At 69.4% G+C, this 56,966-nt stretch carries 47 protein-coding genes and 2 pseudogenes (1 of these 49 cut by a window edge); 14 read left to right on the forward strand and 35 right to left on the reverse strand.

Features of this window, described 5'->3' with window-relative positions:
• Positions 1-978, reverse strand: the 5' portion of a protein-coding gene (locus FRANCCI3_RS16325) for a SulP family inorganic anion transporter (protein ID WP_011437630.1). The gene continues 1,656 nt to the left of window position 1, outside the view; only the first 978 of its 2,634 coding nucleotides appear in the window; its start codon is at positions 976-978; its stop codon lies beyond the left edge, outside the window.
• Between the two features lie 415 nt (positions 979-1,393).
• On the opposite strand from FRANCCI3_RS16325, the gene FRANCCI3_RS16330 reads away from it, so the two are divergent.
• The 3 genes and pseudogenes from FRANCCI3_RS16330 to FRANCCI3_RS28780 all read left to right on the forward strand — a co-directional run.
• Positions 1,394-2,941: a phytoene desaturase family protein gene (locus tag FRANCCI3_RS16330; protein WP_011437631.1), complete on the forward strand. Its 1,548-nt coding sequence runs from the start codon at positions 1,394-1,396 to the stop codon at positions 2,939-2,941.
• Between the two features lie 320 nt (positions 2,942-3,261).
• The gene (locus FRANCCI3_RS16335; protein WP_011437632.1) at positions 3,262-4,284 is read left to right on the forward strand and encodes a DUF2278 family protein; all 1,023 of its coding nucleotides are present in this window, start codon (positions 3,262-3,264) and stop codon (positions 4,282-4,284) included.
• Positions 4,285-4,378: 94 nt separating this feature from the next.
• A pseudogene (locus FRANCCI3_RS28780) lies at positions 4,379-4,603 on the forward strand (general stress protein); the annotation flags it as partial.
• 63 nt (positions 4,604-4,666) lie between these two features.
• On the opposite strand, the gene FRANCCI3_RS16340 reads toward FRANCCI3_RS28780, so the two are convergent.
• The 6 genes from FRANCCI3_RS16340 to FRANCCI3_RS16360 form a co-directional block, all read right to left on the reverse strand.
• Positions 4,667-5,269 (reverse strand): 2-oxoacid:acceptor oxidoreductase family protein, encoded by a 603-nt coding sequence (locus FRANCCI3_RS16340; protein WP_011437633.1) that lies wholly within the window; start codon positions 5,267-5,269, stop codon positions 4,667-4,669.
• A complete protein-coding gene (locus FRANCCI3_RS16345) occupies positions 5,224-6,012 on the reverse strand; it encodes a PP2C family protein-serine/threonine phosphatase (RefSeq protein ID WP_232235242.1) in 789 nt (262 codons plus the stop codon). The genes FRANCCI3_RS16340 and FRANCCI3_RS16345 overlap by 46 nt, the downstream gene beginning before the upstream one ends.
• 232 nt (positions 6,013-6,244) lie before the next feature.
• Positions 6,245-6,421: a hypothetical protein gene (locus FRANCCI3_RS27105; RefSeq protein ID WP_023842049.1), complete on the reverse strand. Its 177-nt coding sequence runs from the start codon at positions 6,419-6,421 to the stop codon at positions 6,245-6,247.
• A gap of 134 nt (positions 6,422-6,555) precedes the next feature.
• Positions 6,556-6,888 (reverse strand): hypothetical protein, encoded by a 333-nt coding sequence (locus tag FRANCCI3_RS16350; RefSeq protein WP_011437635.1) that lies wholly within the window; start codon positions 6,886-6,888, stop codon positions 6,556-6,558.
• 116 nt (positions 6,889-7,004) lie between these two features.
• A complete protein-coding gene (locus FRANCCI3_RS16355; protein ID WP_011437636.1) occupies positions 7,005-8,783 on the reverse strand; it encodes a sensor histidine kinase in 1,779 nt (592 codons plus the stop codon).
• A gap of 190 nt (positions 8,784-8,973) precedes the next feature.
• Positions 8,974-10,524 (reverse strand): bifunctional aminoglycoside phosphotransferase/ATP-binding protein, encoded by a 1,551-nt coding sequence (locus FRANCCI3_RS16360; RefSeq protein ID WP_023842051.1) that lies wholly within the window; start codon positions 10,522-10,524, stop codon positions 8,974-8,976.
• A 255-nt stretch (positions 10,525-10,779) separates the two neighbouring features.
• On the opposite strand from FRANCCI3_RS16360, the gene FRANCCI3_RS16365 reads away from it, so the two are divergent.
• Entirely contained in the window at positions 10,780-11,421 is a 642-nt protein-coding gene (locus FRANCCI3_RS16365) for a response regulator (protein ID WP_011437638.1), read from the forward strand.
• A gap of 254 nt (positions 11,422-11,675) precedes the next feature.
• Positions 11,676-12,260 carry a TetR/AcrR family transcriptional regulator gene (locus FRANCCI3_RS16370; protein WP_011437639.1) on the forward strand — a complete coding sequence of 195 codons (585 nt, stop codon included), beginning with the start codon at positions 11,676-11,678 and terminating at the stop codon, positions 12,258-12,260.
• 36 nt (positions 12,261-12,296) lie between these two features.
• Here FRANCCI3_RS16370 and FRANCCI3_RS16375 read toward each other — a convergent pair whose 3' ends face one another.
• The 3 genes from FRANCCI3_RS16375 to FRANCCI3_RS16380 form a co-directional block, all read right to left on the reverse strand.
• A complete protein-coding gene (locus tag FRANCCI3_RS16375; RefSeq protein ID WP_011437640.1) occupies positions 12,297-13,319 on the reverse strand; it encodes a CaiB/BaiF CoA transferase family protein in 1,023 nt (340 codons plus the stop codon).
• Positions 13,319-13,441, reverse strand: coding sequence for a hypothetical protein (locus tag FRANCCI3_RS28590; protein ID WP_255353884.1), 123 nt, complete (start codon positions 13,439-13,441; stop codon positions 13,319-13,321). The genes FRANCCI3_RS16375 and FRANCCI3_RS28590 overlap by 1 nt, the downstream gene beginning before the upstream one ends.
• 159 nt (positions 13,442-13,600) lie before the next feature.
• Entirely contained in the window at positions 13,601-15,937 is a 2,337-nt protein-coding gene (locus tag FRANCCI3_RS16380) for a WD40 repeat domain-containing serine/threonine protein kinase (RefSeq protein WP_236701518.1), read from the reverse strand.
• 726 nt (positions 15,938-16,663) lie between these two features.
• Between FRANCCI3_RS16380 and FRANCCI3_RS16385 the strand changes: the two genes are divergently transcribed.
• From FRANCCI3_RS16385 to FRANCCI3_RS16405, 6 genes are all read left to right on the forward strand, one after another.
• Positions 16,664-18,325, forward strand: a complete 1,662-nt coding sequence (locus FRANCCI3_RS16385; protein WP_200923118.1) for a glycosyltransferase family 2 protein — start codon at positions 16,664-16,666, stop codon at positions 18,323-18,325.
• A gap of 6 nt (positions 18,326-18,331) precedes the next feature.
• Positions 18,332-18,472, forward strand: coding sequence for a hypothetical protein (locus FRANCCI3_RS27110; protein ID WP_023842071.1), 141 nt, complete (start codon positions 18,332-18,334; stop codon positions 18,470-18,472).
• A 49-nt stretch (positions 18,473-18,521) separates the two neighbouring features.
• On the forward strand, positions 18,522-20,699 hold the full coding sequence (locus FRANCCI3_RS16390) for an acyltransferase family protein (RefSeq protein WP_011437643.1): 2,178 nt from the start codon (positions 18,522-18,524) through the stop codon (positions 20,697-20,699).
• Positions 20,700-20,844: 145 nt separating this feature from the next.
• Positions 20,845-21,837 carry a glycoside hydrolase family 26 protein gene (locus FRANCCI3_RS16395; RefSeq protein WP_011437644.1) on the forward strand — a complete coding sequence of 331 codons (993 nt, stop codon included), beginning with the start codon at positions 20,845-20,847 and terminating at the stop codon, positions 21,835-21,837.
• 101 nt (positions 21,838-21,938) lie between these two features.
• On the forward strand, positions 21,939-23,435 hold the full coding sequence (locus tag FRANCCI3_RS16400; RefSeq protein WP_011437645.1) for an ArnT family glycosyltransferase: 1,497 nt from the start codon (positions 21,939-21,941) through the stop codon (positions 23,433-23,435).
• Between the two features lie 206 nt (positions 23,436-23,641).
• Entirely contained in the window at positions 23,642-24,139 is a 498-nt protein-coding gene (locus tag FRANCCI3_RS16405) for an SRPBCC family protein (protein WP_011437646.1), read from the forward strand.
• 3 nt (positions 24,140-24,142) lie between these two features.
• On the opposite strand, the gene FRANCCI3_RS16410 is transcribed toward FRANCCI3_RS16405, so the two are convergent.
• The 3 genes from FRANCCI3_RS16410 to FRANCCI3_RS29140 form a co-directional block, all read right to left on the reverse strand.
• The gene (locus FRANCCI3_RS16410; RefSeq protein ID WP_023842073.1) at positions 24,143-24,472 is read right to left on the reverse strand and encodes a YrdB family protein; all 330 of its coding nucleotides are present in this window, start codon (positions 24,470-24,472) and stop codon (positions 24,143-24,145) included.
• Positions 24,473-24,593: 121 nt separating this feature from the next.
• Positions 24,594-25,163: an IS30 family transposase gene (locus tag FRANCCI3_RS16415; protein ID WP_011437648.1), complete on the reverse strand. Its 570-nt coding sequence runs from the start codon at positions 25,161-25,163 to the stop codon at positions 24,594-24,596.
• Positions 25,164-25,183: 20 nt separating this feature from the next.
• A complete protein-coding gene (locus FRANCCI3_RS29140; protein ID WP_369808201.1) occupies positions 25,184-25,312 on the reverse strand; it encodes a hypothetical protein in 129 nt (42 codons plus the stop codon).
• A 538-nt stretch (positions 25,313-25,850) separates the two neighbouring features.
• On the opposite strand from FRANCCI3_RS29140, the gene tnpA reads away from it, so the two are divergent.
• The gene (tnpA, locus tag FRANCCI3_RS16420; protein WP_011437650.1) at positions 25,851-26,273 is read left to right on the forward strand and encodes an IS200/IS605 family transposase; all 423 of its coding nucleotides are present in this window, start codon (positions 25,851-25,853) and stop codon (positions 26,271-26,273) included.
• Positions 26,270-27,469, forward strand: coding sequence for an RNA-guided endonuclease InsQ/TnpB family protein (locus FRANCCI3_RS16425; protein ID WP_011437349.1), 1,200 nt, complete (start codon positions 26,270-26,272; stop codon positions 27,467-27,469). Before tnpA ends, FRANCCI3_RS16425 begins: the two co-directional genes overlap by 4 nt.
• Positions 27,470-27,641: 172 nt before the next feature.
• On the opposite strand, the pseudogene tnpB reads toward FRANCCI3_RS16425, so the two are convergent.
• The 15 genes and pseudogenes from tnpB to FRANCCI3_RS16500 form a co-directional block, all read right to left on the reverse strand.
• Positions 27,642-28,975, reverse strand: a pseudogene (tnpB, locus tag FRANCCI3_RS16430) (IS607 family element RNA-guided endonuclease TnpB).
• A gap of 88 nt (positions 28,976-29,063) precedes the next feature.
• The gene (locus tag FRANCCI3_RS16435) at positions 29,064-30,086 is read right to left on the reverse strand and encodes a C45 family autoproteolytic acyltransferase/hydolase (protein WP_011437653.1); all 1,023 of its coding nucleotides are present in this window, start codon (positions 30,084-30,086) and stop codon (positions 29,064-29,066) included.
• The gene (locus tag FRANCCI3_RS16440) at positions 30,077-30,676 is read right to left on the reverse strand and encodes a GNAT family N-acetyltransferase (RefSeq protein ID WP_011437654.1); all 600 of its coding nucleotides are present in this window, start codon (positions 30,674-30,676) and stop codon (positions 30,077-30,079) included. Before FRANCCI3_RS16440 ends, FRANCCI3_RS16435 begins: the two co-directional genes overlap by 10 nt.
• Before the next feature lie 3 nt (positions 30,677-30,679).
• A complete protein-coding gene (locus FRANCCI3_RS16445; protein ID WP_011437655.1) occupies positions 30,680-30,973 on the reverse strand; it encodes a hypothetical protein in 294 nt (97 codons plus the stop codon).
• On the reverse strand, positions 30,963-32,477 hold the full coding sequence (locus tag FRANCCI3_RS16450) for an AMP-binding protein (protein WP_011437656.1): 1,515 nt from the start codon (positions 32,475-32,477) through the stop codon (positions 30,963-30,965). Before FRANCCI3_RS16450 ends, FRANCCI3_RS16445 begins: the two co-directional genes overlap by 11 nt.
• Positions 32,474-34,462: a class I tRNA ligase family protein gene (locus tag FRANCCI3_RS16455; RefSeq protein WP_011437657.1), complete on the reverse strand. Its 1,989-nt coding sequence runs from the start codon at positions 34,460-34,462 to the stop codon at positions 32,474-32,476. The genes FRANCCI3_RS16450 and FRANCCI3_RS16455 overlap by 4 nt, the downstream gene beginning before the upstream one ends.
• Positions 34,459-35,454: an NAD(P)/FAD-dependent oxidoreductase gene (locus FRANCCI3_RS16460; RefSeq protein WP_035909436.1), complete on the reverse strand. Its 996-nt coding sequence runs from the start codon at positions 35,452-35,454 to the stop codon at positions 34,459-34,461. The genes FRANCCI3_RS16455 and FRANCCI3_RS16460 overlap by 4 nt, the downstream gene beginning before the upstream one ends.
• 221 nt (positions 35,455-35,675) lie before the next feature.
• Positions 35,676-36,968 carry a lysine N(6)-hydroxylase/L-ornithine N(5)-oxygenase family protein gene (locus tag FRANCCI3_RS16465; RefSeq protein WP_011437659.1) on the reverse strand — a complete coding sequence of 431 codons (1,293 nt, stop codon included), beginning with the start codon at positions 36,966-36,968 and terminating at the stop codon, positions 35,676-35,678.
• A gap of 36 nt (positions 36,969-37,004) precedes the next feature.
• The gene (locus tag FRANCCI3_RS16470; protein ID WP_011437660.1) at positions 37,005-38,153 is read right to left on the reverse strand and encodes an acyl-CoA dehydrogenase family protein; all 1,149 of its coding nucleotides are present in this window, start codon (positions 38,151-38,153) and stop codon (positions 37,005-37,007) included.
• Positions 38,150-40,342: an iron-containing redox enzyme family protein gene (locus FRANCCI3_RS16475; protein WP_011437661.1), complete on the reverse strand. Its 2,193-nt coding sequence runs from the start codon at positions 40,340-40,342 to the stop codon at positions 38,150-38,152. Before FRANCCI3_RS16475 ends, FRANCCI3_RS16470 begins: the two co-directional genes overlap by 4 nt.
• Positions 40,339-41,028 (reverse strand): SGNH/GDSL hydrolase family protein, encoded by a 690-nt coding sequence (locus tag FRANCCI3_RS16480; protein ID WP_011437662.1) that lies wholly within the window; start codon positions 41,026-41,028, stop codon positions 40,339-40,341. The genes FRANCCI3_RS16475 and FRANCCI3_RS16480 overlap by 4 nt, the downstream gene beginning before the upstream one ends.
• Entirely contained in the window at positions 41,025-42,143 is a 1,119-nt protein-coding gene (locus FRANCCI3_RS16485; protein WP_011437663.1) for a ferritin-like domain-containing protein, read from the reverse strand. The genes FRANCCI3_RS16480 and FRANCCI3_RS16485 overlap by 4 nt, the downstream gene beginning before the upstream one ends.
• Before the next feature lie 31 nt (positions 42,144-42,174).
• Positions 42,175-43,116 (reverse strand): transglutaminase domain-containing protein, encoded by a 942-nt coding sequence (locus FRANCCI3_RS16490; protein ID WP_011437664.1) that lies wholly within the window; start codon positions 43,114-43,116, stop codon positions 42,175-42,177.
• Positions 43,113-43,352, reverse strand: a complete 240-nt coding sequence (locus tag FRANCCI3_RS16495) for an acyl carrier protein (protein WP_011437665.1) — start codon at positions 43,350-43,352, stop codon at positions 43,113-43,115. Before FRANCCI3_RS16495 ends, FRANCCI3_RS16490 begins: the two co-directional genes overlap by 4 nt.
• Positions 43,349-44,953: an AMP-binding protein gene (locus FRANCCI3_RS16500; RefSeq protein ID WP_011437666.1), complete on the reverse strand. Its 1,605-nt coding sequence runs from the start codon at positions 44,951-44,953 to the stop codon at positions 43,349-43,351. Before FRANCCI3_RS16500 ends, FRANCCI3_RS16495 begins: the two co-directional genes overlap by 4 nt.
• A 563-nt stretch (positions 44,954-45,516) precedes the next feature.
• Here FRANCCI3_RS16500 and FRANCCI3_RS16505 point away from each other — a divergent pair.
• Positions 45,517-48,081 (forward strand): sensor histidine kinase, encoded by a 2,565-nt coding sequence (locus FRANCCI3_RS16505; protein WP_011437667.1) that lies wholly within the window; start codon positions 45,517-45,519, stop codon positions 48,079-48,081.
• An 86-nt stretch (positions 48,082-48,167) separates the two neighbouring features.
• On the opposite strand, the gene FRANCCI3_RS16510 is transcribed toward FRANCCI3_RS16505, so the two are convergent.
• The 7 genes from FRANCCI3_RS16510 to FRANCCI3_RS16535 form a co-directional block, all read right to left on the reverse strand.
• The gene (locus FRANCCI3_RS16510) at positions 48,168-48,866 is read right to left on the reverse strand and encodes a response regulator (RefSeq protein ID WP_011437668.1); all 699 of its coding nucleotides are present in this window, start codon (positions 48,864-48,866) and stop codon (positions 48,168-48,170) included.
• A 208-nt stretch (positions 48,867-49,074) separates the two neighbouring features.
• Positions 49,075-49,971 (reverse strand): potassium-transporting ATPase subunit C, encoded by an 897-nt coding sequence (locus FRANCCI3_RS16515; RefSeq protein ID WP_011437669.1) that lies wholly within the window; start codon positions 49,969-49,971, stop codon positions 49,075-49,077.
• Positions 49,972-49,973: 2 nt separating this feature from the next.
• Positions 49,974-52,136 (reverse strand): potassium-transporting ATPase subunit KdpB, encoded by a 2,163-nt coding sequence (gene kdpB, locus FRANCCI3_RS16520; protein WP_011437670.1) that lies wholly within the window; start codon positions 52,134-52,136, stop codon positions 49,974-49,976.
• On the reverse strand, positions 52,137-53,798 hold the full coding sequence (gene kdpA / locus FRANCCI3_RS16525; RefSeq protein WP_011437671.1) for a potassium-transporting ATPase subunit KdpA: 1,662 nt from the start codon (positions 53,796-53,798) through the stop codon (positions 52,137-52,139).
• Positions 53,799-53,888, reverse strand: a complete 90-nt coding sequence (gene kdpF, locus FRANCCI3_RS23595; RefSeq protein ID WP_023840421.1) for a K(+)-transporting ATPase subunit F — start codon at positions 53,886-53,888, stop codon at positions 53,799-53,801.
• A gap of 486 nt (positions 53,889-54,374) precedes the next feature.
• Positions 54,375-55,127, reverse strand: a complete 753-nt coding sequence (locus tag FRANCCI3_RS16530) for a response regulator (RefSeq protein WP_035958678.1) — start codon at positions 55,125-55,127, stop codon at positions 54,375-54,377.
• Positions 55,128-55,223: 96 nt separating this feature from the next.
• Complete coding sequence (locus tag FRANCCI3_RS16535; RefSeq protein WP_011437673.1) at positions 55,224-56,075, reverse strand: DUF72 domain-containing protein; 852 nt, start codon at positions 56,073-56,075, stop codon at positions 55,224-55,226.
• Positions 56,076-56,966 lie beyond the last annotated feature (891 nt).

Raw genomic sequence — 56,966 nt, forward strand, 5'->3', positions numbered from 1 at the left:
GGTGATCGGCAACCCGCCGGCCAGGCCCGAGACGAGGTTCGCCGAGCCCTGCCCGAGCAGCTCGCGGTCGAGGTCGACGCGCGGCCCCCGCCAGCCTCGGGTGGTGGCAAGCTGGTCCACCGCGACGGCCGAGAGCAGGGACTCGACGCTGGCGACGATGGCCACGGTGACGACGCCCAGCGCGATGCCGGACCAGTCGCCGTGTGGGAGGCCCGGCAGGGCGACCGCGTCGAACAGGGACGAGGGCAGGTCGACCCTGGGCAGGTCGAAGCCCGCGACGGCAGCGAGCAGGGTGCCCGTCACGACCGCCGCGAGATAGGCGGGGATGGCTCGGACGGCGTTCGGCAGCCTCTTCGGCAACCGGGGCCAGAGCAGGATCGTGGCGATGGTGACGAAGCCGACGAGGGTCGCGAAACCGTGCGGATCGATGATCGCCTCGGGCACTGCCGCGACGTTCTCCCAGGCGTGACTCTCGGCCTGTCCGCCCAGCACCACGTGGAACTGGCCGAGGACGATCGTCAGCCCGATGCCGCCGAGCATCCCGTGGACGATGGCCGGCGAGACGGCCAGGGAGGCGCGGGCGACCCGGCAGAGCCCGAGCAGGATCTGCAGAATCCCGGCCCCTGCGGTGATCAGACAGGTAACGCGCCACCCGTAGGTGTGGACGAGGTCGGCGACGATGACGGTCAGCCCGGCGGCCGGCCCGCTCACCTGCAACGGCGCACCGCCGAGGGCGCCGGCGACGACGCCGCCGATCACCGCGGCGAGGAGACCCGCTGCGACCGGCGCCCCCGAGGCGACGGCGATGCCCAGCGACAGGGGCAACGCCACGACGAACACGACCAGGGAGGCCTGGAGATCGGGGCGCAGGGGGTTGTGGTCACCCCGGGTCCGGCGCACGTTCTTGGCGGTGGACCCGGACATGGGCGGCGAATGGCTGTGCCGGGACGGTGACGGCGGGGAAACCGAAGCGGTCATGGCATCCTCCTCGAGTTCGATGCGGCGGGACGGGTGTCTCGTCGGAGATCGGCCCCGAAGTGTGACCATTGGCGACGGTTTGCCGGCGCCCGTCGGACACCGCGGTCCGACCACATCCGACGCCCACCCTGGACCCGCAGAAACGGAAAGTGACTAATGATGCACAGATCTCAACGTGCGAGTCCACAGCCGAGTTTCCCTCTGTGACAGACGCCCCATTTATGCGTGACGCTGGACACCTTCTGTGGCATCTGCTCCTGGGCTCGGACCAGCGGCGCGACGGCGGCCCCGGGTCGCGGCCGGACGGGCGGGCATCACGTTCGGGCGGGCATCACGTTCGGGCGGGCATCACGTTCGGGCTCGATGCCCGGCGGCGGCACGATCGTGCCTGGAATCCGCATGGAAGAGGTGCACCGTGAGCACGGACAGCTTCGACGCGGTGATCGTCGGGGCCGGTCCAAACGGGCTGACCGCCGCCCTGACGCTGGCCGAGGCCGGCTGGCGGGTACTCGTCCGGGAGGCCGCGGGCACTCCCGGTGGTGGGCTGCGAACAGAAGAGCTGACGCTGTCCGGCTTCCGGCACGACGTGTGCGCAACCGTCCTGCCGCTCGCGCTCGCCTCCCCCGCACTGCGCGCCTTCGGCACAGGCCCGACGTCCTCCGCGAACCCGACGTCCTCCGCGAACCCGGCGTCCTACGCGGACCCGACCCCCACCGCAGGCCCGACCCCGACCGAGGGGCTTCGGTGGGCGCATCCGCCGGTGCCGCTCGCCCACCCGCTCGACGACGGCCCGGCGGCGCTGCTGCGCCGCGACCTCGACGCCACCGCGGCGGGCCTCGCCGACCGGGACGGCGTCGATTCCGGCTGGCGCCGGCTGGTCGGCCCGCTGGCGTCCGACGGCTCGCGGCTGGCCGAGGGCGTGCTGGCACCGTTCGACCTGCCGCCCGCCGCGCCCCTGACCCTCGCCCGGTTCGGCGTGCGCGGGCTGTGGTCCGCGACCGCGCTCGCCCGCGCCGCGCTGCGCGGTGAGGCGGCGCGAGCGCTGTTCGCCGGGCTCGCCGCCCATTCCATGATCGATTTACATCGCCCGGTCACCGCAGGCTACGGGCTGTTCCTCGGGGTGCTCGCGCACCAGGTCGGCTGGCCGGTAGCCGTCGGTGGATCATCATCACTGGCGGAGGCCCTGGTCGCCCGGCTGCGCGAACTCGGCGGCGAACTGGTCACCGGCGCCCCGGTGACCAGCCTGTCGGAACTGCCGCCCGCGCGGGCCGTGCTGCTCGATCTCACCCCTCGCCAGGTGCTCGCGGTCGCCGACGCCGCGCTGCCCGGCCGCTACCGCGCCGCGCTCGGCCGATACCGGTACGGACCGGGAGTTTTCAAGATTGACTGGGCGCTCGACGGACCGGTGCCCTGGCGCGATCCGGCGGTCGCCGGGGCGGCGACCGTGCACCTGGGCGGCACGCTCGCCGAGATCGCCGCGGCCGAGCGGGCCGTCGCCCGCGGCCACCATCCAGACCGGCCGTTCGTACTGTTCGTTCAGGCGTGCGCCGCCGACCCGAGCCGCGCCCCGGCCGGCCGGCACACCGGGTGGGCCTACTGCCATGTCCCACTGGGCTCCAGCGTCGACATGACCGACGCGCTCGAGTCCCAGGTCGAACGCTTCGCCCCCGGATTCCGCGACCGGGTGCTCGCCCGCCACGTGATGGGACCGACGGCGCTGGAGGCGCACAACGCCAACGAGATCGGCGGCGACATCGGCGGTGGCACCGCCGACCTGCGCCAGTTGGTCGCCCGGCCGGTGCTCTCGCCACGCCCCTGGGCGACGCCGCTGCCCGGCGTCTACCTGTGTTCCGCCGCCACCCCTCCCGGCGCCGGGGTACACGGCATGGCCGGGCTGCACGCGGCGACCCTCGCCCTCAGCCGGGAGCGGCGAGCGGCCTGGCCCGTAGGTCGGCCGGGATGAGATCGTCGCCGACCCTGATCTCGCCGTAGGCGAGACACGCCGGGAAATGCGCGACATGCCGCCGCCTACGGACCTTGTATCCCGCCTGGAGACACTCCGGCGGTAACCGCCCGGGCGCCACGCCGACCATGAATCACCGCCTTTTCATGACCGTCCCTCCATGATGGGGGTCGGCCGCCGGCCCGCAGGCGGCCCGCATCACCGTTGGGTGACCGCAGACCAACCGATAGGTGAGCTCCCCCCGCCGCACCCGCCTGGCCAGACGGGAATGATATCGTTCGGCCGGATCTTTTCATCGCCGCGGAAATCGGGGAAATGTTATGCCGCTGGCAGGCTACGGCGTCTTGAAAGGCCGGCTACTCGACCGGCGCAGGGAGGGCGGGCACGACAGCCCGCACTACCAGATACACGTCGAGGGTGGTGGCTCTTTCCGAGTCGCCGTAAACGTTCTGTCCGCCCAGCCCCCGTCCGAACTGCTGTACATCGCGGTCGAGGAGTTCCACCATCCGATCCTCGACCGCCTCGTTGACCTGCCCGACGGGTTCACCCCCCTGAAGTCCAGGCCCGGCGGTCTCGCCCTGGACTTCGTCCGGGGCAACCTGTTCGATCGCACCGGGCTGCACGCGCTCCCCCCCGACCGCCCCGGCCCGGACAACGACCTCGCCGACCGCCTCGACCACCACGTCCAGCGTGCGACCGCCGATCCGACCAGCCACATTTACGCCTTCGGCCAGCGATGGGGGCCCGAGCCCACGAAACCAGACAAGATCTTTGGCTTCGTACCCGGCAACGGCGTGCATGACGTCCACATGAACCAGGGCAACAGCGGTCGCTTCATCGCCGACGACGGCAGCTGGCAGGACGGTGCCCTGCTCTTCCACTTCCCCACCGCGGGCCGCTGGACAGCACTGTTCCTGGCCTTCCAGAGCCAGGCCTGGCACACCGACGACACGACCGGCCACACCCTGCGCGCCGTTCCATCGGCCGGACCGGGCGGCCAACCAGCCCCCGGGGAACCCGACCGGCGCCTGCGCATCGTCGCCGCCCTGGTCAACCCCATCGGACCGGCACCGGAAGCCGAGTCCGTCACCCTGCTCAACACCACCCCAGGGCCCGTCGACCTCACCGGTTGGACGATCATCGACAGCGGTCGGCACCGTTTCCCCCTTCCGCCCACCAACCTGCCAGCCGGGGACACCGTGCGGATCCCGCTCGCACCCCCGGTCGGGCTGGGCAACCGGGGCGGCATCATCACCCTGCTTGATCAGGACGGTCTGAAAGTCGACGGCGTCGCCTACACCGCCACCGACGCATCCCGCGAAGGACACACCATCATCTTCTGACCTCGGATCACCTTTCGGCCCCGGATCACCTTTCGGCCCCGGATCACCTTTCGGCCCCGGATCACCTTTCGGCCCCGGGTCGCCTCCGCCTCGGATGGGTCTTCTCCACCGCGGGAACCCGCGCTTCGATGATGCTCCGGGCGGGACCCCGGTGGACCGGGTAGGCGAGCCGCAGCAGGTGGTGGCCACCTTCGACACCTACAGCGAGGCCGAGAGGGCCGTCGACCAACTTTCCGACCTTGGTTTCCCGGTGGAGAAGACCGCCATCGTCGGCCGCGGCCTGCGCACGGTCGAGCAGGTCACAGGTCGGCTGACCTGGACCTCCGCCGCCGGCCTGCCGGCTCCCAGGCTCACTGCCGGCACGGCCTGCCGGCGCCCAGGCTCATTCCTGGGCCTGGGCTACCGGCAGAAGCCCGGCCCTGCGCCGCTCGGTGTAGCGGACGAACGCAAAGGCGTCCCGAGCCGCCTCGATGCCGTCGTCCGCGAGCCGACCGGCGAACCGCTCCCGGATGGCCGTCTCGACCGCGATGATCGAAACGATTCCGGTCAACGCGGCAAAGCCACCGAGCAGAGCCGTGTTCGGTAGCGGATGCCCCAGCTCACGCTGGGCGATCTCGCTGGCGGGCATGCTGATCGTCCGCTCGGGCCGGTACCGGGTGAGCCTGGGCAGCCCGAAATCGTCAAGGTCGCGTGCCGAGTCGAGCAGGATGAACCCATCCGCCCCGAGTCCATGGAACACGTCGGAGACGTGCAGCAGCGCCGCGTCCCGGACGATGACCGCATCCGGGAACACGACCGGTTCCCACCCGGGCAATGGATCGTCGTCGATCCGGCAGCAGGCGACCGTAGGGTGGCCGATGTGTTCCGGCCCGCCGGCCATGGATGCCTGTCCGTAGCGACCCTCCGTAACTGCCGCGATGGTCAACAGCTCGGCGATGGTCAGCACGCCCTGACCGCCGAACCCGTGAATTCGTACCGCGAACATGACGGACCTCGTCTCTCCCGACCAGGCTGCTTCTCAATGCTGCTTCGCGACGCCCCGTCAGCTGCCAGGGTCCTCTCCGCGGCCCGACAGCGCGGTGAGTAGCCGGCGGCGGGGGCGACCAGTGGATCGCGGGCCAGGATCGCCATCGTGCGGTCGTCCCCGTCGACCCCGTGCGCATGGATGGCGAGCTGCGCGAAAAGGCGGTCAAGCAACGTGTCAGGCGAGTCGGTTCCGATCCGGCCGGCGGACAGGGATTCCGTCCCGAACTGTGTGCCGTGCGCGTCGCGCGCCTCGCTGATGCCGTCGGTGTACAGCAGTAGGCGGTCTCCGACGTCCATGGTCAGCGATCGGGACGACCAGATCTCGCTTCCGGCGAAAAGGTCAGACAGGATGGGCCCGGTCGGACCGAGCGACCGTGGCTCGCGGGCGCAGCTGCCGCCGCCAGCCGCGGACCCGGGCAGGTGCAGGGCGGGCGGATGCCCGGCGTTGACGTAGACCACCTGGCCTGACCGGGCATCGACGACGGCGAGAAAAGCGGTAGCAAACATTTCCCCGATATCGCCGGGTCCAGCGATATCGTTCATCGTGCGATGCATGGTCGCCTCGGGCTCCTCACCCGCGAGCAGGTGCCGGCGCATCGCCTCCCGAAACCGTCGCGCGAACCTCGCGGCCTGCTCGCCGTGTCCGGCCGCGTCGCCGACGCAGATGGCGAGCCGGCCGGCGCCGATATCGACCACCTCCACCCAGTCTCCGCTCGAACCGGGAGTCGCGGGATGCGACCGCCAGAATACCCCCAGACGATGGGCGTTCTCTCTCACGCCCCCGATCACACAGGCCGCGAGATCGGTCTCGTCCCAGGATTCTGCAGCCGGAAAGTTGCACACGGACGACCTCCAGAACGGCGCCTCGCGGGGAGAACTCAGTGGCCCTCGACATCTCAGACCCGTGCTCAGTCCTGCACCAATAACAGGTCATTCATTCGACTTCGGTCATCCGCCGAACATCAATATTGACGATCAGATCGGCCCAGCACGCATACTGGCCGACCGCACGCTCCTGCCGGGTCACCCGCAGGACTCGTGCCGGACGCTCGGGACCGGCCTTGACGACCGTCTCCTCGATGAGATGACCATCCGCTGTCATCCATTTCATGTGTCACCGCCTTCCTTGGCGTCGACGCGAGGCCATGGGACCTGATGACACAACCTGACAACCTGGCGGAATCAGCGACGACGGATCATTGTTCAGTCGTTCACGCGAACCCGACGGGTCAGCCGAACCGAGGGTCAGCGGTCCCGGCCGAACAGCGTGGCCGTGTCCTCGATCGGGTTCCCCTGCCGGTCGTAGACGGCGACGCCCAACGACCTCAGTGTCGACGCGCTGCACCGCAGGTGATGGGCGCACAACAGCACCTCGACCTCATGGGAACGCGTGTCACCGGGGACAAATATCGCCTGCGCCACCGGTTCGGAGGGGCAGCAGCAGGACCGACTGCCCGGTTCGATCGCCCGGTACGGTCGGTGCGTGCCCGCAGCCGCTGTGCCGTTCTCCGCGGCTGACGCCGGAGCTGGCATCGAGCGGGACAGGCGAAGGGCGGGGAGATTCACGGGAAGGTTCATGAGTCAACCATCCCGCGGCTGCCGCCTGGTCACATGGGCCGATCGTCCCCCCTCAGCGGACCAACGGTCTCCCCGCGCAGGGGCGCGGCCCAGTGTCACAGGGGCGCAGCCCAGTGTCACAGGGGCGCGGCCCAGTGCAGGTGGGTGCCCCCGCCTGCCGGTGTGGTGAGGGTGAAAGATCCGCCGAGCTGCTCGGCCCGGGTCCGGAGGTTGTCCAACCCGCTGCGCCGGCCGCCGGGACCTATGCCGACACCGTCGTCGATCACGTCGACGACCACCGACTCGCCGGCCACGCCGATACGGAGCTCGACGGTCCCGGCCTGCGAATGCCGCGCCGCATTGGTCAACGACTCCCGGGCGACAGCGATCACCTGGTCGGCGAGATCGTCACCGATCACGGTTTCGAGCGGTCCGGAGTAGCGGACGGTCGGCGTGAAGCCGAGGGCCGGACGCACGTCCTCGGCGATCCGGTCGATCGCGGCGTGCAGTCGGCTTCGCTTGGACGCGCCGCTGGCACGCAGCTCGAAGATCGACCGCCGAATGTCCTTGATCGTAACGTCAAGGTCCTCGACGTACTGGTTGATGCGCTCGGCGTTCGATGGACGTTCGTACTGGGCGATGTCCTGCAAGCCGAGCGCAACGGCGAACATCCGCTGGATGACGTGGTCATGCAGGTCACGGGCGATGCGACCACGGTCGGCCAGGACCACCAACCGCTCCCGGTCGGCCTTGACCCGCGCCAGTTCCAGAGTGATCGCGACGTTGCCCGCGAAGCTCGCGGCACTGGCGAGATCGGTGTCGCTGAAGGGACGCTTCCCCCGGTTTCGACCGACAAGCAGCACTCCGGACACGTGGTCGGTGCCGGCGACCATCGGGAGGACGATCAGGGGGCCGGTGGCGGCGTCCCGTTCCTCGGGGAGGGCGTCAAGCTGCGCGTCCTCCACGCGCAACGGCTGCTGCTCGGCCATCACCCGACCGGTGAGGGTGCCGTCGAGAGGTATCCGCTGACCGGCGCCGGAAACGGTGTCCGCTCCGACGGTGACGGCGACGGCGACCCGCGCGCTGCCGGCCTCCTCGTCGCGCAGGACGATGGAGACGAACTCCGCGTCGGCGACCGTGCGGACGCGTTCCGCAACAGACTCGAGGGCGCCGTCGGCATCGGCCATGATCTGGCGGGTCACGTCGGCGGACGCGCTCATCCACCGGTGCCGCTGCTGGGTGTCGTGGAACAGCCGGGCGTTCTCGATCGCGACACCGGCGCTGGCGGCCAAGGCGAGCGCGAGTTCCTCGTCCTCGGCGGTAAAGGCCGTGCCGCCGCGTTTCTCGGTCAGATAGAGGTTGCCGAACACCTCGCCGCGCACGGTGATAGGTACGCCGAGGAAGGTCCTCATCGGCGGATGGCCGGGGGGGAAGCCATACGCACTCGGGTCACGGGAGATGTCGTCGAGGCGACGCGGCCGAGGATCATCGATCAGTAGACCGAGCACCCCGTGGCCGGTGGGCAGATGACCGATTCGGTCGACGTCCCGCGGGTCCATGCCGGCGTGGACGAACTCCTCCAGGGTGCGGTCCGGCGCGACGACGCCCAGCGCCCCGTACCGGACGTCCAGCAGCTCGCACGCCGCCTCCACGATGTGCCTGAGCAGCACCGGCAGCCGCAGGTCCGTGGCGATGGCCCGACTCGCCGCCAGCAGCCCGCGCAACCGGCTCTGCGTGGCCAGCACATCCTGGGCCCGGTCAACCAGCTGCGTCAGCAGTTCATCGAGTTCGAGCCGCGCGACGAGCGGGAAAGTCAGGTTCTCGCTCGTCGGTGAGCCCGTCGAAGAGACCGACGAAGAGACCGACGAAGGGTCCGTTCCCGCCCGCTTCTGGCTGGCTGCGGACCCAGTTTCCATGCCCACGCCCGAACAGTACTAGAACCGGTTCGGTTGCCGCGGACGCATTGGCGATCCCCATCAGCTGTCGATGCGTTACCCGCGCTCGGCGGTGGCCGCTCCCGGGCCATCCGGTCTTCCCCGAAACACCCAGAGCACCCGAAACACCCAGAGCACCCAGAGCACTGCGGAACATCGCTTCGCGTGCCGATCAGGCCGCGGCGCGGCGGGCGTTGTGCAGCGACTCGGCGATGGCCACCGCCGTATCGATGATCTTGGCTTCCGGCCAGGGTTCGATCCGGGAGACGGTGTCGGCGAGACGGCCAAGGCCGACGGACCCTGTGGCGCTGGTTGCCGCGGTGGTTGCCGGGGAACGCCGGTCGGTACGGGTTGCCGCGAGATCGGGCGGGGCCGTGCAGCGCAGTTGCACCAGGTCCGCGAAGGCACGGCGAGCGACATCGGCCGCTTGCGCGCGCTGGCTGTGCCGGTTCCACGGTGCGTCGACCACGACGGACTCGCCGCGGCGCAGCGCTGTGCCGGCCTGGCGCAGCAGTTCCTGGTGGACCGCGTCGACGTCGTCGGCCGGTACCCATCCCCCTGCATCTGCCCATCCCCCCGCCGCGAGATCGTGACGGTTGGCCGAGGCCGCCAGGTCCGCCGCGGCGTCGTCGAAGCGGAGCACGGTCCACCGCTCCGTGCCGGCGAGCCCGCCGGCGAGCGTGGACTTCCCGGTGCCGCGCTGGCCGCCGACCAGCACGAGTCGGACCCGGCCCCAGCGCAACCGGGCCAGTGCCAGGTCAGCGAAGGCCCGCGCCTCCGCCGCCGCGTTCTCGCCGGCCGCGACACGCTGGCACGCCGCCTGGCAGCGCCCCAGCGCGGCCAGCGCCCAGTAGAAATCCTCGAGCGACCGAGGATGGGTCTCACCAGCCATCTCACGGTAGTGATCGAGGAAGAGCCGGGCGAGATCGCGGCGTCCGAGCCACTCGAGGTCGGCTGCCAGGGCGCAGGCGTCCGCGAGGACGTCGGCCGCCCGCAGCCCGGGTTCGAACTCCAGGCAGTCGAGCACCCTGGGCCCGTCGTCGAGGCAGAAGATGTCCGCGGCGGACAGATCGCCGTGCCCGTCGCGGATCCGCCCGGCCTCGCGCCGCTCCCGCAGGAGCTCGTCGCGGCCGTCGAGGTACCGCACGGCGAGACGGTTCACATGGTCGAGGATGCTGGCGCTCACCGCCGCGCCATGGTCACGCTGTACCCGGGCGAAGCAGGCGTCCCACCGCCCACGCAGACGGTCCAGGCCACCTGCCTCGGCGATCCGGGACGAGGTCTCACACCGGGCGTGGAAGTCGACCAGCACCCGGGTGAGGGCGTGGATCTCCGCCCTGACCTCGGTGCCACCTTCGGCAAGCGTCGACAGCCGGCGCGCCTCGGGTAGTCGCCGCATCACGACCATGTGGTCGCAGGGCTCCCCGTCCGGTCCGATGACATCGGCGACGCCGAGGTAGACGTCGGGCGCGAGGCGACGATTGAGTCTCACCTCGGCCTCGCAGGCGGCCAACCGCGCCTGCCTGCCGCGGAAATCCACGGCACCGAGGTCGACCGGCTTCTTGACCTTGAAGACACGATCTCCAAGGAAGACGAGCACGGACCGCGCCGTCTCGACGACCCTGGCAGGAGGCCCCGACGCCACCGTCGGCGCCACCGCTGGCGCCGAGGCCGAGGCGCCTCGCTCCGCCGGGAGCGGGTTCACCGTGGTCTCCAGACTCATGGCACGAGCCTGCCCGCGTCCCGGCGGCCGCGGCAGCATGCTCGGGTCGTGCATGGAGGGAACGAAGGTCCATCCTACCTGGGACCAACGTCCCCACCGTCCCCCGCCTCCGACGCGCCGCCGACGCGCCGCCGCGGTGGCTGGCAGACACCCGTCGACGCCGGGCCAAGGACCGGTCCAAGGGCCGAAGGTCCCGAACCCGGCATCCATTTCACAGCGTGGCGGCTCCGAGGACGGCACCGTATCCTCCTCCGCATGAAGACGATCCGGGTATTCATTCTCGACGACCACGAAATCGTGCGTAACGGTCTACGGCAGACCCTCGATCGCCACGACGACATCGAGGTGGTCGGCGAGGCCGGACTCGCCGCCGAGGCGATCCGCAGAATCCCGGCGCTCCTGCCCAACGTGGCCGTCCTCGATGGCCGGCTCCCCGACGGAAGCGGCATCGACGTGTGCCGCGACATCCGCTCCGCCCATCCAGACGTCGCCTGCCTCATTCTCACGTCCTATGACGACGACGAGGCCCTGTTCTCCGCCATCATGGCCGGTGCCGCCGGCTACGTCCTGAAGGAGATCCGCGGCAACGACCTGGTGAGCGCCATCCGCACCGTGGCCGCCGGCGGGTCGCTGCTCTCGCCATCGGTCACCCGCCGCGTCCTCGACAGAATGCGCCAAGGGCCCAGGGAAGACCCGACGCTGGCCTCCCTCAGCGCCCGGGAACGCGAAATCCTCCAGCACATCGCCGAAGGTCTCACCAACCGGCAGATAGGTACCCGGATACACCTCTCCGAGAAGACCGTGAAGAACTACGTCTCCAGCATCCTCGAAAAACTCGGCATGACCAGCCGGACCCAGGCCGCCGTCTACGCCCTGAAGAAGACGAGTGAGGACTGAACACCCACACCCGACCATCGACACACCCGACCATCGACACACCGGAGCATCGCTGTGCCTGAACCGGGTCGAAGGACCCACCCTGGTGGGAGCCAGGTCCCGGATCCAAGCACCGCGGGTCGGATGTCGCATACGCGGGCGAAGGGCACGCTCATCGCTGTCGGCAGGACGCCGACGAGGAGGTAGCGATGAGGAAAGCGGAGGAAAGCGACCTCACCGCCGAGGCCCGAGGCGCCACCGAATAGGATCATGCCGTGCCGACAGCACGAACACGCCCCGAGGTTCTGCTCGACGATCTGGTCGACCTCTTTCTGGCCGAGGGATTCCGCACTTTCACGCTCGCGCAGCTCGCCGCGCGGCTGCGCTGTTCCAAGACGACGTTGTATGCCCTCGGGCAGTCCAAGGAGCAGCTTACGGTCAACGCGGTGAGGCACTACTTCCGCCGGGCCACCGCGCAGGTCGAGACCGAGACCGCCGAAGCCGCGTCCTCGGCCGACCGGCTCGTGGCCTACCTGGCGGCGATCGGTCGCGCGCTGCGTCCGGCATCGCCCGCGTTCAGGCTCGACCTCGCCGCGCACCACGTCGCCCGGGAGGTGTATGAGCACAACATCGCCGCGGCCGCCGCGCGTGTCCGTCAGCTCATCGGCGACGGCGTCGCTGCGGGAGAATTCCGCGATGTTCACGCGGCGTTCATCGCCGACACGATCGCCGCGACGATGGAGCGCATCCAGACCGGTCGCGTCCTTGCCGCCACCGGCTTACACGACGCCGATGCCTACGAGGAGCTTGCCTCGCTTGTGCTCGACGGCATTCGCAGCGTCACCGCAGCCGGAACCTAGCCGTCGCCGACACGCCCTAGCCGTCGCCGACACGCCCTAGCCGTCGCCGAAACGCGGAGCCGGTTGCGGATGGCGGACACCGTCCAGCTCACGGAACACGCCACGGGCGACGTTGTGCTCGTCGGCGGCCGCCTCGGCCAGTGACAGGACCGGCGCCACGCAGCACTCGGTGTCCCTGAAGAGGACGTGCCACTCGTCGCGCGGACGCTTGGCGAAGGTCTCGGTGAGCCTCGCCCGTATCGCGGGCCACCGAGCCCGATCCAGGTGGTCGCCGTGGAATGCCGGATCGTCTTCGAGGCCAAGCCGCTGGACCAGCGCACGAAAGAACTTCCGCTCCAACGCGCCGACCGCGACATACCCGCCGTCCTGACAGACGTAGGTGTCATAGAACGGGGCGCCGCCGTCCAGCAGGTTGACACCCCTGTCGTCCCGCCATGACCCCTCCGCCAGGAACCCGTGCACCATGCCCGTCAACAGCGCCGCGCCGTCGACTATCGAGGCGTCCACGACCTGACCGCGGCCGGTGCGTCGCGCGTGGAACACGCCCGCCAGTACCCCGAAGGCGAGCAGCATGCCGCCCCCGCCGAAGTCACCGAGCATGTTGACCGGCGGCACGGGCCGCTCCCCCGCACGGCCGATGGCGTGCAGCGCGCCGCTGACGGCCAGGTACGTGATGTCGTGGCCGGCGGTGTGGGCGTATGGCCCGTTCTGCCCCCACCCCGTCATCCGACCGTAGACCAGCCGCGGGTTGCGGGCCAGGCACTCGCGCGGCCCCAGGCCCAGCCGTTCGGCCACGCCGGGCCGAAAGCCCTCGAGGAACACGTCCGCGTCGGCTACCAGGTCGAGCGCCTGGGCGACCTGGCCGGCGTCCTTGAGGTCGAGCGTCACGGTGCGCCGGCCGCGGTCGAGGACCGGCGACCGCCCCCACGCGTCGGCCGGCCCGCCCGGCCGCTCGACTCTCAGCACGTCCGCGCCAAGGTCGGCGAGCATCATGCCGCAGAACGGCGCAGGCCCGATCGCGGCGAGCTCCACCACGCGGAGTCCGTCCAGCGGCATCATCAAGCCTCCAGGGTGACAGCGTCGCCCTGGCCGCCGCCCGAGCAGAGTGCCGCGCAGCCGAGGCCGCCACCGAGCTTGCCGGTGGGCGTGCGGGCGGCGCCGAGGGTAACGGTTCTGGGCATGCGGCGATAGTACCGTGGCGGTAGTACCGCGTAGAGTACCTCGGTACTCTACGCGGTACTTAACTAAGTATCCTGTCGGAGGGTGGCGAAGCGTCACCGATCAGCAACGGCCTCGCCACGCAGGGTGGCGACCACGCCGGCCCGGCCGGGATCACTCCGCTATGGGCACCGCGACGGGTAGGGGATCTGCGGGGCGTGCCGCTCCCACTCGGCCTCGCTCATCACGGCTGTCGGATCGGTGCAGGCACGTTTGGCGATATGGGCCGGGTCGATGTCCCACAACCGGGCGGTGTTGTCGTCGCCGGAGGTGGCGGCCAGTGTGCCGTCCGGGCTGAACTGGACGCGCCGCACCGTCGCCGTGTGTCCGAGCAGGCCGCCGACCGGGCGGGGATTGCGCGGGTCGGAGATGTCCCACAGCCGGGCGGCCTTCCGCGCGGTCGTGCCCATCAGGTGCAGGTCGACGCGGAAGGCAACGCTACTCACCCAGTCCGATCGGTCGGTGAAGGTGTATAGCATTTTCGGTTCCGTCGGCGTGGCGATGTCCCATAGCCGGGCGGACCGGTCCGCCGACGTCGATCCGAGGATCCTGCCGTCGGGCCGGAAGGCGAGCCCGAGCACCGCGTTCTCGTGCCCGTTGAGGATCGCGAGCGGCGTGGGCCGGGTCGGGGTCGACACGTCCCAGAGCCGGATGGTCCGGTCGTGGCTGCCGGTCGCGAGCATTCTCCCGTCCGGGCTGAACGCCACGGTGTTGACCCAGTCGGTGTGTCCCACGAGGGTGGCCGCCAGCCGCGGCTGGTGGGGATCGGTGATGTCCCACAACTTGGCGGTGTTGTCGGTGCCGGCGGTAGCCATGGTCTTTCCGCCGACCGCGAAGGCGACGCTGTTGTTGACGTCCCGCAGCACCGCCAGCGACCTGGGCCGCTCGGGCACGGAGATGTCCCAGAGCCGGACAATGTGGTCGTCGGTGGACGTCGACAGCAGCCGCCCGTCCGCGCTGAAGCCGCCCTGCAGGAAGGTGCCGCTGTCCCCCGGGATGACCGCGAGCGGTCTGGTGGCCATGGGGTTGCTGATGTCCCAGAGCCGGACGGTGCTGTCGTCGCTTCCCGTCACCAGCATTCTGCCGTTGGGGCTGAACCGTACTCCGATCACCCGCTCGGTGTGGCCAACCAGCGTATTGATCTCTACCCCGCCGAAGTTCTCAATCAGGCTGCGCTGGGCCTCCTCGGTGGGCTCGACGCGGTAGGCCGCCAGCGCAAGTTGGCGGGCCAGCTGCGGTTGTGTCGTGCTAGCCGCCGCCGCCTCGCTCGCCAGCCGGCGCGACACCTCGATGCTCTCGGGGACCGAAGCGGGGTCCTTGTGGGTGACGAACATGAGGGTGGCCGTCACCGCTACCGCGACGGCGCAGAGACTGGCCACCAGCGACACCACCGTGCGCCGCTGCCACCGGCCGCGCCGCTGCCGCTGCTGCTGCTTCGGCTCGCCACCCTCGGGGTAGCCGCGGCCGGGTGCCGGACGGTCCAGTGGCGACAGGTCCAGTGGTGACAGGATGTCGTCGCTCGGCGGTGGCATCGCCGGGTTGGCGGAACCCACGGAACCCACGGAGTCGGACGGTGTCCGCGAGGCTCCGGCGTCCATGCGCGCCGGCGGCTTGACCGGCGGATCCGTGACCACGGTGACGGCGGTTGGGCCAGCTTCGCCTCGCACCGCCTCGTCAACGTTGGACAGGCCGAGGAGGGACTGGTAGAGATCGCTGGCGGTCGGCCGGTCCGCCGGCTCCTTGGACATCGTTTTCGCCACGATCGAACGGAGTCCGTCGGGCAGGCCGTCGATCTTGGGCGCCTCGTGCACCGCTCGATACAGCAGGACCGGGGTCGTCGCCTTGCCGAACGGGCCGATCCCGGTGCCCGCGAACGTCACCACCCCGCCCCAGGCGAAGATGTCCGCGGCCGCCGTGACCAGCGCGCCGCGCGCCTGTTCGGGAGCCATGAAAGCGGGGGTGCCGATCAGGCCGGTGGAGGTCGTCAGCGAGGTCGTGGAATCCATCGCGCGCGCGATGCCGAAGTCGATGACCCGCGGACCGAGCCGCGACAGCAGGACGTTCGACGGCTTCAGGTCACGGTGGATCATTCCCGCGGCGTGGATGGCGGTGAGCGCCGCCGCGACCGAGATGGCGAGGCGTTCGAGGTCGGCCTCCGCCATGGGACCGTTGGCGGCGATCGCGTCCGCGAGCGTGGGACCGTCGATGAACTCCGTCACCAGGTACGGGCGATCGGCCTCGACGTCGACCTCAAGCACCTCCGCGGTGCAGAATCTGGCGACCCGCTGGGCGACTTCGGCCTCACGACGGAACCTGGCCAGGAACTCGGGCTGCCGCGCGAGGTCGGTACGGACCACCTTGACGGCCACGGGCCGCCCGTCCCGGCTCCTGCCGAGGTAGACGATTCCCATCCCGCCTTGGCCCAGCCTCGCCACGAGCTGGTACGTCCCGACAGTCACGGGGTCACTGTCGAGCAGCGGTGTCGCGCGGGAGTTTGCCACGTCCCACGGAACTGACCCGTCAGGCGTCGTCACGGCAACCGTCGCCGCGCGGTCTGCGAACCCACGGCCGCCCCCTCCCGCCGGAACCTGACCTTCACGCGCACTCATTGCGCACCGCGGCGCCGCACGCATGAGTGCCTACCGTCTCCGTTAGCAGCCGTGGTTCTGACAACCGGCTCACGACGGAATTTGTGCCTGGATTCTAGAGGTGCCTGAAGGCGCGTTCACGGCGCGGCCCACCCCCGAGAGCCCGACGTAGCGCATCGTAATTGCGCGACAACTTCCCGTTGGCGGTATCAGTCGCGGTAGCCCTGGCGACGCCGGGGCCACCGGGTCGCAACGGCCCACATGGGCTACCATCAGCATTGATCAAAGGGTACCGGGGCTATCGCTCGTAACGGTCGCTCGTAACGGTCCCCATGAGACCCCATAGACTACCATCAACCTTGATCACAGGGTACCGGGGGGACCGTGGAGGTCGATCTTGGCGAGGAGTTCCTTGCCGCCGAGCTGGGCGAACAAAGGAGAGACTCTTCCGCCGCGGCCTCGGTGATGCCCCCCAGGGAATATGCGGCGGATCGGATTGCGCCAAGGAACGGTGCCGTCGACGGAGCGCCGGTCCCAGAAGCGCCGGTCCCAGAAGCTCGGAACGAGTCGCTGCCAAGCCCGCCGTCGGACCGACTGGTGTACGCCTACCTCGGCCGACAGCGGCGCTGGGTACTACTGTGCATGACCGCGTCGTTCACCCTTGCCTCGTTCAGCCTGGTCAAGTTCGCGCTGCTGGCGTCGGCGTTGTGGGTGTTTCTCCTGCTACTCGGGCTCAACGCGATTTGTTCGGCCTTCACGATTGTGGCCACCCAGCACCGGCGGCGCGTAACGAGACAGAGCCATGAGGGCCTGGTCAGCGGCTGGCGGCCGATCTACTGCCCCAGCGTCGACATCTTTCTTCCCAGCGCGGGTGAACCTCTCCCGGTGTTGCTCAACACCTATTCACACATCGCCCGGGTCAGGTGGCCGGGGCAGCTACGGGCGTACGTCCTCGACGACAGCGGCCGCCCGGAGGTCGCCGCCGCGGCCGCCGCCCACGGCTTCAGCTACCTGAGCCGGCCGGACCGGGGCCGGATGAAGAAGGCCGGTAACATCCAGTTCGGGTTCGAGCACTCGCGCGGCGACTACATCGCCATCTTCGACGCCGACTTCTGCCCGCGGCCGGACTACCTCTTTCACCTGGCACCGTACCTCGACGACCCGAGCGTCGGTATCGTGCAGAGCCCGCAGCACTTCGATACGAAACGGTCGATGGGCTGGCTGCAGCGGACCGCCGGCGCCACCCAGGAGCTCTTCTATCGCTGGGTGCAGCCGTCCCGCGATGCCGTCGGCGTCCCGATCTGCGTCGGAACCAATGCGATCTACCGGCGCGGCAGCTTGCGGAAGGCAGGCGGCTTCGCCCAGATCGAACACAGCGAGGACGTCTTCACCGGTGTCAAGCTGCTGGCGGCGGGCTACACCACCCGCTATGTACCGGTGGTGCTGGCGACTGGCCTGTGCCCGGCTGACCTGGCCGGTTTCATCAACCAGCAGTACCGCTGGTGCAGCGGCTCCATGGCCCTGCTGCGGACCCGTCAGCTACGCCACATCAGACTCGACTGGAAACAGCGGGTCTGCTTCTGGAGCGGGTTCCTCTACTATATTTCCACCGCGATCAACGTCTTTACCATTAACATTCCTGGCCTGTTGATGGTGTACGTCTACCCGGAGCTGGTGCGGCCCTATAATTTCCTGCCCTTCCTGGCCGCCGCCTGGGTGTGGCTGGTCCTGCTCCCGGCCACCAGCCGCGGTCGATGGCGTTTCGAAGTGCTGCGGGTGCAACTTGTGTACAGCTTCTGCCACGCTGTCGCGATCCTGCACATGGTGCGTGGTCGCACGGCATCCTGGGTGGCGACCGGCTCCGTGCGCAAAAGGGGGAACCCGATGGTCCGCGGCGTGGTTCGGACCGCCTTCTGCTGGCTACTGCTGACGACGTGCGCGACATGGACCGGCATCGGTCTCGACGTCTGGAGGTTCGGCTGGGGAAACTTTTGGCTCGTGATTCTGTTTCAGCTCGGCCACAGCTATCTGAGCGTCCCGCTCCTGTTCGACCTGAGCCGCCTGCTCGTGGGACGCGGCGACCGGCCGGCACGCAGCCGGCACCGCGCCAGGCAGTCTCAGCCCGACTCCGTGGTCCGGGCATGGACCGGCGGTCCGCCGGCTCACAGCGCGCCGGCTCACAGCGCTCCGGCTCACAGCGCTCCGGTCTCGCCCTCGCACGGCGCTCCACCCGCCAGCGCGGCCCTGCGCCAGGGGTGAAGCGACGTGGAACGTCACGACGACGATCTGGACTTCCCGGCCTCCGAGCACCTGCGCTGGCCCGACGGGCTGGCGATCACCGTCGGCCTGGCGGTCATCGCGTTGCTGGCCACCGGCTGGGTCGACCCGACCGTGCTATGGCACTGATCAGGCCGGGCGGACCGTGGGAACGGTCGGCCTGAGGAGCATGAGGACCATGAGGACGACGGACGGCGCGGTCACCGTGCCGCTGCGGCGACCCCACCCGGGTCTGGTGCGGATCGAGGAACGGCTCGGCTTCCGCCCCGACATCGAAGGGCTACGCGCCCTGGCTGTGCTGCCCGTGCTGTGTTACCACGGTCAGGTCCCCCACGCCGCTGGCGGGTTCGTCGGGGTCGACGTGTTCTTCGTCGTCTCGGGGTTCCTCATCACCAGCCTGCTCGTGCGGGAGGCCGAGGTCACCGGTCGGATAAGCCTGGCGGGATTCTACGCGCGCCGGGCCAGGCGCATCCTGCCGGCGGCCTGCGTCGTCCTGGTGTTCGTCACCGTGGCGAGCTGGCTGACGATGCCGCCGCTGCGCCAGGCGGAGACGGTGCACGACGTCGCGGCGGCCTCGGTCTACCTGGTCAACTGGCGGTTCATCTCGAACCAGACCGACTACCTCGCCAGCGGTCGGGATCCCAGTCCGGTGCTGCACTTCTGGTCGCTCAGCGTGGAGGAGCAGTTCTACCTCGTCTGGCCGCTGCTCCTGCTGCTCGTCGTGCTGTTCGCCCGGCGCGTCACGATGTCGCTGGCCGCCGTCGCGGTCCCGGTCACGCTCGGGCTCGTCGCCCTGTCGTTGACGCTGTCGCTGCACTGGACCCTGGTGGAGACGCCGGTCGCCTACCTGAGCTCGCCGACCCGGGCGTGGCAGTTCGGCGTCGGTGCGCTGGTCGCCTTCGCCACGCCGGCGCTCGCCAGACTCGACCGCGGCCGCACCGTCACCGGGTTAAGGATCGTGCTCGGCTGGGCGGGGTGCGTGGCGGTGGTGACCGCCGTCGTCAGCTACGACAGCGTGACGGTCTACCCGGGCACGGCGGCCTTGTTGCCCACCTTCGGCGCGGCAGCGGTCATCGCGGCGGGTACCGGCGTCCGCCCGGGACACCGCAGCCTCCGGGCGGGTGCGGGCCGGTTGTTGGGGACCAGGGTGCTGACCGTCATCGGAAGCCGGTCGTACAGCCTGTACCTGTGGCACTGGGCCGTGCTCGTCCTGGTCGAGGCGCGGGTGGGAGACCTGAGCTGGCAGACGCGCACGGCAGTGGTCGCGGCCTGTGCAGTGCCGGCCGAGCTGTCGGCGCGGCTGGTCGAGCGTCCGGTGCGGCTCTCGGCGGTCGCGGCGTCGGGCTGGCGTCGTGGCCTCGCGATCGCCGTCACCGCGACGTTGCTGCCGGCCGCCACCGGCATGCTGGTCGGCACCGATGCGTTGCAGCGGATGCGGGGCGGTGACCGGGACGCGGTGGCGGTGCTGCCACACCTGCCCGCGGCCACGGTGGTGCGTGACCCGTTCGACCAACCCGGCGGCCTGTTGAGCGGCCCGGTGACGCCCGCCCCCTGGTCCGCGTACGACGACCTGCCGCGGCTTCCGGAGGGCTGCATGGCAAGTCCCCGCCAGACCACGAGCCCGCCCTGCCAGCTGAACACCGACGGCGCCACCGGCCGGGTGGTCCTGTTGGGGGACTCGCACGCCGCCCAGTGGTTCGGGGCGGTCTACCACGTGGCCCGCGGCAGCGACTGGTCGGTGGAGGTGCTGACCAAGGTCGGCTGTCCGTTACCCGCCATCTCGGTCCGCAGCGAGCAGCTCGGCCGGGAGTTCACCGAGTGCGACACCTGGCGGGAGAACACGTTTCGCCGGCTCGCCGCGGAACCAAAGCCAGACGCGATCTTCCTGAGTACGTACAACCGGTACACCGGCGACGAAGAAAAGGTTGTGGCGGGATGGCGGAACACGATCGCACGGCTCGCGTCCCTGGGTGCTCCGCTGGTCTACATCGTCGACACCCCGAATCCACCGGGAGACATTCCGGCGTGTATTTCCGGCGCAATCGACAACTGGCGGTCGTGCTCGTTCCCGCGGGATTCCGGACTGCCCCGCGACCCGCTGCTGCAGGCGGTCGTCGAGGGCCGCGAACCAGCGGTCAGCGCGGTCGACCTGAACGTCATCCTGTGCCCGGGGACCGGGCCCTGCCCGGCCGTACGGGGCAGCGTGCTGCTGTACCGCGACGACTCCCACATCACGAACACGGCAGCGGTCATGCTCGGGCCGGCGCTCGAACACGCGCTGGTCACCAAGGTACAGCTGCCGTTGCGGGGACCGCGGCTCCAGTCAAGCCAGACCGCGGGCACACCGCGTTCCTGACTTCGGTCCCGGTGGAATCCGGGCACCGGGTAGCCTCGCGAACGAGATGCGCCATGGCCGTATTTCAGGACTTCTGTACACTTTTCAGTCATTGTTTGGCGGACGTACCAGCCAGACGGCCGAGGTACCTGGTGGGGAGGCGCTGATGCGACGGCGGTCTGCCGTCTGCCTGATGATGGCGGCGAGCGTACTGGTTTTCGCCTGCAGCTCCCCCGGCGACGGCCCGTCGCTGAAACCCGCATCCCCGAGCGGCGCCGCCCGCGGCGGCTCGGCTCCGCCGCGGGCGGCCGTCGAAACCGTGTTCAGGACCCGTCCGCAGTTCGGCGTCACGGTGCCCGGCATCAGCCAGGCGTCGCTGGGCGAGGTTGCACGCACGACGGCCTGCCCGCCGGCGATGGCCCAGTTCTTCGTCTCCGTGACCCACGGCCTGGACCCGACGGTACTCGGCGCGGTGCCGGTGACACCGATCGTGACGGTCGAGCCGTGGAACCCGGACAAGGGGGTCAACCAGAGCGACTTCACGCTCGACAAGACCATCGAGGGCCGGTGGGATGACCACTACCGGGCCATCGCGATGGTAGTGAAGAAGTACGGACGCCCCGTCCTGATCCGGTTCGCCCACGAGATGAACGGCTACTGGTACCCGTGGGCGTCGGTCGGCTCGAACACCCCGGCGCTGTTCGTGGCGGCGTGGCAGCACGTGGTCGGCATCTTCCGAGACGCCGGCGTCACGAACGCGCTGTGGGTGTGGTCGCCGAACGTGCTCCGCGGGACGTCGGGAACGCCGCTGGCCGAGTACTACCCCGGCGACAAGTGGGTCGACCTGATGGGTCTGACAGGGTACGGCGTGCAGGAGAGCTCCGCCGCGCAGACGTACGGCCCGTCCATGGCCCAACTGGCCGCGCTGTCGACCAAGCCGGTCCTGCTGACCGAGGTGGGCGCCCAGCGGGACCAGTACAAGACCAGCTGGATCGCCTCGTTCGGCAGTTGGCTGCAGAGCCACCCCCAGGTGGTGGGGTTCGTCTGGACGGCGATGAACATCAAGGACGGCGTGAAGGGTGACTGGCGGTACGACGACTCGGAGGCCGACCTCGCCGCCTTCCGGGCGAGCCTGCTCGCCGGGAGGGTCGCCTGCTGACCGCCGCGAGGAGCGTTCCGGAGTCGGCCGGCCAGCCGGGTCCGGCGGCCCGTCACCGTCGCGGCAGCCGTCGCGGCAGCCGTCGCGGCAGCCGTCGCACCATGGTCGTTCTCGCCGTGGGCGCAGCCGTCGTCGCCTGTGCCCTGGTCCACGCGGTGAACCTCGACGGCTGGCCCGGCCGGTTCAACGAGGACGAGGGCACCTATGCCGCGCAGGCCTACGCCCTGCGGTACTGGGGCCGACTGGCGCACTACACCTACTGGTATGATCATCCTTTCGGCGGCTGGGCCCAGATCGCGGCGTACGCCTGGGTGACCGACGCCTTCGGCCGCGGCGCTACCGGCGTGAGCGCCGCGCGCGAGTTCATGCTCTGGGTGCACGTCGCGAGCTGTGTCCTGGTCTACTTGTTCGCCCGCCGGCTGGACGTGCGCCGACCGTACGCGGTGACGGCCGTCGCGCTGTTCTCGCTGTCACCGCTGGCGCTCTGGTTCCAGCGGATGGTGTTCCTCGACAACATCATGGTGATGTGGCTGTTAGCGGCGTTGGTCATGGCTGCGGCGCCCAGACGGCGAGTGCGGACTGCCGTACTGGCCGGACTCGCGGTAAGCGTCGCGTTCTGGTCCAAGGAATCCGCTCTGGTGTTCCTGCCCGGTGTCTACCTGATGGTGTGGATCAATCACCGGCGGCGCAACCTACGCGCCGCGAGCCTCGGATTCGCCGCCGCGGCCGTGGCGGGCCCCGGGGCGTTCGTGGTGTTCGCAGCCGCTCGTGGCGAGCTGCACCAGTTGCGCCGGGCGGTCGAGTTCCAGCTGTTCACCCGGCAGTCCAGCGGCAGTGTGCTCGACCGCGGCAGTTCGGCGTGGAACCTAGTCGGCTTCTGGCTCGGGCTCGATGCGATCCTGCTCGCCGCCGGCCTCGTGGCGGCGATCGCCGGGCTGCTGGTGCCTCGGCTTCGGGTGCCGAGCGTGCTGCTGGTGAGCCAGGCACTGCTCCTGCTCCGGGAGGGGTACCTGCCGTACCCGTACGTCGTCGGGATGCTGCCGTTCGCCGCACTCTGCGTAGCGGGGTTGGCCGACCACCTTCATCCCCGGCCCGGGCCTGCCACCACAACCGCCCGTCTTCGCCTCGCGGCGGTGGCCTCGGTGGTCGTGGCCGGGCTGGCGGTGCTGTCGTGGCAGTGGGGACCGGTCCTGGTCGACGCGACCTCCCGGGACGACAGTCTCCCGAGCCGGGAGGCGTCCGCCTGGTACCTCGGCCACGTCCCCCCTGGCCGAGTGACGATCACGAACGATTACGCGTGGCTCGACCTGCTACGCGGAGGTACCAGGCCGATCTGGCACTGGAAGATCAACGACCAGGCCGTACGGGCGAGCCTCCCGAACGGCTGGCGCGACGTCGACTACGTCATCCTCGACGCCTGGATGGCCGAACCGGCGACGTTGCACCGGCTCCCGTTGCTGGCCGACGCGCTGGCCCATGGCGTCAAGGTGGCTTCGTTCGGCGCCGGTCCGACCAAGGTGACGATCTACCGGGTCGACCGGGTCGTCGAGGCGCCGGGTGGCGCGGCGCGTGCGGGCCGAGTGGGGATGCGCCACTGACAGGCCTGGAGTTGAGGTCACTGGGACGAACACTGAGGTCACGGAGCCATCCCCCTCGGTAGCCCCTACCTGCTGTTGCTCCGCGACGCCCCGGACCGGTGACCTTCCGCACGCCCCTTGACCGTCACCAACGTTGTTGGCTAGCGTCGGCTAACGGCGTTAGCAACCACCGACGACAACCAGGTCGAACGACCGAGGGAGCGGGTATGACATCGAATCTGCTCTACCGCGGGCCCGGCATCGCCGAGCTTCACGAAGAATATGCCAAGAAGCGCGTGCTCGACGAAAAGGCGCCGGTAAAGGCCGCGGCGGAGATCTCCGTGGCCGCGCCGACCGAGAAGGTATGGCGGCTGATCAGCGAGATAGACCGGTGGCCGGCGTGGAACCCCGCCGTCCGGGACGTGCAGGTTCACGGCGGGGTGGCCGTCGACACATCCTTCATCTGGGTCAACGGGAAGTCACGGGTCCGCTCGACCCTGGCGGTCGTCGATCCACTCCACGAGATCACCTGGAGTGGGGTCTCCGCCGGCATCAAGGCCGTTCACCGCAACGTTCTCGAACGGACACCGGACGGTACGGTGCGAGTCACGAGCATGGAATCGATGTCTATGCCCTTCCTCGGCCTCATCTTCAGCAGCACGAAACTCCGCAGCGGGCTGAATGACTGGCTCACGGCGCTTAGGCAGGCCGCCGAAAAGGCGTGACCTTCACCGCGCCTGGGTTCGGCTGTCGATGCGGTGACCACCGGCCGTCGCGGCGATCGCTGTGACCGCGAACACCACTGCCCAGACGCGATGCCCAGCCAGCGCCGTGGCGATCGCGGTCAGACAGAACAGGAGGATCTTCACCATCAGCAGCGCCGGCCCGCGAAGCCGACGTCGTGACGCGGGGGCGAGCCACACTCCCCAGACGACGGCCGCCATCAGCGGCAGCAGGACCGCCAAGGCAACACCGGCGACGGCTGACGAGGCGAGATCGAGTCCGGCACCCGCCAAAGTGCCCAGCATCGCGAGTTCGGACAAGAAAGCGAGAAACATGATCGACCCGCCCACCACGCCGCTGCGCGGGGTACCGCCATCTGCGCCAGACGAACCCATGAGAGGGAACATAGTGGAACTTCCCGGGGAGTGAATTGTGATTCTGGGAACTACTGCCGCATCAGGCACCGTTCGCCTGCCTGACAACCTGACGAGTGGAATCAAATGGCCAAAGCGACGCGTGACTTTCTAGCAGCTCGTTGAAAACTTCTATCGGCTTCAACCAGCCAAGCGTCTGCCGTGGCCTTCCATTCAGCTGGGCGGCCAGCTTATTAAGCTCGTCCTGTGTGTGCAAGGACGGGTCGGTGCCCTTCGGGAAGTACTGGTGTAACAGACCGTTGGTGTTCTCGTTGGAACCGCGCTGCCAGGGCGAGTGCGGGTCACAAAAATACACGGGGATACCGGTCCGGACCGTGAACTCCGCGTGGCGGGCCATCTCCTTCCCCTGGTCCCACGTCACGCTGTTGCGAAGGAACTCAGGGAGGGTTCCCATCTTCTTCGCGAGCAGGTAAGCGACACGTTCGGCGGTGCGGTCAGAGGGGATACGCACCAGCATCACGAACCGGGTGGTACGCTCGACGAGCGTGGCGATCTGGGACCTGTTCCCCTTACCGATGATCAGGTCACCCTCCCAGAAGCCGGGCACGGCTCGATCCTCGGCCTCCTTCGGCCGCTCGCTGATGTCGACCATGTCCGGGATCTTTCCCCTGGTCACGGTCTGCGCGATCGGTTCACCCGCCTCGTCCGGCCCTTGCGCAAAGCAATCTTCAGCTCGGTCCGAAGCTCGCCGCGGGCCTGGAGGTATAGGCACTCGTAGATCGTCTCGTGCGACACGCGCATGCCCTCGTCGTCAGGGAAGTCCTTCTTCAGCCTCTCACTGATCTACTTCGGAGACCATTTCTCGGCCAGGCCGGCATTGACCGCGTCGTGCAGCGCGGCCGACGCGACGAGTTTGCGTTCCTTCGGACGTGCTCGCAGCGCGTCGCACCGCGCCTGCGCATCCACCGCTCGGTAAGCCCGTACTCCGCACGTTCGTGTGGTGTGCTGACCGTGTGATTTCTTGATCCGCCAGGATGATGATTTCCCTGGTGCGTGGTGTGTCCGGCCTGGGACGGTTCGGAGGGTGCTGGCGACCGCCGTCCGGGTGGGCTATGGGCCCCCGCGCCTGGAGAAGCTGCTCGGTGCTCTGCCGGTGGCCCGGGACCTGATGGTCCGCCTCGATCTGGTCGCGACGATCGAGACGGCTCTGCCCGATCCAGGAGAGCAAGGCCCGGCTCACCCATCAATGACCTCCGGAGGGGACTGTCGCCTTCAGGCGACAGGGGAATCCGGCACGGACCGCAACGGTTATACCGGCCACGCTGGTATAATCAACGGCATGTCCCGGACGGTGCAGGTCGGCGCGGGTGGCGCCTATGACCTCGGTTACCACGTCGTGTGGTGCCCGAAGTACCGCCGTGCTGTCCTCGTCGGTCCGGTCCGAGACCGGCTTGACGGGCTGATCCGCGAGAAGTGCGCCGAGCATGACTGGCTGATCGTCGCGCTGGAGATCGAGCCCGACCACGTGCACCTGTTCGTGAAAGCTCATCCGAAGCACGCCCCGTCGTACATCGCCAACCAGCTCAAAGGCTTCACGTCCCACGTGCTACGCGGCGAGTTCGCGCACCTGCGCTCCCGGCTGCCCACGCTCTGGTCCCGGTCGTACTTCGTTGCCACCGTCGGCGCGGTGTCCGCCGAGACGGTCCGCCGGTACATCGATACGCAGAACGAGCGGCCGTGGCGCACGGGGGTGCCACGTTGAGACGGTCGTACAAGTTCCTGCTCCGCCCGACCGCGCACCAGCAGATCGCGTTGACGGCGATGCTCGACGACCACCGGGCGCTGTACAACGCCGCGCTTCAGGAGCGGCGCGATGCCTACCGGCATCCGAGCAAGACGACGGTCCGCTACGGGGGCCAGTCGGCCCAGCTCAAGGACATTCGGGGGTTTGACGCGGATCAGGCCCGCTGGTCGTTCTCCTCTCAGCAGGCCACCCTGCGTCGCCTCAATCTCGCATTCGCCGCGTTCTTCCGCCGGGTCAAGGCGGGCGAGACGCCCGGCTACCCGCGGTTCAAGGGCGCCGGCTGGTTCGACACGGTGACGTGGCCCGCCAACGGTGACGGGTGCCTCTGGGACTCGCAGCCCGAGAACCCGAAGACGATGTTCGTCCGCCTTCAGGGCGTCGGCCACGTCAAGGTCCACCAGCACCGGCCAGTGGCTGGCCGGGTCAAGACGCTGTCCGTCAGGCGGGAGGGTGCCCGCTGGTACCTCGTGCTGTCCTGCGACGACGTGCCCGCCGAGCCGCTGGAACCAACGGGCGCCGTCGTCGGCGTGGACTTGGGTGTCGCCTCGCTGGCCAGCACGTCGAACGGCGAGCACTACGGCAACCCGCGTTTCCTCGAACGGGCCGCCGGGCGCCTCGCCAACGCGCAGCGCGACCTTGCCCGTAAGAAGCGCGGCTCGAAGCGGCGCCGCAAGGCGGCTACTCGGGTCGCGAACCAGTCCCGGGCCGTGGCCCGGCAGCGCGTCGACCTCGCGAACAAGACCGCGCGCGAACTGGTCGCCGACCACGACCTGATCGCTGTCGAGAAGCTGAACGTCAAGGGCATGGTCCGCCGGGCCAAGCCGAAGCCCGACCCGGACCAGCCGGGGGCGTTCCTGCCGAACGGGCAGGCCGCCAAGTCCGGGCTGAACAGGTCGATTCTCGACGCCGGGTGGGGGGTGTTCCTCAACGCACTGCGTGCCAAGGCTGAAAGCGCCGGGCGGGTCGTCGTCGAGGTCAACCCCCGCCACACCTCCCAGCGATGCGCCGAATGTGGCCATGTCGCCCCGGAGAACCGGCCCAGTCAGGCCACGTTCCGCTGTGTGGAGTGCGGCCACGCCGCGCACGCAGACGTGAACGCGGCGATCAACATACTCGGGGCGGGGCTCGCCCTTCAGGTGGCGCAAGCTTCCTGAGAAGCTGACGCCTTTAGGCGTCAGAGGAGTCACGGTCAGGTCATCGCGATGCTCGTCGCCAACCGGCTGACCGCCCCGACCCCGCTGGTTCGCATCGAGGACTGAGCGAGGGCGTGAGCGGTCGAGGAGATGTTCGGAATCGCCGTTGCATAAGAGCGCCTGATAGCGGCGCTCATGCCGCCTCACCTTGCGGTGAAGCACTCCCGGTCCGACCGGCCCGAGCCGTGCCGGGTTCCCGTTTCCCAGCCGCCCGCCCCGCGGACGGGGTCCTACGGTCGGCTCCACGGGCGTTTACCGTCTCCGACCTACTGGCGGCGACGAGGTTGGACAGGTTGACCGCGGCGTTCAGGTCGCGGCCGCCTACCAGCCCGCAGGACTGGCAGGCGAAGATACGCTCCGACAGGGTGAGGCCTGGGTTTCGCCAGCCGCAGTCGGAACAGGTCTTCGAGCTTGGATACCAGCGGTCCGCGACCACGAGCGTCGATCCGTACCAGAGGGTCTTGTAGGCGAGCTGGCGGCGGACCTCGGCCATCCCGGTATCGGACACGGCACGGGCAAGACGGCGGTTACGGACCATCCCGGCCACGTGCAGGTCTTCCACCACGATCGTGTCGTGGGTCTTGGCCAGCCGGGCGGTGAGCTTGTGCAGCCCGTCGCGGCGCTGGTAGGCGACGCGGGCATGGAGGCGACCGAGGGTGGCGGCGTGTCTACGGCGACCGGCGCTGCCGGGCGTGGAGCGGGCGTAGGCCCGCGACGCGCGGCGCAGTTCGCGCAGCGACCGGGCCAGCGGCCTGGGGTTCTCGACGGTCTCGCCGGTCGACAGGACGGCGAGGTGCCTCACACCCAGGTCGACCCCGACCGGGCCGCCCCGGCGCTGCCGGGTAGACGGCTTGCCGGGGACATCACGGTCGGCCTCCACGGTGAACGCCACGAACCAGCGCCCCGCGGTCCGGGACACGGTCGCGCCCAGCAGGCGTGCGGACCCGTCGACGAGCCGGCCGGTCAGCGCACCCATCGGCTCATGCACCTTGACCCGGCCGACCCGGGGCAGCTTCACCTGCCGATCCCCAGCCGGACCGTAGGCGCCGGTGGTGTACCGGAACGAGTCACGGGCCCTCCCGCGCTTCTTGAACCGGGGAAACCGACCCGCCGGCCCTTCCGCTTCCCTTACCGGGAGTCGGTGAAGTTCTTCAACCCCCGGGCAAGCTGATCCAGGCCAGCGCGGAACGCCTCCTTCGAGCACCGCGCCCACCACGGGGCCAGCTTGTGTTTCGCAGCGTTCCAGGCCAGCCGCAACGCGGGCAGCGTCCACGACACCGGGGTGAGCAGATCACCGGTCAGCCCGTAGGACTGTTCGGCCTCGCGCTGCGCGAACGCGGCTTTCACCCGGACCAGACCCCAGTTGTAGGCGAACCGCTCTGCCCCGGCATGCCGGCGCAGAGCGGCAAGCCGGACGGTGTTTGGATCGAGAGCGAACCCTCTCCACCTCCCGCGACGCCAAATCATGGAAGGGTCGGCTAACGAACCGCTTGTTCCAGCAGGTAGGTACAGCGGCGGAAGAGTGGTCCGTCGTGGTGGAGCATCGCCACGATTGTTACTTCAACCGGAATGTCCGAGTAGTGGACAAGGCCGGGTCGCCGGGCCGAAGCCGCAGCTCCCCGAGCTCCGGTAACAGGACTGCTGCCGCGACCGTGCGCTCCCGCCGGATGTCGCCGTTGTCGGGCACCCGGATGGGTGGGGCGGACAGCAACGCGAGGTGCTCCTCGGGCTCCTTCCCAAGGGTCGCGAGCACCGCCGTGGCAGCCTCAAGCCGGCGGACGGAGGAGTTGCGGGCGAACACGTTGATCTCGTCGTGGGGAACGAAGTCGGGATGGAGGAAGTGGTTGGTGTGGACGGTCTGTGGCGCTTGCACGGTCCGTAGCTCGTCACCGAGGATCTCCACCCAGACCGCCCGGGTGGCATCGCAGAGCGTCAGCGACCGGGAGCTGGCCAGCCGCAGGCCGCGGAGGACGTCGAGGGCTTCCTCGACGTCCTCCGCTGTGTCGAGCAGGTGCCGGATCGCCAGGTACGGGGGCAGACCTGCCCGCCAGTCGCCACCCAGGACGAGGTTGAGCCCGATCGCGAGGCCGCGGCTGTTGAGGCCGAGGTATCCGAGCAGGCCGCCGAAGCTCAGCACGAGCGAGCGGCCGATCGGCGAGGCCAGGTCGAGGACGGCGATCTGGTCTTCGAGGTCGCCGTTGAGGTCGACGGTCTGGGCGAGCAGCGGGCCGGCGACCCGCGCGTAGGTGGTGCAGTCACCCGCGGTGGGGATCTTGGTGTAGCCGAGGATCTCGCGCCGAAGCTGGAGCAGCCAGGCCTCGTCCTCGTCCAGGCCCGCGCCGGACGCGAGCCCGGCGACCTCGGCCGCGAGCCGCGGCGTGGCGTGCTCGATCTCCGTACGGTACCGGGCGATCGTCGGGCGCAGTCCGTCCAGCGTCACCGGGTCGGGCAGCAGCCGGCCGAGCCGGCAGACGTGGTCGTCCACAAACGACCGCAGCCGCCCCGCCAACGCCGCCCCGTGGGCCTTGCCCAGCTCCGACGGCTCCCCGTCCGCCCTGACCAGGACGGTCACGGGCACGCCTTAGGGCGCTCGGCGAGCGTCTTCTTCACGATCGGCCATTCCTCGACCAGCACGCTGTAGTAGATCGCGTCGCGACGGCGCCCGTCCGGCATGGGGTTGTAGCTGCGCAGCACCCCCTCCTCGACGGCGCCGATGTTGCGCAGGCCGCCGCGGGCCTGGGTGTTCAACACGTCGGTCTTGAACTCCACCCGCAGCGCGCCCAGGCGCTCGAAGGCGTGCTCCAGCAGCAGCACCTTGGCCCACCGGTTGATCCCCGTGCCGCGGAAGTCTCGGCCGAGCCACGACCAGCCGATCTCCAGCCGAGCGTCCGGCTCGGACAGGTTGCTATAGCTCATGCTGCCCGCGACCCGGCCGGTGCGCTTGTCGGTGATGACGAAGACACATCGCCGGCCGGCCCGATGGTCGGCGAGAGATGCGTCGAAGAACGCCTCGAAGTCGGCATCGGATTCCACCCGGAAGACGAAGTACCGCCAGATGTCCGGGTCGAAAGCGATCGCCCGCAACGCTTCCCGGTCGGCCTCGGTGACGGGTGCGAGGCGGACGTGGTCGTTGTCCAGGACGGCCGGGCCGTCCGTGCGCCAGGCCACCGGTCAGGCCCCCGCTGGAGCGTGCCGGGACAGGATTTCCACGCAGTCACGCAGGGTGTGCATCCCGGCCAGATCGTCCTCGGTGAAATGGGCCATGTCGATGCCCGTGTCCCTGCACAGCGAGGTCAGGAACAGGACCTTGTTCAGCGAGGTCAGCCCGTAGGTACCGGTGAGGGCGGCAGCGGGCTCCAGGTCCTCGGGGGCGATGTCGATGGTCAGCACCGCGGCCAGGTTCTCCCGGACGACGGTCTCGATGTCAGGCAGCACAGAGTCGGGCAGCACAGAGTCAGGCAGCATGGAGTCCCTTCCTCGGGTCGCCGAGCTGGCGCAGGTACACCGCTCGGATCTGCTTCCGCTTGGGTTTGTACTGAGATGTGAGCAGGCCGTTGTCGATGCTGAACGGCTCGTCGGCCACCACGGCCCGGTGGATGTACTGGTCACCGCCGAGCGCCTTGTTGGTGGCCGCGAGCTGTGCGGAGATGGCAGCGGTGTCCGCCGGCACCGACGCCGGCGAGACGACCGCCACCAGCTCGGTCTGGGCCGGGCAGTAGAGCACGCACTCCGCGATGGCCGGGCTGGCCTTCAGATGCTCCTCGATCTGCCTGACGATGATCTTCTTACCGTTGTCCAACACGATCGTGTCGTCGGCACGACCGAGAACGAACAGGAAGCCGTCGGCGTCAAGGTATCCGAGGTCACCGGTGCGCACGGTGCCGTCGGGGCCGAAGACCCGCTCGGAGTCGCCGGGCTCGCAGTAGGCGTACCGCCCGTTCACCGGGTGCTGGGCACGGACGCTGATCACCCCGTCATCGTCGATGAGTACCTGCTTGCCCGGCAGCACCCGGCCTACGCTGCCCTCCCGGTGCGCGCCCGGGTGGTTCTTGGCCACGATGCACGTCTCGTTGAGGCCGTAGCCCTCGTAGATCGGCAGACCGAGCCGGTTGAAGAAGGCAAGGGTGGCGGGATCGGCGGGCGCCGAGCCCGTCCAGAGGTAGCGGATGCGGTCGCCGAACAGGTCGCGGGCCACATCGGCGAGGTCCCGGCCGGTGCGCTGGGTGCGGCGCTCGATCTGGCTGCGGGCACCTTCGAAGAAGCCGGGCACGCCCATGACGACGGTCGGCCGTACCTGGGTGAGTGCGACAAACGCCGCCTCGTAGGTGCAGACCGTGACGTCGTGGCCGTGCAGCAGCGCCGAATACACCCAGTAGCGCTGCTGAAGCAACGACAGCGGCAGAAACACCAGCAGATTGTCGCCGGGGCCGTGGCCGAACATGCCCTGGACGGCGTCCAGCGAGCTGTCGATGCTGCCGACGGTGGCGCCCAGGCCCTTGGGCGTGCCGGTGCTTCCCGAGGTGAACTTGATCGTGGTGACCTCGTCGGGGGCGTACCTGACCGGCGGCGGGGGCACGTCGGGCAGGTCGTCGGGCAGGTCGTCGAGCAGGTCGTCGAGCAGGGCCGCGAGTTGCTCGACACCGGATTCGTCGGACGGCCGGTCGGTGAACAGGAGGGAGAGGCCGTAGCGGTCCATGAGTTCGCGGGTAGGCGCGAACTTGCCCGGTTCCAGGCCGGCGGTCTCGACCTTGAGCCGCAGGGCAGCCAGGTCGAGCACCACCCACTCGAGGCTGTTGGCGGCGAGGATGCCGATCCGGTCGCCCGCGCCGAGGCCGCGGGCGCGCAGCCTGGCCGCGACCAGGCCGGACAGTCGCCAGACCTCGGCGAGCGGGACCTCGCGGGTGCCGGCCAGCCTGGTGATGTACAGCGTCCCGCGGTCCGGGGTGGACGCCAGGAGTTTGTTGATCATGACAGGCTCCTGCTGGTCGGGCGGAAGAACGTGGTGTGGGCGAGGGTGACCTTGCTGCCCGGCGGGATCAGCTCGACCGTGCTGGGCCACTGGTCGGGCGCCGGCTGGCCAAGGGCTTCGGCCAGCCGGACGGCGAAGCGCGGCATGACCGGCGCGGCGCCGTGCGCGAGCAGTGCGGCGGCGGCCAGCTCCAGTGCGGTGGCCGTGCGCACCTCGTTCGGCATGCCGCCGGCCCGCGCCAGCACGCGTTCCCGGCGGCTGAACCGGAGCGCGTCGGCCACCAGGGCGTCCAGTTCGGCGGCGGCCTGGTTGAGCGAGAACCCGCCGGGCCGCAGGCTGGCGGTGAGCGCCCCAAGCCGGGCAGCGAGCTGGCTGAGGAACCCGGCGTGCTCGGGGGTCCAGTTGCCGGCGTCGGGAGCCACCCCGTCGTAGTGGTCGGCCACGTGCTGGCCGAGGTCGTTCAGCCAGGCCTGCCAGGTGCCGATCAGGGTGGTCGCGAGCGTGTGCTCGTAGGCGTCGAGCTCGAAGTTCGTTCGCTGCGCCTCGGGACGGCTACGGGCGAGGAAGTAGCGCACGGCGTCCACGCTGCCGGCGTCGAGGATCTGCTTGCCCCAGATGGCGTGCCGGCGGCCGGTGGAGAACTTCAGGCCGTCGTAGAGGAAGAACTCGTTGACGTGGTAGTCGATGTCCGGCGTCCAGCCGGGCAGGGCGAGCTGGTAGAGCACCGGGTAGAGAATCGCGTGGTAGAAGCTGTTGTCGTAGCCGAAGAAGTGGACGATCTTCCAGTCGTCGGTCGGCTCGGCGGCCGTCCAGTCGCGGCCGATGCGCTCGCCGAGCTTCTGGATGCCGTGCAGGAAGCCGAAGGCCATCTCCGGCCATACCCAGATCACCTGGCCGGCGCCGTTCGCCTCGTGCGGGGTGATGCCCCAGTCGCTGGGGTGGCTGACCGGGATGTCGACCCGCTCCCGGCGGAACAGTCGTGCGGCGAGCTCCCGTAGCCGGGCCGGGACGCGGCCCCGGCGGTGATGGTCGAGCACCGTGCCCGCGTGCTCATGCAGCGGCAGCACGTAGCGGCGGACCGTGCCGGCAGCGGGTGCCTCGCCGGAGGGCTTGGCGACCGGATCGGCCAGGTCGACCACGGTGTTCGGCTCGCCGCACTCCTCGCAGATGTTGCCGCCGGTGATCTCACCGCAGCCGGGGCAGCCGCCGCGGACGTCGACCTCGTAGAGGTATTGGCCGGTTTTCGGGTCGAACAGCGCGGGGCCGTCGCTCGGGGCGATCGCGCCGGAGTCGACCAGCCTGGTGAAGAAGTCCTTCAGCGCGGGGACATAGCTGGGGTCGGCGTTTGTGACGGTGTACTGGTCGAGCGGGATGTCCATCAGTCGCAGGGTTTCCGCGATCTCGGCGCTGTAGTGCGCGGCCGTTTCGGCGTTCGACCTGCCTTCCCGGCGAGCGCAGTCGACCACGTAGGACTGGAAGTCGTCGCTGCCGGTCAGGTGCCAGATGTTGGCGCCGTTCATCCGTTGGAACCGGACGTAGGCGTCGGCACCCAGATACGGGCCGGAGAGGTGGCCGAGGTGGAGGTCGCCGTTGGGGGTGGGCGGCGTCGAGAAGACGAACACCGGGCGGTCGCCGTGCTCGCTGGTCACCGGGGTGGCCGAGGACACCGCGCGGGCGCCGTCGCGCCAGTACTGGGTGAGGAAGACCAGATCCTGATCCCCGGTGTTCTCCACGACGTGAGCCTCGAACGGCTCGAACAGGACGACGGTGCCCGGCGCGACCGGGTGGCGTTCGGAGCCCACGACGAACTCGCCGCGGCCGGCGACGATGACGATCAGCTCGGTTTCGTCGTGCCGGTGGTGCGCCGAGGCGACGCCCGGTGCGACCCGGCCCCAGGCGGCGCCGGTGCCCAGCCCGTCGACCGAGACCATGTCGATCCCGAATGCTTCGGAGAGCGCGGCGACGCCAAAGCGGTCGATGATCATGCGGTGTCCTTCTCGTCGAGCAGGTCGGCGGCCGCCGCGGCGATCGCGGGGGCCAGCCGGTAGCCGGAACCGCCCGCCGCGCCGGCGAACAGCACCCGGCCGTCGGCGGTGACCGGGCGCACGATCGGCGTACGGTCGGGGCTGTAGGCATCGCAGAACACGCGGCCGGAGACACAGTACGGGCTGAGCTTCGGGGCGTAACGATCCAGGATCGCCCGGCCGCGGTCGAGGTCGTCGGCGGACAGCTCCCCGGTCAGCGCGTCCGGGGTGACGTCCCAGTCGGGTGAGGTGTAGCTGAACAGCCAGTGGCCGCGGTGGGCCAGCGGTAGCAGGAACGCGTCCTCGTCGTGGAAGACGGTCGTGCGGTCGCGAGGGGTGGCGGGTCGTTCGATGTGCAGGGCGACCACTTTCTTGATCCGGACGCCGAGCGGGGCAAGCAGCTCCGGCCAGGCCAGCCAGGGACCCGGTGCCAGCACGACGCGGCCGGCGGTGAGCCGGGCACCGGTGCTCAGCGTGAGGACGACGCCGTCCGGTGCGGACCCCACGGCGGTGACCGCGGTGCCCTCCCGAAACGCCGCGCGGTCGCGGAGCCGAGCGGCCAGGAGTTGGGTGAGCGCTCCAACGTCGGCGTAGTGGGCGCCGTCGCCCTCCCAGCCCTGGTCGGCCGGACGCAGCCGCGCTTCGGGGAGGTAGTGCTCCCGGACGGCGGCTTCGTCGGTGCTGACCACGGTCAGGCCCACCGGGTGGATCGGCACCTGTGGGTCTCGCCGGCGCAGGTCCTCGTACCAGCGATGGCTGTAGGCGGCCAGCGCCCGCACCCGTGGGGTGGCACCGCGCGGGAAGTGCAGGCCGGCGGAGAACCGGGACACTCCGCCGCCAACCACTCCCCTGTCGATCACCGTCACCCGCCGGTGGGGCGCGCGGGCCAGTGCCTCGGTGGCCACCAGGCAGCCGACCACTCCGGCACCGACCACCACGACGTCGGCGTCCACATGATCGCACGCCCTTTGGCCCAGGATTTTCCCGGAAAGAAAGGCCTCCGGGCGTGCAGCTTCGCCATAATCGCACGCCCTTTGGCCCATGATCGTCCCGGAAAGAAAGGCCTCCGGGCGTGCAGCTTCGCCATAATCGCACGCCCTTTGGCCCAGGATCGTCCCGGAAAGAAAGGCCTCCGGGCGTGCAGCTTCGCCATAATCGCACGCCCTTTGGCCCATTAGCGGGCCCCTGTCTTGGGTGACCACTCGACGAACGCCGGGTCCTGTCCCCTGCTCCGGACGCCGCGGATCCGGTCGACGATCCGCTGGCTGCGCCAGGCGGTGAGGCTGAGGTTCGGGTCGGCGAGGCCGCGCTGCGTGCGGACGGCATTTTGCAGGAACAGGTTCCGGTCGGCCGGGCCGTCCCAGTTGGCGGCGAAGTCGGCGTCCACCTGATACTCGTCGTCCTCCCGCGCCAGGCGTTGCTCCAGGGGTGCCAGGAAGTCCATCCGGGCCGGCTGGAACCCGGTGGCCCAGATGATCACTTCGGCCTCGAAGATCTCCAGGCCGCCGGCCAGGTCGTTGTGCTGGACGGAGATGCTCCAGCCGTCCGGCGAGCACGCCTCGACGCTGACCACCTCGCGGTTGGGGTAGAGCCCGGTGAGCTGCGGGGCGCCCGTGATGAACCGGTGGACGTAGATCTGCTGATAGATTTCCCGGGCGGTGGACTCGGAGATGCCGTCGCTGGTCAGCACCTGCTGGCTGTTGAAGTCGGCCCGTACAGCCAGGTCGAGCTCGGCAAAGTAGTCGGAGTGGCAGGGCATGTAGAACTCGTTGGTGAACGGCGAGTCGTCGATCGGGAAGTAGTTGCGCCGGCGGGACAGCCACGACACCCGGTGCGGCAGTTCGCTGTCGGGCCGGGAGATCAGGTCGAGGAACGCCTCGGCGCCGGACTGGCCGCCGCCGATCACCGCCACCCGCTTGTCGCGCAGGCGGACGGCTTTCGACCTGAACTCGCTGACGTGGAACTGAGTGCTGCCCAGGTGCGGGCGGGCGAACATCGGCACCCACGGCACGGTGCCGACGCCGACCACCACGTTGTCGGCGAGGAGAGCGCGCTTGTCGGTCTGCACGACAAACGCGTCGCCGGTGAAGTCGACGGCCTGCGCCTCCTCGCCGAACACAACGTTCTCGTTGCGACTGCAGGCCCAGCCGAGGTAGTTACGGAACTCCTCGCGGGGCACTTTTTCGAACTGTGCGTTGAGGTAGTGGTAGATTCGCCCGCGGTCGTGGAGATAGGCTATGAACGAGAATGGACTGGTCGGGTCGGACAGGCTCACAAGGTCCTTGAACAAGGACACTTGGAGGGTCGCTCCAGGGATGAGCTGATCGTCGTGCCAGGTGAATTCGGCCTTCCTGTCGATGACCAGGTTCGGCATCCCTGGGTCACCGTGCAACAGGGCTGCCAGGCTCAGGTTGGCCGGTCCGGCCCCGATTCCGACACAGCGGTACCGCGGAGACTTACTCCCCATGAGAAGAGCTCGCTTTCAGCGTTCGGACAGACGAACTTACATTCGCTCGTGAAACCGGCCGCGCGGGCCCAGGGCGTCAGCGATGGCGAGGCGCAGCACCTCGGAGGCGCCCTCGTAGATCCGCAGCGACCGGATCTGCCGGTACAGCCGCTCCGGCAGGCTGTCGTGCACCAGCCCGGCCGCGCCGTAGACCTGCACGGCCGCGTCCACGACCTGCTGGGCGGCCTCGGTGGCGTACAGCTTCGCGATGCTGGAGTGCCTGGCCAGCGGGGCGCCCCGGTCGGCCTCCCAGGCGGCCCTGGCCACCAGGAGGGCGGCGGCGTTCAGCCGTACCTCGACATCGGCGAAGCTGGCCTTCACCGTCGGCAGGTCGAACAGCCGCCTGCCGTACGCGGCCCGTTCTCTGGCCCTGGCCAAAGCGGCGTCGGCGGCCCGGCGGGCGAAGCCAAGCGCCGCGGCGCCGACGGTGAGGCGGAACCGTTCGAGCAGCTCCATGGCCACGACAAACCCGCCGCCGCGGGGGCCCAGGACGGCGTCGGCCGGGACCCGGCAGCCGTCGAACTCCAGTCGGGCGATGTCGCGTTCGGCCACCATGTCGATCGGCTCGATCCGCAGGCCCGGGGTGCCGGCCGGGACGAGCAGCGCGGTCAGGCCCAGCGCGGCCGGGCCGTCACCGGTGCGGGCCACCACGCAGAAGACGTCGGCGCCCGCGGCGCCGGCGATCCACATCTTGTTCCCGTCCAGGACGTACTGCGCGCCGTCCGGCACGGCGCGCAGGGCGAGCGCGGCGACGTCCGAGCCGGCCTGCTCCTCCGACAGCGCGAACGCACCTGCCAGCTCGCCGCAGGCCATGCCGGGCAGCCAGCGCCGCTTCTGCTCGTCGGTGCCGTGGCGCTGGATCGGCCAGGCGGCCAGGACCTGGATCGAGAACGCGAAGTCGGCCAGGTCCTCGGTGTAGGCCAGGGCTTCCCTCGTCAGACACAGGCTGCGCAGGTCGGCGGGCTCCAGCAACCCCGCGGCCCCCAGCTCGCGCAGCACGCGGGCGCCGTACTTCGCCGGCGCGCCGGTCCGGGCTGCCGCCGCCAGATCGGCGCGGGTGTCCCAGAACCTGCCGAGCGCCTCGGCCAGCTCGCGGTGTGACTGCTCGTAGAACGGCAGCGCCACCAGCTCCGGGTCCAGGCTCATGCGGCGGCCCGCCCTGCCATCAGGCGCCTGGCCAACTGCGGCTCGACGAAGAACGCGAACGAGGCGTAGCCGCGCCACACCCGCTGCCAGGCTCGCTCGACGGCAACCGGGCCGGCAGTGCGGCCGACGTGGTCGAGGTAGCCGACGATCAGGTCGGTCGCCTGGCGGGCGTGGCCGGCCGAGACGTTGTCGATGGACAGATGCGCCGCCTCGTAGGCGATGTCGAAACGGTGGTGGCGCATCTTCTCCATCTCATGCAGCCGCAGCTCGCCGAGGCCGAACATCTCTACCCCCAGGCTGTAGCCGAGGATCTCCTCGTAGCGGGAGTCCGGGAACAGCGCCAGGCTGAGCTGGTAGGTGGCGTACGGGTAGGTCAGGTCGGGCAGCTCGGCCTGGGTGAGGAACTCCTCCGAGCGCGGGTGCGGCAGGTGGATGTCCATGCTGGCCAGGGCCTGCTGGATCAGCGTGATGTGGTTCTTGGCGATGTCGCCGCGGCCCATCTCGTCGGCGTAGATGGCGAACAGCGGCCCGTCGCTGGGGCGGTGGAAGCGGCCGGTGTTGCCGATCCGGTGCATGCAGGCGCCGTCGACGAGGTTGCCCAGCGCGAACCGCTTCTGGTTGTTGATCACGTTCTTCCTGGACGGGATGTCGGTCAGCGGCCGGAAGGGCTCGACGAGCTTCGTCCAGTAGAGGGTGTCCACCCGCTCCCACAGCGCCTCGGGGCTGTAGTCGAACCAGCTGGCGTCGGTGTAGCGTCCGGCGGCTCCCAGCTCGAACATCCCCTCGGCCTGGGCGAGCACCCGCTCGACGCGGCTGCGGGCGGCAGCCAGCACGCTGGGGAACCGCTCGACGTTGACCAGGCGGTACAGGAACTGACGCTCGTCGAGAGCCGGCGGCTCGGCCGCGAGGACGTCGCCGGGGTTGGCAGCCACGAGCGCATGCTGCCAGGCAGCGGCACCCTCGTCGCCGGCGGTGCAGGCAGCCAGGTCGGCGCCGGGTTCCTCACCCGCGGCAACAGCGGCCGCCCACCGCCCGATCGTGCGCGCTTCGGCCTCGTCGAAGATCCCGAACATCGGCCCACCGAACGTGATCGCCCTGGTGAAGCGGCAACCGCCGGCCCGCAGCGGCTTCAGCTGGCTGGAGGAGCGGAACTGACGGATGAACGCCGCGGCGTCGAACGCCGGGTCGGCGAACAGGTCGCGCAGCGGGGTACCGGAGATCTGCACCTTGTGGTGCTGGCGGCCCGCGTACGGTGCGTGCCTGGCGACGATCAGCGCCACTCTGGCGTCGAGTGACAGGCCCTGGTGCCAGCTCGCGAGATCGTCGAGCATCGCCACGTGCGCGCTCTCCAGACGCACGACGAGCTGGATCGCCGCGAGCAGCCGCGCCCGGTCGGCCGGGCCGGTAGGCGACTGCTCGGTAAGCGCCAGATACTCCGCCAGCAGCGGCGCCGGATCGTACCCAGGGCCGTCCACACCGGGTGGGCCGTCCACACCGGATAGTGCGGCGTCGGTGCCCAGTGCCCGGAAGGCGCAGTGCACGCCGACCACCTCGGGCAGGAAACTGGCCGGCAGCCGGGACAGCGACAGGTAGAAGGCGGCCGTCACCACGGTGAGCGGCCGGGCCTGCGCCGCGGTCAGGAAGTCGGTGGCTGCCAGGTCAGGGAGCACCACGCCGTGCTCCGCCAGCAGCCGGCGGCGCTGATGGGCCAGGGTGCGCTCGGCCACGCCACGACCCAGCAACTCCAGCTGCTCGACGCCCAGCCGGTTGACAATCACGGCGGGTTGGGTAGCTGGCTGCGACACGGTGTCCAGCCAGCAGCCTTCGATCAGCGCGAGCGGGGCACGCTGCCGCAGCACCGCGGCCACAGTCTCGGCCGAAGCGGTGCGAAGCCGAGCGGCGACCCCCGCAATCGCCACGCGGGAGCCGGCCAGCTCGGCGAGCACGTGCTCCCGGTCCGGACCGGCTTCCCTGGCCAGACCGGCTTCCCTGGCCAGGGAAGCACTGTCCGGCAGGAACGCGGCGAGCACCCGGCGGGCGGCCACCAGCGTCGCCTCGGACTCCTGCTCGACCAGCAGCTGGCGGTACAGGGCGGCCGGCGGCCCGGCCACGGCCGCGGCTGCCTCGGCGGCCGCGGCCGGGCCGCACTCGAACGGTCCCAGCGGCAGCGAGGTCGTCAGGTCGGTCATGCGGCTTTGCTCCTCGCGGCCAGGTGAGCGGCGAGTCCGTGCATCTTCCCGGTGGCCTCGAACGCCTGACCGCGGCAGTTGAGGTGCAGCCTGTCGCTGCAGTAGATGCCCGCGTCGGCGCAGAGCGGATGGTCGGTGAACGAGACGAAGATCGCGCCGTACTCCTGGGACACCTCCCGCGTGATCCGGGTGACGATCCTGGTCGCCTTGCTGAACATCTCCCCGTACTTCTCGGAGACGATGCCCGCCTGGCTGATATCGAGCATCCCGATGGTGAGGATGTCGGCACCGGTCACCCTGACCCTGGAAACGATCTCGGTCAGCTCGGCGCGCACGGTGACCGGATCGAAGCCCGGCCTGATGAAGTCGTTGCCGCCGCCGGAGAGGAACACCAGGTCGGGCCTGAAATCCAGGGCCGGCCGCAACTGCGTCTGGCGGATTTCGGTCAGCGTCAGATCGCGTTTGGCCAGTCGAATCTCGTCGAGGTCAGGGTGAATGCGGTGCAGCACGGCACTGATCCGGTCCACCCAGGACAGATCCTGGTAGCCGGGCACAGCTTCGCGTATTCCGGTCGAGATGCTGTCACCGATCACCGCGATCCGCTTCCACGGCGCGCCCGCCAGCAGCTCCACACCGGCTTCGGTGGAGATGACGTATGGGTCGGTGGCTTCGGTCAGTTCGGTCATCCCTCGTCCTCGCAGTCGTCGTCGCCGTCGTCGGACCCGGCGCCGACGGCTATGACCGCGGACACTTCCCGCTGCCGAGTGGCAAACTCCAGCCTGGCGATTTCGTCGGCGATCCGCTCGTCCTCGGCGCTTATCTCGGCCCCGTCGACCCGGCTGAACCCGAGGACGCCCAGCTCACGCAGGCTCTCCTGCATCCTGGGGCCGAACAGGTTGATGTCCTTCAGCGTTGGGACAATCCGGGTGAACACCCGGCGCCGGAATTCGCGCTGGGCGGGCGAGCGGTTGGCCAGCGCGATGCATTCTTCGGCGCCGTAGTCGAGTTTGCGCCACATCTCCTCGCCGACGAACCGGTCCTTGAGCACCCAGCACGCCTCGACCGCGAAATCCTCCCGCTCACGCAGTTCGGCGGTGCTGAGCTGACTGTAGTAGTCGCGCAGTGCCAACCGTCCGAACGCGACATGACGCGCCTCGTCCTGCAGCACGTAGGCGTTGAGCGCCTGCGCCAGCGGATCGCGCATCCGGTCGCGCTGGATGCTGAACGCCGCCAGCGCCAGGCCCTCGATCATCACCTGCATGCCGAGGTAGGTGATGTCCCAGCGGCTGTCACCGATGATCGCCTCAAGCAGGCCGCGCAGACCGGTGGAGATCGGGTAGTGCACTTTGATCTTTGCCTGCAGCATGCGCTGGTACGCCTCGACGTGCCTGGCCTCGTCCATCACCTGCGTGGCGGCGTAGAACTTCGAGGCGATGTCCGGCACGGCCTGGACGACCTTAGCCGAGCACACCAGGCCGCCCTGCTCACCGTGTAGAAACTGGGAATAGAGCCACCCGGCTATGTGCTGGCGGACGGTGGTCCGCTCCGCCTCCGGCAGGCGCTCCCATACCCGCGTCCCCGCGATCCAGATGAACTCGTCGGGCAGGCCGAGCGGGTTGTCCGGGTCGACGTCGTGGCTCCAGTCCAGCTGCGTCTCGGCGTCCCACTGGCGCTGCTTGCCGCGGGAGTACAGGTTCAGCATCTGTTCGGTGCCGGCGTCGTAGTCCCAGGTGAACAGCGCGTCCCCGCCGAGCGGAACGGCCCAGCCACCAGCCAGCTTCGCCATCGTGTCTGACTTCATGACCACTCTCTTCAGGTCTCTTCAGATCTCTTCAGGCTCGGCTGACGACAGCGCGCCGAAGACGTGAGGACACGGCCCCGAAGGCCCACGCCGCCGGCGGCGTGCCGTCCGGCCGCAGGAACAGCGCGGCCGGCTCGGCCACGGCGCACGGCAGCAGGCGGTTGAACCGGCTGCCACGGCAGGCCGCCCGGAACTCCGCCCCGCCGTCCCGGCCATGCTCGGCCGCGAGGTAGGCGAACGCCGGGTCCAGGGCGCGCCACTGACCGTCGAGGTGGACCTCGCACCAGCCGTGGTCGTTGCCGACGAGGCCCAGCAGGAAGCCGCGGCGGGCCCGCGCCTGGAATCCTTCGGCCCGCAGCCGGTCGGCGAGGACCCTCCCCGCCACGACGCAGTCGGCGACACCCAGATCCCAGGACCGTCGGTGGTCGGTGCGCAGCGGCTCGGCGATCGCCTGATAGCGCACCGCGCCGCTGTCGAAGGCACCGAGGACGTCATCGAACGCCGCGCGGATCCGGCGGTCGGCGATGTCGAAACGCTCGCCGGTGAGCCGGACGCGCACCTGGTACGGATCGACCTGATAACCCTCGGCGACGACCGGCCGCGGCAGGTCGGCAGCCGGGTCGTCCAGGAGCTCGACGCCCTCGGCGTCGAGCTCCGGGACCGCCACCTGGAAGGTCTCACCGGTGGGTGCCCGGTGTACCGCAACCGTCCAGTCCAGGGGCACGAACCAACTGTCCGGCTCGGCCGCCACGAACCGCATGAGCAGCCGCCTGGCTAGTTCGGGCACCGTGGTGCCGGTGCCCGAGTGCAGCGCCGCGTTGGCGACGTCGGTGTAGTCGAGCAGGCCGTCGACCTGCCGCAGGCCGAGCGCGGCGACCCCGGCTTCGTCGGTGCACAGCACGGTGGCCGCGTCGGCGAGGGTGGTGTCGAAGACGGCCAGGTCCGGCGGGGTCGGCTCGAAGCGGAGTCTCACATGAGTTCCTTGATGAGCTCGGCAAGGTCACGCGCGGTAACTGCCGCGAACGGGACGTCGTCGGGAATCGCCACACTCAGTGCGTCCTCGAGATCCACCACCACGCTGAGGATCACCACCGACTCGATCTTCGGTAGCAGGTGCATGGGGAGATCCAGGTCGATGTCGGCCTTGTCCATCTGCAGCCGGTTGGCCAGGGCGGTGGCCACCGCGTCCTCGACGGTCTGCATACTCATGAGGCGTCCTTCACGGTCTTCTGGTAGAGGTCCCTGGCGGCTTGGCGGCGAACCTTGCCGGAGCTGGTGTGCGGGATGGAGCGGACGGGCACGGGGTGCACGAACGCCACCCCGGGGCCGAGCTCAGCGGAGATGGCCGCCTCGACGGCACTCGTCAGAGCGGCGGCCTCCGCACCCTCGAGCGGCGTCTCGACGAGGACCGCGAGGTGCTCGAAGCCGCCGTCCCTGGCCTGGAGGGCGGCGCAGGCCCGGACGTCGAAACCCTGGACGCGGCGCGCGATCTGCTCAACGTCTTCGGCGTAGTAGTTCTGACCGCGGATGATTGCCATGTCCTTGAGGCGGCCGACCAGGAACAACTCGCCCTCGGCCTCGAACCCGAGGTCGCCGGTGCGCAACCAGCCGTCGGAGGTGAAGGGCTGTTGGTCGGCGGGCAGCCCGAGGTAGCCGCCCATCACGGCCGCGCCACGGATCTGGACCTCACCGACCTGACCGGCACCCGGGGCGTCGATCCGGAAGGCGATGCCCGGCGCCGCCGAACCGCAGGCGACGACCTCACGGGCGTTGTCGGCCTCCGGGGCGACGCGGGCGACCTCGTCGCCCGGCGCGAGGGCGAACCGGTCGACGGTGAGGTGCCACGGCAGGTCCTTCGGCGTCGCCCAGCTGACGACGAGCGTGGCTTCGGCCATGCCGTAGCACGGAAGCATCGCCTCGGGCCGGAACCCGTACGGGCCGAACACCCGGTTGAATGCCTCCAGCGTCGACCACCGCACGGGCTCGGCGCCGTTGCAGGCGGCCCGCCACCCGGACAGATCGAGTCCGTCGGGAGCACCGCCGGCTTCGACCGCGTCGACCATGCGCTGATAGGCGAAGTTGGGCATGGGCAGCACGCTGGCGCCGGACGCCGCCGCGCCAGCCAGCCACCCGCGGGTGTCCCGGAGGAAGTCGGTGGTGCGCCAGAGGTTGACTGAGCAGCCCCTGGCCAGGTGCGCGAGCATGCCGAACAGGCCCATGTCGTGGAACAGCGGTAGCCAGATGCCGATCTCGTCGGTCTCGGTCAGGCCCAGGCCGTCGGCTATGGCCGCCAGGCCGGCCAGGATGGTGTCGGCGGTCAGCGCGACACCCTTGGGCGCCGAGGTGCTACCGGAGGTGTACTGGATCACCGCGAACTCGTCGGCCGGGTTCTCACCGACCGGCCCGGCCGGCTCGGGTACCTCCGTGATGTCGTCCAGCCGGACGTTCGGCAACGTTCCGAGCCGGCTGAGCAGGTGCGCGCTCTGGCCGTCCACCAGCAGGGTCTCCAGCTCGGCATCCTCGATGACGCGGCGCAGGTGCTTCTGGTAGCCCTCGCTGCTCCCGAACGCCACGGGGAGGGCGATGGGCACCGCGGCAGCCCCGATCCGGAAGCACGCGAGCAGCCCGCGCAGCCAGGGTTCGCCGTTGGCCATCAGGATGCCGACGCGACGCCGGCCGGCGATCACTGTTGCCGTCCGCTCGGCGTCGGCCAGCAGTTGCGTGACGGGTACGGATCGTCCCTCGAACGGCAGGTGCAGTGCCGTCTTCGGGCGGGCGTTGGTGCCTACCGCATCCCAGAGCGCGCTCACCAGGTCTCCCCCTTGCCCGAATAAACGAAATAACGCCCCAAATCGGGAGATTGACGGAATCAATGGAAGCGAAACACAAGTTACGTCAGAGCGCAAGAAGGTTACTAATCTTCAATCAATCGTTCGATTTCGACGATCTTTGCCGTGTTCCTTGAACCGGTATCTGGGTGTGCGGAGCTGGTGCGCGCGACCCGTGTCGGGTACGCGTGGGGAAAGCGGCGCTTCGCTCGCGCCGCGTCACCCAGGGCGCCGCGAGCCACCTCACAGCACGGCTACAAGCCGTCACCGATCACAACGTAGCGCGATCTCTGCGCGGCCCTGGGAGTTCGGGTACCCGTTCGCGCTCGGCCTGATGGCCTTGGTGTCCATTATGCCGTACGTGATCTTCAGGCAGCGGCGGTGGCCGTGACCAGCGCGCGGAGAACGAGGGCGTCGGCTGGCCCACGTAGCGTGAGGTTGCCGCCGGTGTGGATCGCGCAGCCCGCTCCGACTGCCTCGATCAGCTGGTCACGTATCGCCCCGCAGGCTCGTGAGCGGCGGCTCGTACGCGGAAACTGGGACGTATGGCGAGCGGCAGACTGCGGATCTACCTCGGCGCGGCGCCCGGGGTGGGCAAGACCTACGACATGCTCTGTGAGGCTCAGCGGCGCAAGGCACGCGGAACGGACGTCGTGGTCGGGCTGGTGGAGACCCATGGGCGACCGCGGACCGCCGCGTTGCTGGACGGATTGGAAATCATGCCCCGCCGCACGGTCTCCTACCGCGGTGCCACCTTTACCGAGATGGACGTGGATGCGATCCTGGCCCGCGCGCCAGCGGTGGTGCTCGTCGACGAGCTGGCGCACACGACCGTCCCGGGGTGCCGGAACGCCAAGCGCTGGCAGGACGTCCACGAGCTGTTGAACGCGGGCATCGACGTGCTGTCGACATTGAACATCCAACATCTGGAGTCACTCAACGACGTCGTGGAAAGGATCACCGGAGTCCCGCAGCGGGAGACCGTGCCGGACGCAGTGGTACGCGCCGCCGAACAGGTCGAACTGGTCGATATGACACCGGAGGCGCTGCGGCGGCGGATGGTCCACGGCAACATCTACGGCCCAGACAAGGTCGACGCCGCGCTGGGCAACTACTTCCGAGTCGGCAATCTGACCGCGCTGCGGGAGTTGGCGCTGCTGTGGCTGGCCGACAAGGTGGACGAACAGCTCGATCACTACCGCACCGAGCACCAGATCTCCGGCATCTGGGAGACGCGGGAGCGGGTGGTTGTCGCACTGACCGGCGGCCCTGAGGGCGACACGCTGATCCGCCGGGCGGCGCGGATCGCGGATCGCGCCAAGGGTGCGGACCTGCTCGCGGTCCACGTCACCCGATCCGATGGCCTGGCCGGTGCGTCGCCCGCGCACCTGGCCCGGCAGCGGGTGTTGGTGGAGAGCCTGGGCGGCAGCTACCACCAGGTGGTCGGGGACGACATTCCCATCGCGCTGCTTGAATTCGCCCGAGCGGAGAACGCGACCCAGCTCGTGCTAGGCGCGAGCCGGCGCGGCCGGCTGGCCCACATGATCGACCCTGGTATCGGCGTCACGACAACGAAACTGTCCGGGCCGATCGACGTGCACCTGGTCACCCATGAGGAGGTGGGCAAGGGGCGGCTGCTGCCCCGCCGGGCCCGTGGGCTGACCCTCCGGCGGCGGCTTGCCGGTGTCCTGGCCGCGGTCGTGCTGCTGCCGCTGCTGACCCTTGCGTTGACGCACCAGCGGACCGGTCTCAACCTGACCAGCAACGTGCTGGGGTTCCTGATCGTGGTGGTCGCTGTGGCGCTGGTGGGCGGCCTGCTGCCGGCACTGCTGGCCGCGGTCGGCGGCTTGCTGCTGCTGAACTACTACTTCATCCAACCAGTACACCGCTTCATCGTCGCTGAGAGTAACAACGTTCTCGCGCTCCTGGCGTTCCTGGCGGTTGCGGTGATGGTGAGCAGCGTGGTCGACCTGGCCGCCCGGCGGACCAGCCAGGCGGTACGCGCCACCGCGGAGGCGGAGATGCTCTCGACCCTGGCCGGGAGCGTGCTGCGCGGCGAGCAGGCACTGCCGGCGCTGCTCACGCAGGTGCGGGAGACGTTCGGGCTGACCTCGGTCGCCCTGCTCGAACGCGCGGCCGAGGGCGGTCAGAACGGCGCCCGCAAGGCAGACCGCCACGGCTGGCGGGTGGTCGACAGCGCCGGGCCCGACCCATGCCTGCGGCCGGACGAGGCCGACACGGAGGTACCGGTCAGCGAGAACCTGACGTTGGTCCTGCGGGGCCGGCCGCTGCCCGCGGCGGACCGCCGGGTACTCACCGCCTTCGCCGCGCAGGCCGCGGTCGCCCTCGAACAGCGACGGCTGGCCCAGGTGGCAGCGGAAGCCGGGCCACTCGCCGAAGCGGACCGCACCCGCCGCGCCCTGCTCACTGCCGTCAGCCACGACCTGCGCAGCCCGCTCGCCACGGCCTCGGCGGCAGTCGCGAACCTGCGCGGCAACGAGGTCGAGTGGAGCGCCGAGGAGCAGGCGGAACTGCTCGCCACCGCTGAGGAAGCGTTGGACCACCTGGCCCGGCTGGTGGAGAACCTGCTCGACATGAGCCGGTTGCAGGCTGGACGCCTGAGCGTGTTCCCCGCCCCGGTCGGGCTCGACGACGTGATTCCCGGCGTGCTGCGCGACCTGGGCCCGGCGGCTCGCGACGTGGCTGTGACGGTCCCGGACGACCTTCCGCTGGTCTACGCCGACCCGGCGCTGCTGGAACGGGTGATCGCCAACCTGCTGTCCAACGCGGCCCGCTACTCACCCCCGGGCCAGCCCCCGCTGATCACCGCCAGTGCGTTGCACGACCGGATCCAGCTGCGGGTCATCGACCGCGGGCCTGGACTGCCCGCGGAGGACCGTGACCAGGCGTTCACGCCGTTCCAGCGGCTGGGCGACACCGACAACGCCAGCGGCATCGGGCTGGGCCTCGCGCTCTCCCGAGGCCTGACGGAGGCGATGGGCGGCACCCTGACACCGGAGGACACCCCCGGCGGGGGCCTGACCATGGTGGTAGCGCTGCCGGTCGCGACGGTCGGCGATTCTACCCAGCCGGCGGACGGTGCGGCCTGAGATCGCGGGACGGTCAACAGACAACGAGGTCATAGTTTGACAACAAGGTCATAACTGGACAACAAGGTCATGACTGGATAACAAGGTCATGGTTGGAACCGGTAGCCCATGCCTGGCTCGGTGATGAGGTGGCGGGGCTGTGCCGGGTTGAGTTCAAGTTTGTGGCGCAGCCGGCCGATGTACTGGCGCAGGTAGTGGCTCTGCTCCTTGGGTGCGGGCCCGCCGGCCCGGGGCAGCAGATCCCGGTAGGTCAGTAGCTTTTCGGGGTGGCGGACCAGGACGTCGAGCAGGTGCCATTCCGTGGGGGTGAGCCGGACCTCGGCGGGGCCGTCCGGGCGGGCGCTGTCGGGTTTGCGGGTGACGCGCCGTGCGTCGAGGTCGATCAGATAGTCGCCCAGGGCGACGGTGAGCGGTTCGGTGGGCGGCGGGGTGCGCCGGACGACGGCGCGCAGCCGGGCGAGCAGTTCGTCGACCCGGAAGGGCTTGGTGACGTAGTCGTCGGCACCGGCGTCCAACGCTGCGATCTTATCGCTGCTGCCGGCGCGTCCGGAGAGCACGATGACCGGGGCGGCGGTCCAGCCGCGCAGGGCGTGGATGACGTCAACGCCGTCGAGGTCGGGAAGCCCGAGGTCGAGCAGGATGATATCGGGTTCGTGTTCGGCGGCGGCGGCGAGCGCGCGGCTTCCGTCCGCGGCGACGGTGACCTGGTAGCCGCGGGCGCGCAGGGTGATGTGTAGCGCGCGGAGCAGCCGTGGGTCGTCGTCCACCACGAGTACGCTGGTCACGCGTCGTCTCCCGGCAGTGAACCGAGCGGTACGGCGGGCAGGGTGCGAACCATCGTGAGGCCTCCGCCGGGGTGTCCTCGGGGCTGAGCGTTCCGTCCATAGCTTCGACCCGGGAGTTTGTCTGGGAAAGTGCCCCGGCCGCAGTGGGCGGTGCGCGGGACGGGTCCTGCGCACCGCCCCCGGGCCAGCGTCACCCGGGCCAGTCCAGCTACCTGGTCGTCCTGTCGAGGGCCAGGTTCAGGGTGAGGACGTTGACCGTGGGTTCGCCCATGAAGCCCAGCGCCCGACCGTCTTCGTGGTCGTGGACCAGCGCGTGGACCGTGGCCGGGTCGAGACCGCGTTCCTTCGCGACCCGGTTCACCTGCAGGTAGGCGTAGGCCGGGGAGATGTCGGGGTCGAGGCCGCTGCCGGAAGCGGTGACCGCGTCCGGCGGGACCGGGTTGTCCGTGCCCTTACCCGGCCCCTTGACCGGCGCAGTGACGCCGGCCGAGTAGTCCTCGCCGAACCTGGCGCACTCGACCTTGACGCCTTGGTACGTGGCGACGAAGGGCGCGGCCGGGCACTCCTCGTTGATGCTGACGACCCGGGTGACCGGTCCGGTGGTGCCGCCGGTCCGGAACACCGACAGGACCGCGCCGACGCCGTTCGCGGTGCAGAAGGGACGCCGGCCGTCGACCCCTTCCAGGTCACCGATGGCCTTGCTGCGGGCGCAGACCTGGGTGAGCAGGCTCTGGCTGCTTTCGTCCTCGTCCTTGGTGGCCGGGTCGTCGAAACTGTCGACGATGTTTTCCGGGCCGAGGTTGGACGCGGACGTCGACGTCGGGTCGTACCCGTCGCCGGCCGCCGAGGGGCGGGACTGGAAGTATTTGGGAATCGGGTTGCCCTTGTCGTCGGTGAACAGTTGGCCGATCTCGGCTGAGCCGACGATCTGGCCGCTGGCGTTCGTGACGAACGAGCCGTTCGCCTTATCCTTCAGCCCGGGAAGCTGCGCGATGGCCGTGATGACCAGCGGATAGGCGATGCCGGTCAGCACGGTCAGCACGAGCAGTGCGCGGAAGGCGGCGAGGTGCTGCCGCACGAAGGAGGGAAGTCGGGTCGCAGGCATGGTTACCGGGCTCCCGGGATGAACTGGATGACAAGGTCGATGAGTTTGATCCCGACGAACGGGATGATCAGACCGCCGACGCCGTAGATGTAGAGGTTGCGACGCAGCATCGCCGACGCGCTGGACGGGGTGTAACGGACGCCGCGCAGCGCCAGCGGGATCAGGGCGACGATGACGAGCGCGTTGAAGATGACGGCGGAGAGGATCGCCGACTGCGGGCTGTGCAGCCGCATGAGGTTGAGCGCGTCCAGCCCGGGGTAGATCGCCGCGAACATCGCCGGGATGATCGCGAAGTACTTGGCGATGTCGTTGGCGATCGAGAAGGTGGTCAGCGCCCCGCGGGTGATGAGCAGCTGCTTCCCGATCTCGACGATCTCGATCAGCTTCGTCGGGTTGGAGTCGAGGTCGACCATGTTGCCGGCCTCCTTGGCGGCCGACGTGCCGGTGTTCATCGCCACGCCGACATCGGCCTGGGCGAGCGCAGGGGCGTCGTTGGTGCCGTCGCCGGTCATTGCGACGAGCTTGCCGCCGGCCTGCTCTCGTTTGATCAGGGCCATCTTGTCTTCGGGCGTGGCCTCGGCGAGGAAGTCGTCGACGCCCGCCTCCTCGGCGATCGACCGGGCGGTCAGCGGATTGTCACCGGTGATCATAATGGTGCGGATGCCCATCCGGCGCATCTCGTCGAACCGCTCACGCATGCCCTGCTTGACGACGTCCTTGAGCTGGATCACGCCCAGGACGCGGGCCAGGCCGCCATCGGTGGCCTCGGCGACGACCAGCGGGGTGCCACCGGAAGCGGAGATGCCGTCCACGATCTCCCCGGTCTCCGCGGGCACGGCGCCACCAAGATCGCGCACCCAGGTGATCACCGCGCTGGCCGCTCCCTTGCGCACCTGCCGGTTCGCCCCCCCGTCGATCGCATCGAGGTCGACCCCGGACATCCGGGTCTGGGCGGTGAACGCCACGAACCGGGCGTGGCTGAGCTCGCCGGGACCGCGCTCCCGCAGGCCGTAGGTGTTCTTCGCGTGCACGACGATGGAGCGGCCCTCGGGGGTCTCGTCCGCGAGCGAGGACAGCTGGGCCGCGCTGGCCAGGTCATTCTCCGATGTGCCGCCGACCGGGACGAAGGCCCGTGCCTCCCGGTTGCCAATGGTGATCGTCCCGGTCTTGTCGAGCAGGAGGGTATTGACATCGCCGGCGGCCTCGACGGCCCGGCCGGACATGGCCAGCACGTTGCGTTGGACCAGCCGGTCCATGCCGGCGATGCCGATCGCGGACAGCAACGCGCCGATTGTCGTCGGAATCAGGCAGACCAGCAGTGACACCATCACGATCCCGGACAGGCCGTCGCCGTTCAGCGCACCGGTGTCCGGCACGCCCGGCAGCTGCGCCTTCGAGAAGATCGCCAACGGCTGCAGGGTCGCGACAGCGAGCAGAAAGGTGAGCGTCAGGGCGGCCAGCAGGATGTTCAGCGCGATCTCGTTCGGGGTCTTCTGCCGATTCGCCCCCTCCACCAGCGCAATCATCCGGTCGATGAAGCTCTCGCCCGGTTTCTGAGTGATCCGCACGACGATCCGGTCCGACAGCACCCGGGTGCCGCCGGTCACCGAACTGCGATCACCGCCGGACTCCCGGATCACCGGCGCGGACTCACCGGTGATGGCCGACTCGTCAACGCTGGCAATCCCCTCGATGACGTCGCCGTCCCCGGGGATGAACTGACCGGCCTCGACGACGACGGTGTCGCCCTGCCGCAGCCGCGGCGCGGGCACCTCCTCAAGCCGGCCGTCGTCGCGCAGCCGGTGGGCGATCGTGTCAGTCTTGGTGCGGCGTAGCGCGTCCGCCTGGGCCCTGCCGCGGCCCTCCGCAACCGCTTCGGCGAGGTTGGCGAACAGCACGGTCAGCCAGAGCCAGACCGTGATCAGCCAGCTGAACGCGGTCTCGTCCCGAATCGCCAGGACGGTGGTGAACACCGCGCCGATCTCCACGATGAACATCACCGGGTTGCGCCACAGCGTGCGCGGGTCGAGCTTGCGCAGCGCGCCCGGCGTCGACCGCAGGAGCATCGTCGGGTCGAGCAGCCCCCCCTGCACTCGCCGGGGAGCCGGCGGCGGGGTCGGCGCGGGCGCCGGAACCGGCGTACCCGCAATGGTCGAGGTGGACATCTAGTGCAAACCCTCCGCAAGCGGCCCGAGCGCGAGCGCCGGGAAGAAGGTCAGAGCGACGATGATCACGGTGACGCCGGTTAGCATGCCGACGAACTGCGGGCGATGCGTCGGTAGTGTTCCCGCGGTTTCCGGCACCGGCTGCTGTTTCGCCAACGATCCGGCCAGCCCCAACACGAAGACCATCGGCAGGAACCGCCCGAACGCCATCGCGAGGCCGAGCGCGGTGTTGTACCAGTCGGTGTTCACCGTGATGCCGGCGAACGCCGAGCCGTTGTTGTTCGCCGCCGAGGTGAAGGCGTAGAGCACCTCGGACAGGCCGTGCGGCCCGCTGTTGAGCATCCCCGCCCGTTCCCCCGGCAGCGCCATCGCCAGGCCGGTGCCGACCAGCACGATGACCGGCATCGTGAGGAAATACAGCGAGGCGAACTTGATCTCTCGACTACCGATCTTCTTGCCCAGGTACTCCGGCGTTCGTCCGATCATCAAACCCGCGACGAACACCGTGATCACTGCAAGGACCAGGATGCCGTAGAGTCCCGATCCGGTGCCGCCGGGCGCGACCTCGCCGAGCATCATGTTGAACAGCAGCGTCGCGCCACCCAGGCTGGTGTACGAGTCATGGAACGAGTCGACGGACCCGGTTGACGTCAGCGTCGTCCCCGTGGCGAACAGCGCCGAATCCGGCACACCGAACCGGGTCTCCGTAGCCTCGCGGGCCGCCCCGACCGCTGTCGGCACCGTGCCGTGGTGGATCGCCTGGAACACCTCGTTGGCTCCCAGACTGCCCAGCGCCAGCACCGCCATCACCGCGACGATCGCCAGCCCCTGCCGGGTGCTGCCGACCATCTTGCCGAACGTCCGCGGCAACGCGAACCCGATCGACAGCAGCAGGTAGATCTCGAACCAGTTCGTCCAGGAGGTCGGGTTCTCGAAGGGATGCGAGGAGTTGGCGTTGTAGAAGCCGCCGCCGTTGGTGCCGAAGTCCTTGATGGCCTCCTGGCTGGCGACCGGACCCCCGGTGACCGCCTGCTCCCCCCCGGCCAGGGTGGGGACCGTGGTGTTCCCGTGGAAGTTCTGGATCGCGCCGCCGACGATCAGCACGATCGCCGCGAGCGCGCAGACCGGCAGCAGGATCCGCACGACGGTGCGGACCAGGTCCACCCAGAAGTTTCCCAGCTGGTCGGTCTTCTTCCGGGCGAAGCCGCGCACCACCGCGATCGCCACCGCGATGCCTACCGCGGCGGACACGAAGTTCTGCACCGCCAGACCGGACATCTGGACCAGATGGCCCATCGTCGACTCACCCGAATAGGCCTGCCAGTTCGTGTTCGTGGTGAAACTGACCGCCGTGTTCCACGCCAGGTCCGGCTTGACCGCCGGCAGGCCCAGCGCCAGCCACAGGTGGTTCTGCACCCGCTGGAACAGGTACAGGAACAGCACCGATACGAGCGAGAACGCCAGCACGCTGCGTGCATACACCGACCAGCGCTGCTCGGCGTCCGGATCCACCCCGACCAGCCGGTAGATACCGCGTTCCACCCGCAGGTGCTTCCCGCTCATATACACCCGGGCCATATAGTCGCCAAATGGCCGGTAAGTCAGGGCAAGAGCCAGCACCATCGAGACGATGAAGATGACGCCTGCGGCGTTCGTGCCCATCTAGAACCGCTCCGGGGACAGCAGAGCCGCCACGAGGAAGATCGTGAGAGCTACGGCAAGGATCAGGCCGGCGATGTTCTCCACGCTCACAGCTTCTCCACCGCCTTGAGGGTTAGCCCGAGTACCGCGAACACCGCAAGGGTCAGCAGTACGAAGACAACGTCACGCACGGAACTCCTGCCTTCTACTTTGGATGAGATCGGATCTGGATGAGATCGGAACAAATGTCGCCGCCTTGGCCGGTGTCCTGGCCTGATGGCAGGTGCCAGTATCGAGCCCTTGCCGCCAGCGGACCAGCGAAGCTAACGGTCCAATGACGCCCAATCCCGAAAATTCAACACGGCGCTCACACGGCATCCGACCCGGACGAGATCCGCACCCGCGTAAAACTCGGTGTGCACAACCCGGATGAGACGCAGAACACCTCTCGGTGGTCCACGGACAGCCGCCCGGGCGGGGACCAGGCCGGTCCGCCCTGCCCTGTCCAGGTGATCCCCGCGAAGGGTGTCCGGACGCCGGGGTGTCCGGACGCCGGGGTGTCCGGACGCCACCGTGAGTGCCAATGAGGCGTGGTGGTTACGGCTGGTAGCGGTAGCCCAGGCCCGGTTCGGTGGTCAGGTAGCGGGGTCGGGTCGGGTCGGGTTCGAGTTTGCGACGCAGTTTGTTGATGTAGAGGCGGAGCGAGGAGCTGTCGTCCGCCACGCCGGGACCCCAGACCTGGCTGATCAGCTGCTGATGGCTGACGAGCTTGCCGGGGTGGCGTACCAGTGCTTCCAGCAGCCGCCATTCCGTCGGGGTGAGGCGTGGACCGTCCGGCTTGTCCTCTCCACCGGTCGCGGATGGATCCTCATGACCGCTGCCCGCGTCGGCGTCGGCGTCGGCGTCGGCGCTGTCTCGTGAGCTGATTCGCTTTTCGCCGAGGTCGATCCGGTACCGGCCGAGGTCGACAACGGTCACCGATTCCGCGCTGGTGGCGCGGCGGGTCACGGCCCGGACCCGGGCCAGCAACTCGTCGATCGAGAACGGCTTCGTGACGTAGTCGTCGGCGCCGGCGTCGAGCGCGGCCACCTTGTCGTGGCCCGAGGCGCGACCGGACAACACGATGATGGGAACCCCGGTCCAAGCCCGTAGCCCCTGGATGACCTCAACGCCGTCCATGTCGGGCAAGCCAAGATCCAGAATGACCAGGTCGGGTGGGCACGACGCCGCCTCCGACAGCGCGTGCCGGCCGTCCAGCGCTGTGCGTACCTCGAACCCCCGAGCGCGCAGGGTGATTCGCATGGCCCGCAGCAGCTGCGGTTCGTCCTCCACGAACAGAAGACGGGTCATATCCGCCCCGTCCCCTCCAGCCACCTCCGGACCGGCGGCGCCTCCTAACCTGGCATCATCCCTCATCCTCGCCCCCTGCGCCTTCGCCCGTCCGGATCAGAAGAGGGTCAGGGGCTCGGTCGGTATCGGCTGAGGCAGTGCATCGAGCTCAGGCACCCGTACCCGTACGTCATCGTGGAAGCAGCGGGCGAGTAGTAGCGCGTCGGCGTTGTCCGGGGTGTGAATAAACACGGTGGGTGATCGACCCTCGCGCAGCCACTCGATGGCAGTGTCAATCCAACGCTGCCAGCCTTTGATCGTCTGCGTGGAGGCGTCGCGGCCGAGGTAGCGGACGATCGGCCGGTCGGTCAACGCGAGCGATCGGAGCGGCACGCGCGGTTTCCTGGTCCAGGCTTCTCGTTCGGCATCGCTGCCTGGCGGGCTTTGAAAGAATGTGGTGGTGTCGAATGGAATCCATTCGGCGGTCGCGGCGGCAAGGACTCCTTCGAGAAGTCGCGCTGCGCGAGGGTCGTTGAAGAATGCGGGGTGGCGGACCTCCACAGCGTACCGGTGGGACCTGGTGAGCCGGCGCAGAAAGCGGGCAAGCACGGGGACGTCGGCCGGGGTGAACGATCCTGGTAGCTGTATCCAGAGGGCATGGGCCCGTGGGCCGAGTGGCTCGATCGCTTCCAGGAAGGCGTGTAACGCTTCGTCGACGCCCGTCAGGCGGCGTTCGTGCGTGATGGTTTTTGGCAGCTTGATCACGAATCGGAAGTCGGCGTCGGTCTGCTGCGCCCACGAGGCCACGGCGCTCCTGGCCGGAGTCGCATAGAACGTTGCATTCCCTTCGACCGCGTTGCACCAGCTGGCGTAGTTTCGCAGGCGTTCGTGAGGCGGGAGCGGATGCGCCAGAAAGCGCCCTTGCCATGACTTGTGAGCCCACATCGCGCACCCCACATGAAGACGCATGACCCAAGCCCTCCATGAACAAACTGCTCCCGAGGCAGCCGGAACCGAGTTCGCCCGCCAAGTCGCGACCGTGCCACAGGTACTGTAGTCCGGGCGTCGAGTCCGCCCCCGGCGTCCGGTGCGCCGCGGGCCGACAGCCCGCGCTCCAGCGATCCACTATCCTTTCCGTACTGGCGAAGTCTAGTTGACCTACGGATCTGGAGCCCTTCAAGCTCCGGAGCTGGAGGGCCCGCAGCCACGGATCCGGCAACTTGGACGAGAGAACTGATACCGCCGGGCTGCTGGGCTTCTCCGAGCGCGACAGCTTTCCTGTGACCGGGTCCAGGCGTCGGCACCATCACCGACCCGCCTCAAACGCCCTGACCGGAGACGGTTCGCCGAGGTACTGGGCAACGGCGGCTTCGGATGACATCCGCTGACATCCGCGGTTGCACCGCCGACGAGAGACCGAGCGTATGCGGCGACTGCTCGACGACGTCTTGGGGATCGGCGGCCTTGGGGAACGGCGGCCTGTTCGTGCGGCGGTGCGTGGAGACCGCCACCGCATGAGGGCCACACAGACTGGTCGGACCCCGGGGGCCGTTCGTCAACCGCGGGCCTCGATCGTGGTGTGTGGGTGCTGGGCGATGCTGGTCTGGCTGAACCTGACTATTCTTCGGCGGGACTTCCGCGACGTCCCCCTGTGGCGCCAGGCGGTCAGCGAGATGCTCCGTCTTGCTCTCCAGGGTCCCGAGGACCCGGTGATCGCGCCGATGACCATCCTCGATTCCGACCTGCTCGCCGAGCTGACGGCCTCGACCCGCGCCGCCGGACACCGCGCCGCCGGACACCGCATCGCCGGACACCGCGCCGCTCATGTCACGCTTCTTGCCGACCGCACGACAATGATCC

It is taken from the genome of Frankia casuarinae, assembly GCF_000013345.1.
In the GTDB taxonomy this organism is placed as follows: domain Bacteria; phylum Actinomycetota; class Actinomycetes; order Frankiales; family Frankiaceae; genus Frankia; species Frankia casuarinae.

What these genes read in the sequence shown, in the direction of transcription:
- kdpB (WP_011437670.1), bottom strand. Translation starts at nt 52,136, where the DNA reads ATGTCCACCTCGACCATTGCGGGTACGCCGGTTCCGGCGCCCGCGCCG.
- FRANCCI3_RS16375 (WP_011437640.1), bottom strand. Translation starts at nt 13,319, where the DNA reads ATGATGCCGCTGGACGGACTCCGCGTGGTGGAGCTCGCCGCGATCGGG.
- FRANCCI3_RS16365 (WP_011437638.1), top strand. Translation starts at nt 10,780, where the DNA reads ATGAAGACGATCCGGGTATTCATTCTCGACGACCACGAAATCGTGCGT.
- FRANCCI3_RS16465 (WP_011437659.1), bottom strand. Translation starts at nt 36,968, where the DNA reads ATGGGGAGTAAGTCTCCGCGGTACCGCTGTGTCGGAATCGGGGCCGGA.
- FRANCCI3_RS16515 (WP_011437669.1), bottom strand. Translation starts at nt 49,971, where the DNA reads ATGCCTGCGACCCGACTTCCCTCCTTCGTGCGGCAGCACCTCGCCGCC.
- FRANCCI3_RS16410 (WP_023842073.1), bottom strand. Translation starts at nt 24,472, where the DNA reads ATGTTTCTCGCTTTCTTGTCCGAACTCGCGATGCTGGGCACTTTGGCG.
- FRANCCI3_RS16535 (WP_011437673.1), bottom strand. Translation starts at nt 56,075, where the DNA reads ATGCGTCTTCATGTGGGGTGCGCGATGTGGGCTCACAAGTCATGGCAA.
- kdpA (WP_011437671.1), bottom strand. Translation starts at nt 53,798, where the DNA reads ATGGGCACGAACGCCGCAGGCGTCATCTTCATCGTCTCGATGGTGCTG.
- FRANCCI3_RS16495 (WP_011437665.1), bottom strand. Translation starts at nt 43,352, where the DNA reads ATGAGTATGCAGACCGTCGAGGACGCGGTGGCCACCGCCCTGGCCAAC.
- FRANCCI3_RS16340 (WP_011437633.1), bottom strand. Translation starts at nt 5,269, where the DNA reads ATGTTCGCGGTACGAATTCACGGGTTCGGCGGTCAGGGCGTGCTGACC.
- tnpA (WP_011437650.1), top strand. Translation starts at nt 25,851, where the DNA reads ATGTCCCGGACGGTGCAGGTCGGCGCGGGTGGCGCCTATGACCTCGGT.
- FRANCCI3_RS27105 (WP_023842049.1), bottom strand. Translation starts at nt 6,421, where the DNA reads ATGAAATGGATGACAGCGGATGGTCATCTCATCGAGGAGACGGTCGTC.
- FRANCCI3_RS16395 (WP_011437644.1), top strand. Translation starts at nt 20,845, where the DNA reads ATGCGACGGCGGTCTGCCGTCTGCCTGATGATGGCGGCGAGCGTACTG.
- FRANCCI3_RS28590 (WP_255353884.1), bottom strand. Translation starts at nt 13,441, where the DNA reads ATGCCCAGAACCGTTACCCTCGGCGCCGCCCGCACGCCCACCGGCAAG.
- FRANCCI3_RS16480 (WP_011437662.1), bottom strand. Translation starts at nt 41,028, where the DNA reads ATGACCGAACTGACCGAAGCCACCGACCCATACGTCATCTCCACCGAA.
- FRANCCI3_RS16350 (WP_011437635.1), bottom strand. Translation starts at nt 6,888, where the DNA reads ATGAACCTTCCCGTGAATCTCCCCGCCCTTCGCCTGTCCCGCTCGATG.
- FRANCCI3_RS16360 (WP_023842051.1), bottom strand. Translation starts at nt 10,524, where the DNA reads ATGAGTCTGGAGACCACGGTGAACCCGCTCCCGGCGGAGCGAGGCGCC.
- FRANCCI3_RS16475 (WP_011437661.1), bottom strand. Translation starts at nt 40,342, where the DNA reads ATGACCGACCTGACGACCTCGCTGCCGCTGGGACCGTTCGAGTGCGGC.
- FRANCCI3_RS29140 (WP_369808201.1), bottom strand. Translation starts at nt 25,312, where the DNA reads ATGCGCGTGTCGCACGAGACGATCTACGAGTGCCTATACCTCCAGGCC.
- FRANCCI3_RS16335 (WP_011437632.1), top strand. Translation starts at nt 3,262, where the DNA reads ATGCCGCTGGCAGGCTACGGCGTCTTGAAAGGCCGGCTACTCGACCGG.
- FRANCCI3_RS16450 (WP_011437656.1), bottom strand. Translation starts at nt 32,477, where the DNA reads ATGATCAACAAACTCCTGGCGTCCACCCCGGACCGCGGGACGCTGTAC.
- FRANCCI3_RS16415 (WP_011437648.1), bottom strand. Translation starts at nt 25,163, where the DNA reads ATGGTCGACATCAGCGAGCGGCCGAAGGAGGCCGAGGATCGAGCCGTG.
- FRANCCI3_RS16390 (WP_011437643.1), top strand. Translation starts at nt 18,522, where the DNA reads ATGAGGACGACGGACGGCGCGGTCACCGTGCCGCTGCGGCGACCCCAC.
- FRANCCI3_RS16445 (WP_011437655.1), bottom strand. Translation starts at nt 30,973, where the DNA reads ATGCTGCCTGACTCTGTGCTGCCCGACTCTGTGCTGCCTGACATCGAG.
- FRANCCI3_RS16400 (WP_011437645.1), top strand. Translation starts at nt 21,939, where the DNA reads ATGGTCGTTCTCGCCGTGGGCGCAGCCGTCGTCGCCTGTGCCCTGGTC.
- FRANCCI3_RS16530 (WP_035958678.1), bottom strand. Translation starts at nt 55,127, where the DNA reads ATGACCCGTCTTCTGTTCGTGGAGGACGAACCGCAGCTGCTGCGGGCC.
- FRANCCI3_RS16455 (WP_011437657.1), bottom strand. Translation starts at nt 34,462, where the DNA reads ATGATCATCGACCGCTTTGGCGTCGCCGCGCTCTCCGAAGCATTCGGG.
- FRANCCI3_RS16485 (WP_011437663.1), bottom strand. Translation starts at nt 42,143, where the DNA reads ATGAAGTCAGACACGATGGCGAAGCTGGCTGGTGGCTGGGCCGTTCCG.
- FRANCCI3_RS16470 (WP_011437660.1), bottom strand. Translation starts at nt 38,153, where the DNA reads ATGAGCCTGGACCCGGAGCTGGTGGCGCTGCCGTTCTACGAGCAGTCA.
- FRANCCI3_RS16405 (WP_011437646.1), top strand. Translation starts at nt 23,642, where the DNA reads ATGACATCGAATCTGCTCTACCGCGGGCCCGGCATCGCCGAGCTTCAC.
- FRANCCI3_RS16355 (WP_011437636.1), bottom strand. Translation starts at nt 8,783, where the DNA reads ATGGAAACTGGGTCCGCAGCCAGCCAGAAGCGGGCGGGAACGGACCCT.
- FRANCCI3_RS16505 (WP_011437667.1), top strand. Translation starts at nt 45,517, where the DNA reads ATGGCGAGCGGCAGACTGCGGATCTACCTCGGCGCGGCGCCCGGGGTG.